Annotated in this window: 49 protein-coding genes and 4 pseudogenes (2 of these 53 only partly in view); 25 read left to right on the forward strand and 28 right to left on the reverse strand. The window is 68.4% G+C overall.

Annotated features, from left to right (window positions below; all coding sequences use genetic code 11):
- The 6 genes from F0344_RS17440 to F0344_RS17465 all read right to left on the reverse strand — a co-directional run.
- Window positions 1–580, reverse strand: partial view of a mobilization protein gene (locus F0344_RS17440; protein WP_185299665.1) — the beginning only. It extends 1,130 nt beyond the left edge of the window; the window shows 580 of its 1,710 coding nt (coding positions 1–580); the start codon lies at window positions 578–580; its stop codon lies beyond the left edge, outside the window.
- Window positions 577–1,137 carry a MobC family plasmid mobilization relaxosome protein gene (locus tag F0344_RS17445; protein ID WP_185299666.1) on the reverse strand — a complete coding sequence of 187 codons (561 nt, stop codon included), beginning with the start codon at window positions 1,135–1,137 and terminating at the stop codon, window positions 577–579. Before F0344_RS17445 ends, F0344_RS17440 begins: the two co-directional genes overlap by 4 nt.
- Before the next feature lie 368 nt (window positions 1,138–1,505).
- Window positions 1,506–2,213 (reverse strand): DUF2637 domain-containing protein, encoded by a 708-nt coding sequence (locus tag F0344_RS17450; protein ID WP_308460977.1) that lies wholly within the window; start codon window positions 2,211–2,213, stop codon window positions 1,506–1,508.
- A 272-nt stretch (window positions 2,214–2,485) separates the two neighbouring features.
- Window positions 2,486–4,021, reverse strand: a complete 1,536-nt coding sequence (locus F0344_RS17455) for a DnaB-like helicase N-terminal domain-containing protein (RefSeq protein WP_258049984.1) — start codon at window positions 4,019–4,021, stop codon at window positions 2,486–2,488.
- Between the two features lie 129 nt (window positions 4,022–4,150).
- Window positions 4,151–4,339 (reverse strand): hypothetical protein, encoded by a 189-nt coding sequence (locus F0344_RS17460; protein WP_185299667.1) that lies wholly within the window; start codon window positions 4,337–4,339, stop codon window positions 4,151–4,153.
- Between the two features lie 236 nt (window positions 4,340–4,575).
- A complete protein-coding gene (locus F0344_RS17465; protein WP_185299668.1) occupies window positions 4,576–6,009 on the reverse strand; it encodes a recombinase family protein in 1,434 nt (477 codons plus the stop codon).
- 29 nt (window positions 6,010–6,038) lie between these two features.
- On the opposite strand from F0344_RS17465, the pseudogene F0344_RS17470 reads away from it, so the two are divergent.
- Both F0344_RS17470 and F0344_RS17475 read left to right on the forward strand, forming a co-directional pair.
- Window positions 6,039–6,722: pseudogene (locus F0344_RS17470) on the forward strand (LLM class flavin-dependent oxidoreductase); the annotation flags it as partial.
- 120 nt (window positions 6,723–6,842) lie between these two features.
- On the forward strand, window positions 6,843–7,688 hold the full coding sequence (locus F0344_RS17475) for an HAD hydrolase family protein (protein ID WP_185299669.1): 846 nt from the start codon (window positions 6,843–6,845) through the stop codon (window positions 7,686–7,688).
- A gap of 41 nt (window positions 7,689–7,729) precedes the next feature.
- Here the strand turns inward: F0344_RS17475 and F0344_RS17480 are convergent, their stop codons facing one another.
- The 5 genes from F0344_RS17480 to hisC all read right to left on the reverse strand — a co-directional run bounded on the left by F0344_RS17480 (window position 7,730) and on the right by hisC (window position 16,944).
- Window positions 7,730–9,442: a sensor histidine kinase gene (locus tag F0344_RS17480; RefSeq protein WP_185299670.1), complete on the reverse strand. Its 1,713-nt coding sequence runs from the start codon at window positions 9,440–9,442 to the stop codon at window positions 7,730–7,732.
- 74 nt (window positions 9,443–9,516) lie between these two features.
- Window positions 9,517–13,023, reverse strand: coding sequence for a thiol reductant ABC exporter subunit CydD (gene cydD / locus F0344_RS17485; protein WP_185299671.1), 3,507 nt, complete (start codon window positions 13,021–13,023; stop codon window positions 9,517–9,519).
- Between the two features lie 39 nt (window positions 13,024–13,062).
- A complete protein-coding gene (gene cydB, locus F0344_RS17490) occupies window positions 13,063–14,067 on the reverse strand; it encodes a cytochrome d ubiquinol oxidase subunit II (RefSeq protein WP_185299672.1) in 1,005 nt (334 codons plus the stop codon).
- 18 nt (window positions 14,068–14,085) lie between these two features.
- Window positions 14,086–15,597, reverse strand: a complete 1,512-nt coding sequence (locus tag F0344_RS17495; protein WP_185299673.1) for a cytochrome ubiquinol oxidase subunit I — start codon at window positions 15,595–15,597, stop codon at window positions 14,086–14,088.
- A gap of 267 nt (window positions 15,598–15,864) precedes the next feature.
- Window positions 15,865–16,944, reverse strand: a complete 1,080-nt coding sequence (gene hisC, locus F0344_RS17500) for a histidinol-phosphate transaminase (RefSeq protein WP_185299674.1) — start codon at window positions 16,942–16,944, stop codon at window positions 15,865–15,867.
- A 402-nt stretch (window positions 16,945–17,346) separates the two neighbouring features.
- Between hisC and F0344_RS17505 the strand changes: the two genes are divergently transcribed.
- The 3 genes from F0344_RS17505 (at window position 17,347) to F0344_RS17515 (ending at window position 20,696) form a co-directional block, all read left to right on the forward strand.
- Window positions 17,347–18,468 (forward strand): LacI family DNA-binding transcriptional regulator, encoded by a 1,122-nt coding sequence (locus F0344_RS17505; RefSeq protein WP_185299675.1) that lies wholly within the window; start codon window positions 17,347–17,349, stop codon window positions 18,466–18,468.
- 159 nt (window positions 18,469–18,627) lie between these two features.
- A complete protein-coding gene (locus F0344_RS17510; RefSeq protein ID WP_258050273.1) occupies window positions 18,628–19,701 on the forward strand; it encodes a metallophosphoesterase in 1,074 nt (357 codons plus the stop codon).
- A 182-nt stretch (window positions 19,702–19,883) separates the two neighbouring features.
- Window positions 19,884–20,696, forward strand: a complete 813-nt coding sequence (locus F0344_RS17515; protein WP_185299677.1) for a hypothetical protein — start codon at window positions 19,884–19,886, stop codon at window positions 20,694–20,696.
- Between the two features lie 76 nt (window positions 20,697–20,772).
- Here the strand turns inward: F0344_RS17515 and F0344_RS17520 are convergent, their stop codons facing one another.
- Window positions 20,773–21,129 carry a DUF805 domain-containing protein gene (locus F0344_RS17520; protein ID WP_185299678.1) on the reverse strand — a complete coding sequence of 119 codons (357 nt, stop codon included), beginning with the start codon at window positions 21,127–21,129 and terminating at the stop codon, window positions 20,773–20,775.
- Window positions 21,130–21,436: 307 nt separating this feature from the next.
- On the reverse strand, window positions 21,437–23,239 hold the full coding sequence (thiC, locus tag F0344_RS17525) for a phosphomethylpyrimidine synthase ThiC (protein WP_185299679.1): 1,803 nt from the start codon (window positions 23,237–23,239) through the stop codon (window positions 21,437–21,439).
- A 197-nt stretch (window positions 23,240–23,436) separates the two neighbouring features.
- Between thiC and F0344_RS17530 the strand changes: the two genes are divergently transcribed.
- Window positions 23,437–24,768, forward strand: a complete 1,332-nt coding sequence (locus F0344_RS17530; RefSeq protein WP_185299680.1) for a YibE/F family protein — start codon at window positions 23,437–23,439, stop codon at window positions 24,766–24,768.
- 14 nt (window positions 24,769–24,782) lie between these two features.
- Here F0344_RS17530 and F0344_RS17535 read toward each other — a convergent pair whose 3' ends face one another.
- The 4 genes from F0344_RS17535 to F0344_RS17550 all read right to left on the reverse strand — a co-directional run bounded on the left by F0344_RS17535 (window position 24,783) and on the right by F0344_RS17550 (window position 27,104).
- Complete coding sequence (locus F0344_RS17535) at window positions 24,783–25,220, reverse strand: SsgA family sporulation/cell division regulator (protein ID WP_185299681.1); 438 nt, start codon at window positions 25,218–25,220, stop codon at window positions 24,783–24,785.
- A gap of 100 nt (window positions 25,221–25,320) precedes the next feature.
- Window positions 25,321–26,091 (reverse strand): IclR family transcriptional regulator, encoded by a 771-nt coding sequence (locus F0344_RS17540; protein ID WP_185299682.1) that lies wholly within the window; start codon window positions 26,089–26,091, stop codon window positions 25,321–25,323.
- A 240-nt stretch (window positions 26,092–26,331) separates the two neighbouring features.
- Window positions 26,332–26,544: a DUF5326 family protein gene (locus F0344_RS17545; protein WP_185302740.1), complete on the reverse strand. Its 213-nt coding sequence runs from the start codon at window positions 26,542–26,544 to the stop codon at window positions 26,332–26,334.
- A 242-nt stretch (window positions 26,545–26,786) separates the two neighbouring features.
- Window positions 26,787–27,104, reverse strand: coding sequence for a cupin domain-containing protein (locus F0344_RS17550; RefSeq protein WP_185299683.1), 318 nt, complete (start codon window positions 27,102–27,104; stop codon window positions 26,787–26,789).
- A 68-nt stretch (window positions 27,105–27,172) separates the two neighbouring features.
- On the opposite strand from F0344_RS17550, the gene F0344_RS17555 reads away from it, so the two are divergent.
- The 4 genes and pseudogenes from F0344_RS17555 to F0344_RS17570 all read left to right on the forward strand — a co-directional run bounded on the left by F0344_RS17555 (window position 27,173) and on the right by F0344_RS17570 (window position 30,379).
- The gene (locus F0344_RS17555; protein ID WP_185299684.1) at window positions 27,173–27,550 is read left to right on the forward strand and encodes a phage holin family protein; all 378 of its coding nucleotides are present in this window, start codon (window positions 27,173–27,175) and stop codon (window positions 27,548–27,550) included.
- 66 nt (window positions 27,551–27,616) lie between these two features.
- Window positions 27,617–28,744: a cystathionine gamma-lyase gene (locus F0344_RS17560; RefSeq protein WP_185299685.1), complete on the forward strand. Its 1,128-nt coding sequence runs from the start codon at window positions 27,617–27,619 to the stop codon at window positions 28,742–28,744.
- 205 nt (window positions 28,745–28,949) lie between these two features.
- Window positions 28,950–29,847, forward strand: a pseudogene (locus tag F0344_RS17565) (LysR family transcriptional regulator).
- 52 nt (window positions 29,848–29,899) lie between these two features.
- The gene (locus F0344_RS17570) at window positions 29,900–30,379 is read left to right on the forward strand and encodes an NUDIX domain-containing protein (RefSeq protein WP_185299686.1); all 480 of its coding nucleotides are present in this window, start codon (window positions 29,900–29,902) and stop codon (window positions 30,377–30,379) included.
- A 146-nt stretch (window positions 30,380–30,525) separates the two neighbouring features.
- Here F0344_RS17570 and F0344_RS35875 read toward each other — a convergent pair.
- Window positions 30,526–30,767 (reverse strand): annotated as a pseudogene (locus tag F0344_RS35875) (globin domain-containing protein); the annotation flags it as partial.
- A 377-nt stretch (window positions 30,768–31,144) separates the two neighbouring features.
- On the opposite strand from F0344_RS35875, the gene F0344_RS17580 reads away from it, so the two are divergent.
- The 4 genes and pseudogenes from F0344_RS17580 to F0344_RS35150 all read left to right on the forward strand — a co-directional run.
- On the forward strand, window positions 31,145–32,032 hold the full coding sequence (locus F0344_RS17580) for a GNAT family N-acetyltransferase (protein WP_185299687.1): 888 nt from the start codon (window positions 31,145–31,147) through the stop codon (window positions 32,030–32,032).
- A 91-nt stretch (window positions 32,033–32,123) separates the two neighbouring features.
- Window positions 32,124–32,582, forward strand: coding sequence for a MarR family winged helix-turn-helix transcriptional regulator (locus tag F0344_RS17585; RefSeq protein ID WP_185299688.1), 459 nt, complete (start codon window positions 32,124–32,126; stop codon window positions 32,580–32,582).
- Window positions 32,583–32,610: 28 nt separating this feature from the next.
- Window positions 32,611–33,063: a GNAT family N-acetyltransferase gene (locus tag F0344_RS17590; RefSeq protein WP_185299689.1), complete on the forward strand. Its 453-nt coding sequence runs from the start codon at window positions 32,611–32,613 to the stop codon at window positions 33,061–33,063.
- A gap of 29 nt (window positions 33,064–33,092) precedes the next feature.
- Window positions 33,093–33,534, forward strand: a pseudogene (locus F0344_RS35150) (DNA glycosylase AlkZ-like family protein); the annotation flags it as partial.
- A gap of 67 nt (window positions 33,535–33,601) precedes the next feature.
- Here the strand turns inward: F0344_RS35150 and F0344_RS17595 are convergent.
- Both F0344_RS17595 and F0344_RS17600 read right to left on the reverse strand, forming a co-directional pair.
- Window positions 33,602–35,029: a serine hydrolase domain-containing protein gene (locus F0344_RS17595; RefSeq protein WP_185299690.1), complete on the reverse strand. Its 1,428-nt coding sequence runs from the start codon at window positions 35,027–35,029 to the stop codon at window positions 33,602–33,604.
- Between the two features lie 98 nt (window positions 35,030–35,127).
- Complete coding sequence (locus tag F0344_RS17600) at window positions 35,128–35,712, reverse strand: dihydrofolate reductase family protein (RefSeq protein WP_185299691.1); 585 nt, start codon at window positions 35,710–35,712, stop codon at window positions 35,128–35,130.
- Between the two features lie 151 nt (window positions 35,713–35,863).
- Here F0344_RS17600 and F0344_RS17605 point away from each other — a divergent pair, with 151 nt between their 5' ends.
- The gene (locus F0344_RS17605; protein WP_185299692.1) at window positions 35,864–36,436 is read left to right on the forward strand and encodes a TetR/AcrR family transcriptional regulator; all 573 of its coding nucleotides are present in this window, start codon (window positions 35,864–35,866) and stop codon (window positions 36,434–36,436) included.
- Window positions 36,437–36,725: 289 nt separating this feature from the next.
- On the opposite strand, the gene dnaB is transcribed toward F0344_RS17605, so the two are convergent.
- Complete coding sequence (gene dnaB, locus F0344_RS17610; RefSeq protein ID WP_185302741.1) at window positions 36,726–38,183, reverse strand: replicative DNA helicase; 1,458 nt, start codon at window positions 38,181–38,183, stop codon at window positions 36,726–36,728.
- A gap of 477 nt (window positions 38,184–38,660) precedes the next feature.
- Here dnaB and F0344_RS17615 point away from each other — a divergent pair, with 477 nt between their 5' ends.
- Window positions 38,661–39,998 (forward strand): MATE family efflux transporter, encoded by a 1,338-nt coding sequence (locus tag F0344_RS17615; RefSeq protein WP_185299693.1) that lies wholly within the window; start codon window positions 38,661–38,663, stop codon window positions 39,996–39,998.
- 163 nt (window positions 39,999–40,161) lie between these two features.
- Here F0344_RS17615 and rplI read toward each other — a convergent pair whose 3' ends face one another.
- From rplI to rpsF, 4 genes are all read right to left on the reverse strand, one after another.
- The gene (rplI, locus tag F0344_RS17620; RefSeq protein ID WP_185299694.1) at window positions 40,162–40,608 is read right to left on the reverse strand and encodes a 50S ribosomal protein L9; all 447 of its coding nucleotides are present in this window, start codon (window positions 40,606–40,608) and stop codon (window positions 40,162–40,164) included.
- Window positions 40,609–40,626: 18 nt separating this feature from the next.
- Window positions 40,627–40,863: a 30S ribosomal protein S18 gene (rpsR, locus tag F0344_RS17625; RefSeq protein WP_003967857.1), complete on the reverse strand. Its 237-nt coding sequence runs from the start codon at window positions 40,861–40,863 to the stop codon at window positions 40,627–40,629.
- Window positions 40,864–40,906: 43 nt separating this feature from the next.
- Complete coding sequence (locus tag F0344_RS17630) at window positions 40,907–41,539, reverse strand: single-stranded DNA-binding protein (RefSeq protein WP_185299695.1); 633 nt, start codon at window positions 41,537–41,539, stop codon at window positions 40,907–40,909.
- A 74-nt stretch (window positions 41,540–41,613) separates the two neighbouring features.
- Window positions 41,614–41,904: a 30S ribosomal protein S6 gene (gene rpsF, locus F0344_RS17635; RefSeq protein WP_006604399.1), complete on the reverse strand. Its 291-nt coding sequence runs from the start codon at window positions 41,902–41,904 to the stop codon at window positions 41,614–41,616.
- Between the two features lie 279 nt (window positions 41,905–42,183).
- On the opposite strand from rpsF, the gene F0344_RS17640 reads away from it, so the two are divergent.
- From F0344_RS17640 to F0344_RS17650, 3 genes are all read left to right on the forward strand, one after another.
- Window positions 42,184–42,498, forward strand: a complete 315-nt coding sequence (locus F0344_RS17640) for a hypothetical protein (protein ID WP_185299696.1) — start codon at window positions 42,184–42,186, stop codon at window positions 42,496–42,498.
- A 130-nt stretch (window positions 42,499–42,628) separates the two neighbouring features.
- Window positions 42,629–43,747, forward strand: coding sequence for a lipid II:glycine glycyltransferase FemX (locus F0344_RS17645; protein ID WP_185299697.1), 1,119 nt, complete (start codon window positions 42,629–42,631; stop codon window positions 43,745–43,747).
- A gap of 76 nt (window positions 43,748–43,823) precedes the next feature.
- Window positions 43,824–44,855, forward strand: a complete 1,032-nt coding sequence (locus F0344_RS17650) for an alanine racemase (RefSeq protein WP_185299698.1) — start codon at window positions 43,824–43,826, stop codon at window positions 44,853–44,855.
- Window positions 44,856–44,922: 67 nt separating this feature from the next.
- On the opposite strand, the gene F0344_RS17655 is transcribed toward F0344_RS17650, so the two are convergent.
- Entirely contained in the window at window positions 44,923–46,434 is a 1,512-nt protein-coding gene (locus F0344_RS17655; protein WP_185299699.1) for a glycosyltransferase family 87 protein, read from the reverse strand.
- A 124-nt stretch (window positions 46,435–46,558) separates the two neighbouring features.
- The gene (locus F0344_RS17660) at window positions 46,559–48,868 is read right to left on the reverse strand and encodes a transglycosylase domain-containing protein (RefSeq protein ID WP_258050275.1); all 2,310 of its coding nucleotides are present in this window, start codon (window positions 48,866–48,868) and stop codon (window positions 46,559–46,561) included.
- Between the two features lie 153 nt (window positions 48,869–49,021).
- Here F0344_RS17660 and F0344_RS35880 point away from each other — a divergent pair, with 153 nt between their 5' ends.
- From F0344_RS35880 to F0344_RS17675, 4 genes are all read left to right on the forward strand, one after another.
- Window positions 49,022–49,180 (forward strand): hypothetical protein, encoded by a 159-nt coding sequence (locus tag F0344_RS35880; protein WP_258049985.1) that lies wholly within the window; start codon window positions 49,022–49,024, stop codon window positions 49,178–49,180.
- A gap of 506 nt (window positions 49,181–49,686) precedes the next feature.
- Window positions 49,687–50,394 carry a PadR family transcriptional regulator gene (locus F0344_RS17665; protein WP_185299701.1) on the forward strand — a complete coding sequence of 236 codons (708 nt, stop codon included), beginning with the start codon at window positions 49,687–49,689 and terminating at the stop codon, window positions 50,392–50,394.
- 62 nt (window positions 50,395–50,456) lie between these two features.
- On the forward strand, window positions 50,457–51,539 hold the full coding sequence (locus F0344_RS17670) for an inositol-3-phosphate synthase (RefSeq protein ID WP_185299702.1): 1,083 nt from the start codon (window positions 50,457–50,459) through the stop codon (window positions 51,537–51,539).
- 123 nt (window positions 51,540–51,662) lie between these two features.
- Complete coding sequence (locus F0344_RS17675; RefSeq protein ID WP_185299703.1) at window positions 51,663–52,943, forward strand: MFS transporter; 1,281 nt, start codon at window positions 51,663–51,665, stop codon at window positions 52,941–52,943.
- A 106-nt stretch (window positions 52,944–53,049) separates the two neighbouring features.
- Here the strand turns inward: F0344_RS17675 and F0344_RS17680 are convergent, their stop codons facing one another.
- Window positions 53,050–54,492 carry a CCA tRNA nucleotidyltransferase gene (locus F0344_RS17680; RefSeq protein ID WP_185299704.1) on the reverse strand — a complete coding sequence of 481 codons (1,443 nt, stop codon included), beginning with the start codon at window positions 54,490–54,492 and terminating at the stop codon, window positions 53,050–53,052.
- A 182-nt stretch (window positions 54,493–54,674) separates the two neighbouring features.
- On the opposite strand from F0344_RS17680, the gene F0344_RS17685 reads away from it, so the two are divergent.
- Window positions 54,675–56,972, forward strand: a complete 2,298-nt coding sequence (locus F0344_RS17685; RefSeq protein ID WP_185299705.1) for a DUF6049 family protein — start codon at window positions 54,675–54,677, stop codon at window positions 56,970–56,972.
- 49 nt (window positions 56,973–57,021) lie between these two features.
- A protein-coding gene (murJ, locus tag F0344_RS17690; RefSeq protein ID WP_185299706.1) for a murein biosynthesis integral membrane protein MurJ crosses the window boundary here: on the forward strand, window positions 57,022–57,671 show its 5' end (the start). The gene runs 1,510 nt beyond the window's last position; 650 of the gene's 2,160 nt are visible here — the first part of the coding sequence; the start codon lies at window positions 57,022–57,024; the stop codon falls past the right edge of the window.

Here is a 57,671-nt window from a genome sequence, read left to right on the forward strand (position 1 = left end):
CGAGGCGCTCAGCCTTGTGCATCTCAGCCTGCGTGGGGCGCTGGGCGGCGGTGCGATCACCCTTCTTCAACTGCCGCAGCCCGTAGTCCTTCTCGATCTTTCGGCATTCGTCGCCGACGCGGACACCGCTGTCGTGGAGTTTGGGGCGGCGGCCGTCATCGCGGACGGTGGTGGCGAGGATGTGGATGTGGTCGTCGGCGTGGCGTACGGCGATCCACCGGCAGCCCAGGTCATCACCGGCCGGCGCGATGCCGGCTGCGTGGACGATGCGCTGGGCGATCTCGCCCCACTCGACATCGGAGAGGTCGCGGTCCTCGGGCGCGGCACGCACGGGGCAGTGCCAGACATGGTCGATGACGGGTTTACCGAACTCGCTGTTGCGCAGGTCCACGGGCTCGTCGAGGTGGCGGGCGAGCTGGGTGAGGGTGACGTCCTGGTCGCGGCCGGGGTCGGGCATGCCGAGCATCGCGAAGCCGGCGACGAGGTGGGGGTCGAGGTGTTCGTCGTGGCGTCCGGGCCCGTAGAGGTAGGCGAGCAGGCCACGGGTGTTGGACCCGGCCGGTTTGATGGCGGCGATCACGCGGACAGGTCCTTCGTCGGTTCGGCGGGCTCACACAGGGCCTCGGCGATCAGGGCGAGCAGGCGGTGGAGTTCGTCGAGGCGCCGGCGGATGTCGGGCGGGGTGTAGTCGCTGTTGACGGCTCGGGCGATCTGGTTGATGTTGACGCCGGTGCGGTTGAGCTCACGCAGCACCTGGGAACGGAACATGTGGGTGCGGCGCCGGTCCTCGGACAGCGGCAGATTCGCAGTGAACCGACCGGATACGAAGGCCAGGACGACATCGGCGGCAAACCCTGATCCGCCCTTGTAGCCGTGCTCGGCGTCAGCTCCCTGGAGCTGGGCATGCTCCTCACCGGTGAACCGCAAAGGACCGACGCGGACGGTTCGCTTGGTGCCGGTGAAGCGGCGAATCGCAGGCTGGACGCCCTGCACCGCTCGCTCACCGGCCGCCGACTCGGCGGCGGGTGCGGGGCGGAGGATCTGCTGCTGGGAGGCGTGGAGTATGTCCTGGTCGGGGCCGCCCTCGGCCCCGCCCTCCCAGTCCGGCGCCCCCTGGCGCCAGGCCGTCTCCGCCACCCCCGGGGCGGAGACCCCCGAAGACCGGCCACGAGTCGGACTCGGGGTACTACTGGCTCCGCCAGGAGCAGCCCGTCCGAATGCCCGACGCAAACGTTTCGCCAGCGTAGGCGACTTCGTCAGCCGCGAGGAGTCATCGAGAGGACCCTCAGGGTGGTGCGGGTCATACGCCATGGGAGGTGCCTCCGAAGCAGGGCGACAATTTCTGCGTGGTGGGGTGGCCGCCCGCCCACAGGTGAGGGCGGGCGGCCAGGTGGCGAGGGAAGGGATCGTCTGGCCGATGGGTGGAAGGGCCCAGCGGCCAGACGGTCAGCCGTTGTCCGGTGGGGTGCGGGTAGCGGGGTCTCGAAGGACGGCCATCACCTCGGTCAGCCGTTTGCCGCTGATCGTGTGGCCCTTGGCTCGTACGGCCTGCTCGACACCTCACGCGTCAGCGTGCCTTTCTCTGCTGCAGCGATTCGCCCGATCTCGACGAGCTCCTCGACCGTTGCGCTGGCCGGACGACCGCCCCGTGTTTTGACCACCGGATCCGGCTTCGACGCCGGCGCCTGGGCGGAAGTGAGCTTCGGCCGCTCAGCGGTTTCTCCGCGGTGAGCGGAATTGCTGGCAAGCGGTTCCGGCGCTTGGTCGAACGCGGTCTGCGCTTCTTCGCCGGGCTGGTCGACAAGCCCGTGGACCTGTCGCATCAGGACGCCGAAGGCAAGCAGGGCAGCGGCCGGGGGTACGGCCGCGACCACGTAGTCCAGGAGAGGCACGGGCCCGGAAGTGGCCGTACCGCTGACTCCGGCCACGTTGAGCGCGATGGAGCCGACCGAGCCGGTTGCCGTGAGGGTGATGGCCCAGCCATCGGTTACTCGGCGCAGTCCCGCACGGAGCATCAGGAGTTCACCGGCGACGATGAACGCGTCCAGGGTCGCCGGCCAGGCCCATTGGCGGGTAGGTGAGTTGCTCAGTCCGTGCTGCCCGGCGACTTCGGCGAGGTGCGCGTAGGACAGCCAGAATCCGCCGGTGGTGAGAAGCACGATGACGACTCCGGCAGCTGCGAGCGCGTACCGCTCGGTGGCCTGCTTGGTCATGCCCGACCTCCTTCCGCTGTATCGGCAAGGTCTGGAGCAGCGCTGTCCCGGGGCGTGGTGAGGTGCATAAGGGGTTCTCCGAGGGCGAGGCGCTTACGCTGCCCCCTCTTCAAGGAGGGGGCAGCGCGTAGGCGCCGGCGTATGTATGCGCCGTTCGATGGCGCGTAAGCGTTTGACCTGCTGTTTTCTAAGATTCGTGGGCGTCGGAGGCGGTGCGTAGGCGCCTTCGGCCGTTCAGCGCGCGTACGGCGTCGCGTACGGGGGATGCCGGGTCAGGACACGGCGGTGATGTGGCGGGAGGTGGCCTTCCATCGGGTGGCCTGGCCTCCTCCGGTGCCGCCGCCTGCCCCGGTTTCCTGAATGGCGTGGCCGCTCTTGGTAAGGGCCTCCAGGCGTCGCCTCGCCCTGGCAATGTCCGCCGTGCTGGGTTTGTTCTCGCCGGTGATCTGGGTGGAGAGCTCGCGGGCGGTAAGCCCACCGGAGCCCGTCTGCCGCAGCAGAGTCAGCGGGTCGAGACTGGTGTCGACGCGGGAGGTGCCACGGGGGTGGTCGTGGATGACCGGCAGCGGGCCGATCTCGTCGTCAACGGTCTTGAGGTGGTGGAGGTGAACCACCGGGTCGCCCGCCGCACCGCTGAGGAAGAGGACACTCCCCGCGCCTGCGGTGTACCAGGCCGAGCCGTAGACCTGGTCCAGGACGGGGCGCTGGGTGCGTGAGACATCGGGGCCCTGCTTGCGCTGGTGGTGCAGTTCGAGGAGTTCGACCCCGTCACGCAGGAGCTGCTGGCGGGCGTTGTTGTAGGCGAGTCCGGCCTCGTCGTCGGTGAGCTTGCCGACGACGTCCTTGAGGCTGTCGATGACCACGGTGTCTGCCCCGTGCTCGGCGGCCAGCTCTGCGAGGAGCTGGGGCTCGGTGTTCAACGAGGCGGGCAGCGGCCCCGACCAGAAGACCAGGCGTCGACGCAGGACGTCCCGGTCGGCTTGGTGCACGACGCGAGTGAAGGCGCGGGCGAGCTGGCTGGGCCGGTCCGCGGCGATGTAGAGGACCTTCTCGCCCTCGCGTACCGGCATGTCCAGCACCTGAGCGATCAGGCCGAGGCGAGCGAGGACGATCTGCTGGGCGATCGTGGACTTCCCGACGCCCGGCGGTCCGACGAGCATCAGGCTTTCCCCCGAGGCCCAGGCTGCTTTCCCCGGCGTGCCCCATACGGGTTCGGTGGTGGCCTGAGTGTCGGCGACGAAGGACCAGCCGTCCACGGCGTATCGCTGGAGCCGTCCGGCCGAGCTGCGTCGGGCGCGATCGGCGGCCTCGCTCAGCGATGTCGCCAGCAGGCTCCGCACCTCGGCCGGGTCGGCGCCTGGCGCGGTGGCACCCTGAAGCACGCGGATCGCCGTGGATTGCAGCATCCGGAGGTCGGCGTGATGGCGCACGATATCCGCGTAGTACTCGGCTCCGGAGCCCGCCACGGCAGCTGATGCGAGGGTGTGCAGGTAGGGGGCGCCTCCGACACGGGCGAGGTCCCCGTGGGACCGCAGATGGTGAGCGAGCGCGATCGGGTCTGCGGGCGCTCCCTGCTGTCGCAGTTCCAGTAGGGCGTGCCAGATCGTCGTGTGCGCCGGCCGGTAGAAATCGCCAGGCTCCAGTGCCTGGCGGACCTCGTCGATGACGGCTGCCTGATACATGCAGGCCCCCAGCACGGCTGCTTCGGCTTCGACGTCGTGCGACGGAGTGGACTGCATGCCGAAGGTGTCCACCGGGGTGAGGTCAGCCGATGGTGCTTGCCACTGCGGGGTCGTACCCTGGGGCACAGAGCTTCCTTGTCTCGGGCCGATACGGACTGGCAGGTCCCGGCGCCGGGTGGATCGTTTTGGGCGGTCGTCTTGGGAGTCGCTGCGGCCTTGGTGCTCCAACACCGGGGCCGCTTCTCTGTATGGGCTTCAGGCAGCCTTCTCGTACCGCGATCCAGTCAGCAGGTCGGCCAGTCGCGCCGCACTGTGCGGACTGATCGTCGTGGTGAATCCGGCGCAGACGCGTCGCAGGGCCTGGGCCCGGGCTTCCTCCTGTCGTGCGGCTCGGGTCGTCATGGGGGCGGTCAGCGCTGTGGTCGCCTCGGGCAGCAGGCGCACGGGCAGCTCCTTGCGGGCGGTGCGGGAATGGCAGTCCTCGCACCGCATGAGGTCGTCGGGCGGTCGGTTGCATCGCGCTGCTCCAGACGCTCCAACGCCTGGGGGCCGCGCGTGCCGCGCTCACGGACGACTGGCAGGTCGTCCGCACGTGACGCCCTCAGTTTCTGGAGAATCGCCGGTTGGGCTAACCGGCGTTCTCGTGCATAATGCGCCCCCGCCCGGCCCCGTCCCCGGCCTCAGAGCTGGTTCTGCTCGACGTCGATGCGGCCCCAGTCGAAGACTCCGCTCGGCTTGCTCGACGCGTCGATGATCACCCCGGAGAACAGGAAGCGCAGTACCGCGTTGCGCCGCTCGTCCGTCATCTCGTCGGCCTCCCAGGCAGCTCGGGCCCCTGGTCCTGTCAGCCCGCTCAGCAGCTTCACCGGACGTATGACCATCCGCCGCTGTGCCTTGGCGATCCGGTCGGTGATCTCCTTGCGCATCACCCGGTACTCCGCCGTGGAGATCTCCTTGGCTGTCCACATCTGATTGAGTTCGGCGAGCTGCTCCTGGTCCGCCTCCACCGCCCCTGTCAGGGAGTTCGGTGGTGTGGCCGAAGCAAGCTTTCCGGAGACGGCGAGCCGTCCCAGCAGGTCGATAGCGGCCTCGGTGACGAACTCCTCCAGCTTCACGGCGGCGATACGGCGGACGCACTTCTTCTCGTCGTTACGGCTCTTGCGCGTGCACAGGTACGAGGGCACGGCGCCGACCTTGGTGCCGGACATGAGGGTGCCGCAGCGCTTGCACATGACCAGTCCGCGCAGCAGGTAGAAGCGGCGCAGTTCCAGGTTGGTCTGGTGGATCGCGGACCGGTATTCGCGACGGGTACGTGCCTCGGCCCAGGTGCCGGCGTCGATGACGGCAGGCCACTTTCCAGGGCCGACCTCCTCGCCCTGGTGCATGCGGATGCCGGCGACGTGGCGGGAATCGAGCAGGGCTCGGACGGTGCCTTGGGTCCACTCCTTGCCGTACACCGTCTTGATGCCGCGCTTGTGGAGGACGAGGGCGATGGCGACCGGACTCTGGCCCTTGAGGTAGCGATCGAAGACCTCGCGAACGACCTCCGCCTCTTCTTCCCTGATGGTCATGCCGTCGGGCTCGTACCCGAACCGCCGCTTGCCCGAGTGGGGCATGCCCGTCTCGGCCCGCTCGGCCAGCGCGGATTTCAGCCGCCGTGAGGTGTCGTCCGACGAACGGCAGGCGTGGGCGACCTCGATGCGGAGAATGAAGCGGTCGTCGGGGTCGGAGAGGTTCCGGCGGTTCGCCTCGCCGTGCAGGACGATCGCGTGCTCGTCGGAGACCTGGAGGAGCTCCTCCAGGTCACGTGGCTGCCGCATGAGCCGGTCGGGGTGATACGCGATGACGTGCCGGAACTCGCGGCGCCGGGCGCGTTCGAGGAGCTGGTCCCAGCCGGGGCGCTTGCGGTTGCGGCGCCAGGCGGAGCGGCTGTTGTCGACGAAGACGTGGGCGGGGTCGATGACCAGGCCGCGCCGCTCGGCGATCTCGCGGCAGATACGCTCCTGTCGGTCGACGCCGGTCTGGTCGTCATCGTCGGCCTGGGATATTCGGCAGTACAGGGCGGCCGGTTCACCTGGGGTGATGGTCGGCTCTGGGTGCTTGGCACGGGGCATGACACCGATGGTATGAGCAAGGCTTGGGCTCGCCGAACTTCCGGCACCCGGTGACGCTCGCCAAGGACCTCATCACGCTCGACGACGTCTCCGGCGGGCGCTTCACCCTCGGCATCGGCGCGGGCGGCAACGGCTTCGACTCCACGACGCTGCGCCGGTCCGACGAGGCTCCATGGACGCCGCGCGAACGAGCCGACCACTTCGACGAGTTCGTGCCGCTCCTCGACCAGCTGCTGCGTGAGCCGTCGGTCTCGTACGAGGGCGAGTTCTACACGGCCGACGAGGCCCGGAACATCCCCGGCTGCGTGCAGCGCCCCCGGCTTCCCTTCGCGGTCGCCGCCACCGGCCCGCGCGGGCAGAGGCTCGCCGCACGGTACGGCCAGGGGTGGGTGACCACCGGTGACCCGAAACTGTTCGAGGCGGGGACGCCGGAACAGTCCGTCGACGCCATGCGTCGGCAACTCGACGGGCTCCGGGCGGCAGGCGCCGCGGTCGGCCGGGACACCGACGACCTGGACAAGGTCCTCCTCACCGGCTTCACCCCGGACCGCCCACTGGACTCCTTCGACGCGTTCGTGGACTTCGCGGGCACGCACTTCGGGCTGGGGTTCACCGAGATCGTGATCCACTGGCCGGTTCCCGGCTCGGACTTCGCCGCCGACGAGAAGGTCTTCGAGCGCATCGCCACCGAAGGGCTGGCGCAGCTCCGCTGAACTGCCGGTTCCCTGTCCCGGGGCACATGCCACTGACATGTCCCGCTGCTCAGCGGCGTGTGCCTCTCACATGGGCGCCCCTGTGCACACCCGTGCGCTCCCGTACGGGAGAATGTCGCCGTGACCTCAGCTATCGACTCGCCTCTGCCTGCCGTAACCCGGCTGATCGCCACCGACCTGGACGGCACCCTGCTGCGCGACGACAAGACCCTGTCGGACCGCACGGTCGCAGCCCTCGCGGCGGCCGAGGAGGCAGGGATCGAGGTCTTCTTCGTCACGGGCCGTCCCGCTCGGTGGATGAGCGTCGTCAGCGACCACGTCCACGGTCACGGCATGGCGATCTGCGCCAACGGGGCCGCCGTCGTCGATCTGCGGGCCGACGGCACGCCGCTCGTGGTCCGGCCGCTGGAGCGGGATGCCGCCCTCGCGGCGGTCCGCACGCTGCGCGAGGTGGCCCCGGGCACCTCCTTCGCCGTCGAGTTCACCACCGGCATCCACTACGAACCGGCCTACCCGCCGTTCCACCTGGACCCCGGTGCCACCGTCGCCACCGCCGAGAAGTTGCTCCGGGCGGACTCGCCGGGCTCCGGCGCCCCGGTGCTCAAGCTTCTGGCCCACCATGCCGAACTGGCCCCCGACGCGTTCCTCGCGCTGGCCCGAGGCGCCGCCGGTGTGCTGGCCTCCATCACCCGGTCCAGCCCCACGGCGCTCCTGGAGATCAGCGGGTCGGATGTCTCCAAGGCCAGCACGCTCGCGCTCTGCTGCGCCGATCGGGGCATCAGCCAGGCCGAGGTCGTCGCCTTCGGCGACATGCCCAACGACGTGGAGATGCTGGGATGGGCGGGCGCCTCGTTCGCGATGGGCAACGCCCATCCCGACGCGCTGGACGCCGCTTCCGGCCGGACGCTCACGAACAACGAGGACGGCGTGGCCGTCGTCATCGAACGGATTCTGGCCCTCCGCTGACCAGCCTCACCTCGCTGGGCCGACTTCCCTGCGGGCCGTCCTCACAGAGGCGCCTCCCACACCACCGTCGCCCCGCCCCCACCCCCGTCCTCTCCGATCCCGGGGCCGAACCAGCTCGTGCCGCCCAGCGACTCCGCCCGGCGGGCCAGGTTGCGCAGACCACTGCGCCGCCCGCCCTCCGGAATGCCCACCCCGTCGTCCGCGACCGAGAGGCGTACCCCTTCGCGCCCGTCCGGCAGCGTGACGGTCGCGTCGACGACCACGTCGATCAGGGAGGCACCGGCATGGCGGAACGCGTTGGACAGTGCCTCGCGCAGGGCCGCGATGAGGTTCTTCCCCGTGCGTTCGCCCACGAGTGAATCGACCGCGCCGACGAAGTGGTGCGACGGCTTGAAGCCCAACGGCACCGCGGCCATGTTGATCTCCCGCAGGACGCGCGTACGCAGTCCCGAAGGCACCTCGGCCGGTTCCTGCTGTAGTGCGAAGATGGCCGTCCTGATCTCCTGGATCGTCACGTCCAGCTCGTCGACGGCCCGTCCGACTCCGGTTCGCACCTCGGGTACGACGGACCCGCGCTGAGCGCTCTCCAGCATCATTCCGGTGGCGAACAGCCTTTGGATGACGAGGTCGTGGAGGTCACGGGCGATCCGGTCCCGGTCCTCGTACACCGCGAGCCGTTCACGGTCGCGCTGCGCCTCGGCCATCATCAGCGCGAGTGCGGCCTGCGAGGCGAACTGAGTGGCGAGTGTCCTCTCGGACTCCGTGAAGGGGCGTGCCCCCGGGCCGCGCGGCGTAGCGAGCGCACCGAGGACCCGGCCGCCGCTGTGCAGGGGCAGCAGCATGCTCGGGCCGAACCGGCCGGCCAGTCCGGTGGTCATGCGCGCGTCGGAGGCCGAGTCCTCCACGAAGACGGCCTGGCCGTCGAGGAGTGCGGCCACGACGGTGCTCTCCGCCGGAATGATGACGCCCAGCGAGTCGGACGGGTCCTCGGCGTCGACCGCGACGATCTCCAGCCCGCCCTCCGCCGTCGGCAGCAGCACCATCCCCGCCGCCGCGTCGGCGAGTCGACGGGCCTGTTCCGCGACGACCGACAGCGCGTCGTCGGCGTGACCGCCGGACAGGAGCGCGGTCGTGACGGCCACCGATCCGTCGATCCACCGCTCGCGCTGCCGCGCCGCCTCGTACAGCCGGGCGTTGCCGATGGCGATCCCGGCCTCGGTGGCGAGCACCCGGACCATGTGCAGGTCGTAGTCGCTGAACTCCGTCCCACCGTGCTTCCCCGCCAGGTAGAGATTGCCGAAGATCTCGCCCTGGACGCGGATCGGCACCCCGAGGAACGTACGCATCGGTGGGTGGCCCGGCGGAAATCCGGCGGACCGGGGGTCGGCGGTCAGGTCGGCCGGCCTGAGCGGTACGGAGTCGTGGATCAGCGCCCACAGGAGGCCCTTGTGTCCGTCGGGCCGGTGTCCGATCTCCCGGGCCACGTCCGCCGGTACGCCGTAGGTGACGAAGTCGGACAGCCCCTCTCCGGTGGCGTCGACGACACCGATGGCCGCATAGCGGGCACCGGCGAGTTCGGCAGCCGTCTCGCAGATGCGGTCCAGGGTGGAGTGCAGTTCCAGGCCCGTACCGACCGAGCGCATGGCCTCCAGCAGCTGCGGGACGCGGGCGGTGAGTTCGGTGGAAAGATCCTGCAGGCTGCGCGTGGCCCGGGTCGCGGCTTCGAGTGGGTCCTTCGGGTCCGGCTCTGCCATACAGTGAGCCTAATTAGTCCTATTTGCCATGGAAAGTCGGGTGGGTCCGTGCCGGCCCGCCCGGACGCCCTCCGTCAGACGGGCACGCTCTCCCGCTCGCGCTCCAGCATCCGGAGCAAGGGCCCGTCCACCCCCGTGAGATCGGCGTACGCACCGCGCTGCACCACGCGGCCCGCGTCCAGCACGAGCACCTCGTCCACGGCGTCGAGTCCCTCCAGGCGGTGCGTGATCAGGACGGTCGTACGGCCTTCGGTGGCCGCCAGCAGGTCCGCCGTCAGCGCGTCGGCCGTCGCCAGATCGAGGTGCTCCGCCGGCTCGTCCAGGACGAGTACGGGGAAGTCGGCGAGGAGCGCGCGGGCGAGCGCGAGCCGCTGCCGCTGGCCGCCGGAGAGCCGGGCGCCGTGTTCACCCACCAGGGTGTCGAGCCCGTCGGGCAGGGCATCGGCCCAGTCCAGCAGGCGGGCCCGCGCGAGAGCGTCCCGCAGCTCGCCGTCCGTCGCTCCGGTACGGGCGAGGCGCAGGTTCTCACGTACGGAGCTGTCGAAGACATGGGCGTCCTGGGCACACAGCCCCACGTACGTACGGACGGTGTCGCCGTCCAGTGCTTCCGCCTCGACACCGCCGATCCGGTACGTCCCGGCCCGCGCGTCCAGGAAGCGGAGCAGGACCTGGGCGAGCGTCGACTTGCCCGAGCCCGAGGCACCGACCACGGCGATGCGCCTGCCGGGGACGAGCGTCAGATCGACGGACTCGAGGGCGTCCCGCGACGCTCCCGCGTACCGGGCGGACAGTCCCCGTACCTCCAGCGGGAACGGCGAACCGGGCGCGGCGGCGGGTGTGACGGGCTCCCGTACCGGCACCGGGGCGTCCAGGACCTCGTACACACGCTCCGCGCTCCGCTTCACACGCCCTCGGTACTGCACGGCGAGCGGCAGCCCCGTCACCGCCTCGAAGGCGGCCAGCGGCGTCAGCACCACCACCGCGAGCGCCACGCCCGCCAGCCGCCCGTCGTACACCGCCGGAAGCGCGACGAGTGCCGCGCCGACCACCGTGAGGCCGCAGACCAAGGCGGAGAGCCCGCCGCCGAGCGCGGTCGCGGTCGCCGCGCGGGAGGCGATACGGGTGAGGTCGGCATCCGCCTCGCGCACCTGCCGCCCACGGGCGGGAAGCGCACCGGCGACCGTCAGCTCGGCCGTCCCGGTGAGCAGATCGGTGACCCTGGTGGCCAGCGTGGCCCGCGCGGGCGCCAGTTGACGCTCCACGCGCCGGGCACACGCACCGCTGACCAGCGGCACGCCCACCCCGGCCAGCAGCAGACCGACGGCGAGAACGGCACCCGCCTCCGGGAGCAGCCAGCCGGTGAATCCGACGGCCGCCGTGCCCACGACGACCGCGGTACCGACGGGCAGCAGCCAGCGCAGCCAGTAGTCCTGCAGCGCGTCCACATCGGCCACGAGACGTGACAACAGGTCACCGCGCCGCGTCGTACGCAGACCGGCCGGAGCGATCCGCTCCAGCCCCCGGTACACGGCGACCCTCAGCTCCGCGAGCATCCTGAGCACCGCGTCGTGCGAGACGAGGCGCTCGGCGTACCGGAAGACCGCGCGGCCGATGCCGAAGGCGCGGGTCGCGGTGACGGCGACCATCAGGTAGAGCACCGGCGGCTGTTCCGACGCGCGCGAGATCAGCCACCCCGACACGGCCATCAGCCCGACGGCCGAGCCCACGGCGAGGCTGCCGAGCAGCAGGGCCAGACCCAGTTTCCTGTGCTGCGCACCGGCGGCCTCCCTGACCCGGGACAGGACGTGCCCCGCCCCGGGGGCGGTGTCCTTGAGCACGCCGTCGGACACCTCCTCGGACACCTCGGTCAGAGAGGGTTCGCCGGGCCGCGGCACAGGCGGGCGCCCGGTCTCCACGTCCTGGACCACCGCCGCGCCGGTCCGGGCGTCCCGCCGCTCCAGCGTCACCACCCGGTCGGCGACCGACAGCAGCGCCGGACGGTGTACGACGAGGAGCACCGTCCGGCCCGCCGCCAGCCGCCCTACCGCCTCGACGATCCCGGCCTCCGTCTCCCCGTCGAGGCTCGCGGTCGGCTCGTCGAGCAGGAGAAGGGGCCGGTCGGCGAGGAACGCGCGGGCCAGGGCGAGGCGCTGCCGCTGCCCCGCCGAGAGCCCGGCGCCGTCCTCGCCGAGCTGTGTCAGCGCTCCCTGCGGGAGGTCCGCGACGAAGCCGGCCGCTCCCGCGTCACGCAGCGCCGCCGCCACCGCCGCGTCGTCCGCGTCCGGACGGGCCAGGCGAACGTTCTCGGCGATCGTGCCGGCGAAGAGATGCGGGCGCTGAGGCACCCAGGCGATCCGTTCGCGCCAGCGTTCCGGGGAGAGCTCGGCCAGATCGGTCCCGCCGACCCGTACGTGTCCCTCGTCGGGTGCCGAGAAGCCCAGCACCACCTGAAGGAGCGTGGACTTGCCGACTCCGCTGGCTCCGACGAGGGCGACGGTCTCCCCCGGCTCCACCACCAGGGACGCGCCGTCCAGTGACGGTTCGCTGCGGCCCGCGTGGCGGACTGTCACCCCGTCGAGCTCCAGCCTGGTCATCGCGGGGACGTCCCGCGTGCCGGCTGCCCGGGGTTCGGTCTCCAGCACCGCGAAGATCTCCTCCGCGGCCGAGAGCCCTTCGGCGGCCGCGTGGTACTGCGCCCCGACCTGCCGGATGGGCAGATACGCCTCCGGCGCCAGGATGAGGATCACCAGACCGGTGTAGAGGTCCAGTTCGCCGTGGACGAGCCGCATACCGATGGTCACGGCGACGAGGGCCACCGACAGGGTCGCCAGGAGTTCCAGGGCGAACGACGAGAGAAACGCGATCCGCAGGGTCCGCAGGGTGGCCTGCCGGTACTCCGAGGTGATGCCGCGGATCGACTCGGCCTGCGCCTTGGCGCGCCCGAAGACCTTCAGCGTCGGCAGGCCGGCGACCACGTCGAGGAAGTGACCCGAGAGCCGGGAGAGCAGCCTCCACTGTCGGTCCATCCGGGACTGGGTGGCCCAGCCGATCAGAATCATGAAGAGCGGGATGAGGGGCAGCGTGACCACGATGATCGCGGCGGAGACCCAGTCCTCCGTGACGATCCTCGCCAGGACCGCGAGCGGAACGACCACCGCGAGCCCCAGCTGCGGCAGATAGCGCGCGAAGTAGTCGTCCAGCGCGTCCACGCCCCGGGTGGCGAGCGCCACCAGGGAGCCGGTGCGCTGACCGCTCAGCCAGTCGGGGCCGAGCTGCCCGGCCCGCTGCATGAGCCGGCCGCGCAGCTCGGACTTGACCGCCGCACCGGCCCGGTACGCGGCCAGTTCGGTGAGCCAGGCCACCACGGCCCGGCCCACCGCGACAGCGGCGAGCAGCAGCAGGGGGGTGCGGAGCCCGGAGAGGGACAGCCCCTCCTCGAACCCGCCCACCACCACTTCGGCGATGAGCATCGCCTGGGCGACCACCAGCGCCGCCCCGACGAGCCCGAGTGCCACCACGGCAGCCAGGAAGAGGCGGGTGGCCCGGGCGTACCGGAGCAGACGCGGGTCGATCGGTTTCACGTGAAACAGCCCCCAGAGAGCTCGCTGCGGCCGGTGCGGTCAGTGAGGCGCATCGGCGATGTGCTGGGTACCGATGCGCTTGCGGAACACCCAGTAGGTCCAGCTCTGGTAGAGCAGGACGAGAGGAGTGGCGATGCCCGCGCACCAGGTCATGATCGTCAGGGTGTACGGAGTGGACGAGGCGTTGGTGACCGTGAGGTTCCAGGCCTCGTTCAGCGAGGACGGCATGACGTTCGGGAAGAGCGTCAGGAACAGCATGGCGACCGCGGCGACGATGGTCAGGCCCGAGAGGGCGAACGACCAGCCCTCGCGCCCCACCGCGACCGCGACGATCGCGGCGACCAGCGCCACGGCCGCGACGATCATGGCCAGCAGGCTCCAGCCGTCACCGTTGTCCAGCTGGGTCCAGGTGAGGAAGACGAGCGCGAGGACTGCGGTGACCGGCCCCAGCTTGAGCGCGAGCCTGCGGGCCCGCTCCCGGATGTCCCCGACCGTCTTGAGACCGGCGAACACCGTGCCGTGGAACGTGAAGAGGAAGAGCGTGACCAGCCCGCCCAGGAGGGCGTACGGGTTGAGCAGGTCCCCGAGACTGCCGACGTACTCCATGTCGGCATCGATCTTCACGCCGCGCACGATGTTGCCGAAGGCCACGCCCCAGAGCACGGCCGGGATCAGCGAGGTCCAGAAGATCGCGTGCTCCCAGTTGGTCTGCCACGTGTCCTCAGGCCGCTTCGACCGGTACTCGAAGGCGACTCCGCGCACGATCAGGCACAGGAGAATGACCAGCAGCGGCAGATAGAACCCGGAGAAGAGCGTGGCGTACCACTCCGGGAAGGCGGCGAACGTCGCGCCGCCCGCGGTGAGCAGCCAGACCTCGTTGCCGTCCCAGACGGGGCCGATCGTGTTGATCAGTACCCGGCGTTCCTTGCGGTCGCGGGCCAGCACCTTGGTGAGGACGCCGATACCGAAGTCGAATCCCTCCAGGAAGAAGTAGCCGATCCAGAGGACGGCGATGAGGACGAACCAGACGTCGTGGAGTTCCATCTCTCAGCTCCTCGGCTCTCAGTAGGAGAACGCCATGGGGCGGTCGGCGTCCCGGTCGTCGTGACCGCCGATCGTGGTGGGCGGGTTGAGGTCGGCCTCGGTGAGTTCCGGCGGTCCGGCCTTGATGTACTTCACGAGCAGCTTGACCTCGATCACGGCGAGCACCGCGTAGAGCAGGGTGAAGAGGGTCATCGAGGCGATCACCTCGCCCGGCGAGGTGCCGGGGGAGACCGCGTCGCGGGTCCTGAGCACGCCGTACACGACCCAGGGCTGGCGCCCCATCTCGGTGAAGATCCAGCCCCAGGAGTTGGCGATCAGCGGGAAGAGCAGCGTCCACAGGGCGACGAGCCAGTAGAGCTTGGTGAGTTTGGGGCTCAGCGCCTTGTTCCGGAACAGGACCAGACGCGGCACCTCGTCCTCACTGGTCCTCATCGCTTCAGGCAGCAGGAACTTCCTCCGGGTCAGCCACAGTCCGAGCAGCCCCAGACCGAAGGACGCCATGCCGAAGCCGATCATCCAGCGGAAGCTCCAGAAGGCCACCGGGATGTTGGGCCGGTAGTCGCCGGGGCCGTACTTCTCCTGCTCGGCCTTGTTGATGTCGTTGATGCCGGGCACGTACGAGTCGAAGGTGTCGTCGGCGAGGAAGGACAGCACTCCGGGAATCGAGATCTCCACGGAGTTGTGGCCCTTGCTGACGTCCCCGTACGCGAAGATCGAGAAGGGCGCGCCGTTCTGTCCGTCCCAGAGCGCCTCGGCGGCGGCCATCTTCATCGGCTGCTGCTTGAACATCACCTTGCCCAGCCGGTCCCCGCTGACAGCGGTGAGCAGACCGGCGATCACGACGGTGACGAGCCCGAGCCGCAGGGACGTCCGCATGACGGGGATGTGCTTCTTGCGGGCCAGGTGGAAGGCCGCGATGCCGACCATGAACGCGCCGCCGACGAGGAAGGCGGCCGTGATGGTGTGGAAGAACTGGGTGAGCGCGGTGTTCTGCGTGAGTACCGCCCAGAAGTCGGTGAGCTCCGCGCGGCCGCGTGCCTCGTTGATGCGGTAGCCCACCGGGTGCTGCATCCAGGAGTTGGCCGCCAGGATGAAGTACGCGGAGAGGACGGTGCCGAGCGAGACCATCCACATGCAGGCGAGGTGGATCTTCTTCGGCAGCTTGTCCCAGCCGAAGATCCACAGTCCGATGAAGGTGGACTCGAAGAAGAACGCGATCAGCGCCTCGAAGGCGAGCGGGGCACCGAAGATGTCGCCGACGAAGCGGGAGTAGTCCGACCAGTTCATGCCGAACTGGAATTCCTGGACGATGCCGGTGACGACACCCATGGCGATGTTGATCAGGAAGAGCTTCCCCCAGAACTTCGTGGCTCTGAGGTACTTCTCGTTGCTCGTCCGCACCCAGGCGGTCTGCAGGCCGGCCGTGAGCGCGGCGAGGGAGATCGTCAGAGGGACGAACAGGAAGTGGTAGACGGTCGTAATGCCGAATTGCCATCGCGCCAGGGTTTCCGGCGCCAGAGCTAGGTCCACGTCGTCGTTCTCCTTTCGGGGCCGTGTTCACCGGGCGCTTTGCCCCCTGTTGCCCCGCTGATCAAGGGAGGAACCGGGACACGCTTGTGAACGCGTTCACATTCACAAGCATTATTGCGCACACACTTTCGGGACGTTCGATCGGGGCCCCTTCCAGCCATTCCGGACACCCGGACCCCGCACAGCACGGTGGCCCCGGACCCCGGCAGTCGAGGTCCGGGGCCACCGGCACACACCGGGCGAAGCCTCAGCGGCCGCGCCCACCGCTCACCACGCGTTGCGGTACGACTCCGTCACCTTGAGGAACACGTCATTGGCCTCGGCCTCCCCGATCGTGACCCGTACTCCCTCGCCCGCGAACGGCCGGACCATCACCCCGGCCCGCGCGCACGCCGCCGCAAAATCGACCGTACGTTCCCCGAGCCGCAGCCAGACGAAGTTCGCCTGGGACTCCGGAACCGTCCAGCCCTGCCGCAGCAGCTCCTCGTACACACGGGTGCGCTCGCAGACGAGCGTGCCGACCCGGCCCATCAGCTCGTCCTCGGCACGCAGCGAGGCCACGGCCGCGTCCTGGGCGAGCTGGCTGACCCCGAAGGGGACGGCCGTCTTGCGCAGGGCGGCGGCGACGGGCTCGTGGGCCACCGCGAACCCGACCCGCAGACCGGCCAGGCCGTACGCCTTGGAGAAGGTGCGCAGTACCGCGACATTGGGCCGCTCCCGGTAGATCTCGATGCCGTCGGGCACCTCGACGTCCCGGATGAACTCCTTGTACGCCTCGTCGAGCACCACCAGCACATCGCTCGGGACCCGGTCCAGGAACCGTTCGAGCTCGGCCCTGCGGACCACCGTGCCCGTCGGGTTGTTCGGGTTGCAGACGAAGATCATGCGCGTCCGGTCGGTGATCGCGTCCGCCATCGCGTCCAGATCGTGCACATCACCGTCGGTCAGCGGCACCTTCACCGAGGTCGCGCCGCTGACCTGCGTGATGATCGGGTACGCCTCGAAGGAGCGCCACGCGTAGATGACCTCGTCCCCCGGGCCGGACGTGGCCTGGAGCAGCTGCTGAGCCACCCCGACCGATCCCGTACCGGTGGCCAGGTGCGAGACAGGCACACCGAACCGGTCCGCCAGTTCGTTCATCAGACCGGTACAGGCCATGTCCGGGTAGCGGTTGAAGTTCGCGGCGGCGGCGAGCGCGGACTCCATCACACCCGGCAGCGGCGGGAACGGGTTCTCGTTGGAGGACAGCTTGAAGGCGACCGGCCCGCCGGCCGCCGCCGCCTTGCCCGGCACATAGGCGGGCACACCGTCCAGCTCGGCGCGCAGCTTAGGGCTCGTTTCGCTCACCGCAGGTCCTCCTCGACCGTCCGTGCACATCAATACTGCTCACCTTATGAGGATTGGGCGCCGCTGCGAATGCCGGGAGCCGGGATTCGTCCCCTGTGCCGGGAAGTACACGGAATGGTCCCCGCCCGCCGGCCCGGCGAGGGGGAGCGTTTCACTTTCTGTCGCGCGCCGGTGGCTCACTCCGTGGCGCGCATCCCTCGAAGAGGTGAGTTGAGACCTCTTCGAGACATCGATCATTCGGCAGGCCCATCCACTTCGACACATGACACACTGGCAGTAGACCCGTCAACTCCCTTGATTTCCAAGGCATTTAACGCTAAATGATCATGCAGAAACGTGACTGTTGACGGGTGAATATGCGACCGGCCCAACCACCCGCCCGAGCCCTACTATCGGCTCGCCATGACAGCAGCAGGGAAGCACCAGGTGAGCCGGACAGAGACGCCCCGGCGCAACGGCCGGCAAGGACGGGCGGGCATCCGGGATGTAGCCGCCGCGGCCGGGGTCTCCATCACGACCGTCTCCGACGCGCTCAACGGCAAGGGCAGGCTCCCGGACGCCACCCGCCGCCATGTCCGCGAGGTCGCCGAGCGTCTGGGCTACCGCCCGTCCGCCGCGGCCCGAACCCTCCGTACGGGCAAGTCGGGGCTGATCGGCCTGACCGTGACCACGTACGGGGATGAACCTTTCACCTTCACCGAATTCGCGTACTTCGCCGAGATGGCCAGAGCCGCGACGTCCGCGGCGCTCGCCCGCGGTTACGCCCTCGTCATCCTTCCCGCCACCTCCCGCCACAGCACCGTCGACGTCTGGTCGAACGTCGCGCTGGACGGCACCGTCGTCATCGACCCCTCCGACCAGGACCCGGTCGTCACCGAACTCGTGCGCCAAGGCGTCCCGGTCGTCTCGGACGGCCGCCCGGCCGGGTCACTCCCGGTCACCGCCTGGGTGGACAACGACCACCGGGCCGCCGTCCTCGACCTCCTCGACCATCTCGCCGCCGCCGGAGCCCGCCGCATCGGCCTGCTGACCGGCACCACCACCGACACGTACACCCGGCTTTCGACCACTGCCTACCTCCACTGGTGCGAGCGCGTGGGACAGGACCCGGTGTACGAGTCCTACCCCGCCCACGACCCCTGTGCGGGCGCGGTGGCGGCCGACCGCCTCCTGGCCCGCCCGGACCGGCCCGACGCCGTGTACGGGCTCTTCGACCCCAACGGGACGGATCTGCTGGCGGCCGCCCGCCGGTACGGTCTGCGCGTCCCCGAGGACCTGCTGCTGGTCTGCTGCAGCGAGTCCACCGTGTACGCGAGCACCGAACCGCCCATCACCACGCTCTCCCTGAAGCCACGCAGAATCGGCACGGCAGTGGTCCAGCTCCTCATCGACGCCATCGAGGGCGTCGAACACGACGGTCCCCTCGAACAGGTGATACCGACCGAGCTCATCGTCCGGACCTCGTCACAGCGCCGCCCGCCACGCACCACGGTCAGCGCACCACGCTCCCCGGCCGGGGATTGATCGCAACAATCCGGACCAATCGACCGGTGAACCGTAGGTGCGGGCGGATTCACCACCCCTGGTGCGTCACACAGCACGATCCGCATTCCTATGATGGGCGCACGACACCGCGGACCACCTCTACCAGGCAGGGCCCGTCAGGTGTGCGGCGGCGCGACGGTGGTGGAGGGGTCGATGACTCAGGGGGCCGGTCAGGAACCCGTGGTGCGGACGGCGACGTTGCGCGATTTTCGCGTTCCGCCGTATGCGCAGACGCCCGTGCCCCAGCGCTCGCCACATCCCGGCAGCGTGACGATGCACGACGGCCCGCCGGAGGGCTACACGCCCACCGAGCGCGATCTGCCGGTGATCAGGCGCGAGGACACCGTCGAGGTGCGCCCCGTTCCCGGCCAGCGGCCGGCCGCCGACGCGGAGCGGGGTCCGCTCTACGTCGTCGGCGACGTCCACGGCTATCTGGACGAGCTCGTCGCCGCCCTGGCCGAACAGGGCCTGACCGACGCCGACGGCGCCTGGGCCGCGGGCAACGCCCGGCTCTGGTTCCTGGGTGACTTCACGGACCGCGGTCCTGACGGCATCGGTGTCATCGACCTCGTGATGCGGCTCTCCGCCGAGGCCGCGGCCGCCGGCGGCTACTGCAAGGCCCTGATGGGCAATCACGAACTACTGCTCATCGGCGCCAAGCGGTTCGGCGACACCCCGGTGAACTCCGGGGCGGGCACCGCGACCTTCCAGGCGGCCTGGCTGCTCAACGGCGGCCAGAAGACCGACATGGACCGGCTCCAGGACGTCCACCTCCAGTGGATGTCCCGGCTCGACGCGGTCGTCGAGGAGGACGGGCACCTGCTGATGCACTCCGACACGACGGCCTACCTCGACTACGGCTCCACCATCGAGGACGTCAACGACACGGTGCACGCCATTCTCACGCGCAACAACGCCGACGAGTGCTGGGATGTCTTCCGCAAGCTGACCAAGCGGTTCGCCTTCCGCGACGAGGGCGGCGCAGAGGCCGTGCGCGAGCTGATGGCGACGTACGGCGGACAGCGCGTCGTCCATGGTCACAGCCCCATTCCGTATCTGCTGGGCGAGGTCGGTTCCGAGGACGGCGAGGACAGTTCGCGCCCCGTCGTGGACGGCCCGCACGTGTACGCCGACGGGCTCGCCATCGCGATGGACGGCGGCGTGACCATGGCCGGAAAGCTACTGGTGGTCCAACTCCCCCTGCATGGATGAAGGAGTCCGGGGAAGACGCATCCCTGACCTGACCTCGCGGATCACCGGGCCTATTTACGGCAACCCCCTGTCACCCCGTGCCGTGGGCGCTCTACCATCGGCGTATCAGTCGCAGGCTCTCCTCCGTTTCTGCCCAATTGCCCGGTTCACGCGGTCAGTCAGGCCCTACGGAGCATCGGGGGATGCACATGAAAAGCGCTCCGCACCTGCTGGCCGAGGACCGCCCCGAGTACGAGCGGATTCTCGATGACGCGCTGCGTCATGCTCATGAACACCCTGCTCTGGACGGGGTCGGTGACCGGCTCAATCCGGAACAGCTACGCACCATGGCGCTGAACGCCACGGACCTCATCACGGCGGCCGCCGTCACCGAGTACGAGCACTATGTGAAGGCCCGCGACGAACTGCGCGGCCCCGCCGGTGATCCGGCCTTCGGGCCGGGGCCGGACGACACCCACGGGACGGGCGCGGGCATCGGCGCCGTGGTCACCGCCCTGGCACCCGTCCTCTCCGGTGCCGCCGCCGTGATCTTCCTGCTCGTCGGCTATCTGCTCCAGGCACTCGGACCGGACCTCGCGATAGCCGCCACGATGGTCACCGCGGGCTGGTTCTTCGCCGCGGTCGCCGCGACCGCCACCCTGGCCGCCGCCGTGGGACTGCTGCTCGCGGCCCTGCGCAACGGAGCCACCTCGCTGCCCGCCGAGGACCCCGAGGAGGAGCTGCCCGACGATGTGGCACGCGCCAGGGAGGCGTGGCGCCATGCCCTGCTGGAGCGCGGCATCCTGCCGTTCCTGCGGGACGCCCTCGCCGACCCGACCGCGGGTGCCGCCTCTCGGACGCCGCACCGCTCCCCGAACCGCATCCCGAAGATCGGCTACAGCAGACCGGATTTCTCCGGCCCGTCCGAGGGACCGTCGGCCGGCCCGCGGCCGACCTTCACCAGCCCGGACTTCACCAGTCCGGACTTCGGCGGCCCCGAACACCAGCCGGAGTAGCCGCTGTTTGCGGGGCCGGAACGCACAAGGCCGGGGCAGCCTCTCGGCTGCCCCGGCCTGTGCGACGAGAAGTTGATCAGACCGCCTGCGGAGCCAGCTTCGGGTTCTCCCCGTACGCGTTCGCCTCCGGCTTGCCGTCCGAGGCGAGGAAGACCAGCAGCATGATCCCGCCAACCAGCGGCACGAACGAGATCAGCATCCACCAGCCCGAACGGCCGGTGTCGTGCAGCCTGCGCACCATCACGGCAAGTGCCGGAACCAGCACGGCGAGGATGTAGATGATGTACGGGATCTGCGTCTCGATCACGAAGCCGATGCCCACGAGCACCAGGGCCGCGAGGCAGTTGAAGAGCACGAACATCCAGTACTCCTTGCGGCGCGCACGCCCGCTGAAGCCCGCGTAGTTCTTGAGCACGTCCAGATACCAGTTCACTGCGTTCCCCTCCCCAGGCCCCTGCTTCAGGGGCGCACAATTTGAGCCAAGTAAGGCGGAACGTAAGGCACAGATAAGGAAGGGGTCAAGTCCTGACCGGGCGCAGCGGAAACGTACATCTACCTGCCGCGTTACCGTGTCCCTACCGAGGCCCAGTGGCCGTCGCAACTCGGACAGTTGGGCATACGACGTCTTGAATGAGCCACCGGGCACGATCGTCGGCCGCCGTACACGCGAAGACGGCGCCGACCGGAGCACGAGGTGCTCCGGTCGGCGCCGTCTTCCGTTCGTGCGGTGACGCCTGGGGTCAGTCCGCGATCGGCAGATAGACCCGGTTGCCGGCCGCCGCGAACTCCCTCGACTTCTCCGCCATGCCCGCTTCGATCTCCGCCTGCGAGTCCCCGTGCTCACGCCGGATGTCGTGCGAGATCTTCATCGAGCAGAATTTCGGTCCGCACATGGAGCAGAAGTGGGCCGTCTTCGCCGGCTCGGCCGGCAGCGTCTCGTCGTGGAACTCCCGTGCGGTGTCCGGGTCGAGCGCCAGGTTGAACTGGTCCTCCCAGCGGAACTCGAACCGCGCGTCCGACAACGCGTCGTCCCAGTCCTGCGCGCCCGGGTGCCCCTTGGCGAGATCCGCCGCATGGGCCGCGATCTTGTACGTGATGACACCGGTCTTCACGTCGTCCCGGTTGGGCAGGCCCAGGTGCTCCTTGGGCGTGACGTAGCAGAGCATCGCAGTACCCCACCAGGCGATCATCGCCGCGCCGATGCCCGAGGTGATGTGGTCGTACGCGGGGGCTACATCCGTGGTCAGCGGGCCGAGCGTGTAGAACGGCGCCTCCTCGCAGATCTCCTGCTGGAGGTCGATGTTCTCCTTGATCTTGTGCATCGGGACATGGCCCGGGCCCTCGATCATCGTCTGGACACCGAACCGCTTGGCGACGGTGTTCAACTCGCCGAGCGTGCGAAGTTCGGCGAACTGGGCCTCGTCGTTGGCGTCGGCGATCGAACCGGGTCGCAGCCCGTCGCCCAGCGAGTACGTCACGTCGTACGTCGCGAGGATCTCGCAGAGCTCCTCGAAGTTCTCGTACAGGAACGACTCCTTGTGGTGCGCGAGGCACCAGGCCGCCATGATCGAGCCGCCACGCGAGACGATGCCGGTCTTACGGCGCGCGGTCAGCGGGACGTACGCCAGGCGCACGCCGGCGTGGACCGTCATGTAGTCGACACCCTGTTCGGCCTGCTCGATCACCGTGTCCTTGTAGACATCCCAGGTCAGCTCCTCGGCACGGCCGTCGACCTTCTCCAGCGCCTGGTAGAGCGGCACGGTGCCGATCGGGACGGGTGCGTTGCGCAGGATCCACTCACGGGTGGTGTGGATGTTGCGGCCGGTGGACAGGTCCATGACCGTGTCGGCGCCCCACTTGGTCGCCCAGGTCATCTTGTCCACCTCCTCCTCGATGGAGGAGGTGACCGCGGAGTTGCCGATGTTGGCGTTGACCTTCACCAGGAACCGCTTGCCGATGATCATCGGCTCGATCTCCGGGTGGTTGACGTTGACCGGCATGACGGCCCGGCCCGCGGCGATCTCCTCGCGTACGACCTCGGGCTCGACGTTCTCCCGGATCGCGACGTACTCCATCTCCGGGGTGATGTCGCCGCGCCTGGCGTACGCGAGCTGGGTGACGGGCCGTCCGTCGCGGCTGCGGCGCGGCTGCCTCGGACGGCCGGGGAAGACCGCGTCGAGGTTGCGCAGACCGCCGCGGGGCGAGGTGTGCTTCAGACCGTCGTCCTCGGGGCGGCCGGGGCGGCCGGCGTACTCCTCGGTGTCTCCGCGGGAGATGATCCAGTTCTCCCGCAGCGGCGTGAGGCCGCGCCGGACGTCGGTGTCGATGGTGGGATCGGTGTACGGCCCCGACGTGTCGTACAGCGTCACGTCCTTGCCGTTGGTGAGGTGCACCTGACGAACCGGCACCCGGAGGTCCGGGCGTGAGCCCTGGACGTATCCCTTGTGCCAGCCGATGGACTTCCCGGCCTCGCTGTTCGGTGCGTCCTGCGCGTTCTGCGCGTTCTGCTCCGAGGCAGGCGTGCGTGCGTCCGCTGTGGTCATGAGACCTACTCCCTACGCCGGCATTACCCGGTAACAGGTTCGGCGGTCGGCGCAGCCTGTTCCGTACCGGTGTACGGAGGTCAGCGCCCTCTCAGCCCGGTGCTCCGAGCTCCCGCGTGTGCAAAGGTGACACCACGCTAGCGTTCTTCATGGCGTGCTGAATAGGGGGCCCCTCCCGTTCTTGCGATGATCGCCCGGTGACCTCCTCCCAAAGCGATCCCGAACCGCAGGGCCCTCCGCACGGCCACTCGCACAGCCATGGCCCGGCCGCCCCCGTCTCCAAGCATCTGCGCAAGGTCATCGCGGCCGTGCTGATTCCGTTCGCCACCGCGGTCGTCGTCGGCCTCGTGGCGTTCTGGCCCGGTGGCGCACCCGCTCACGAGCGCACAGGTGTCGGCTTCGACCGGCAGACCCAGTCCGGCAAGGTCGTCCAGGTCGACAGCGTGGACTGCGCGGACGTCAACGCGTCCCAGGTACCACCGACCGGTGACACCTCGACCCCCTCCGGACGCGAGGCGGTCAACGCGCAGACGGGGGACTGCAAGAAGGCCACGATCGAGGTGACGAGCGGCGACGACAAGGGGCGGAAGTTCGTCGAAGTGGTCCAGCCGGACGCCTCGAGGCAGCTGAGCGAGGGTCAGGGCGTGGTCGTGGCGTACGCGCCCGACGCCCCCCGTGACCTCCAGTACTCGGTGACCGATGTGGACCGGAAGTTCCCGATGGCACTGCTCGCCGGGATCTTCGCGCTGGTCGTCGTCGCGGTGGGCCGGATGCGCGGGGTGATGGCGCTGGTCGCACTCGTCGTGTCGTTCGGCGTGCTCACCCTGTTCATCCTGCCCGCGATCCTCCAGGGCTCGAATCCCCTGGTCGTGGCGGTGATCGGGGCGAGCGCCATCATGCTGGCCGCGCTCTACATGTGCCACGGCCTGACCGCGCGTACGTCCGTGGCCGTCATCGGCACACTCATCTCGCTGCTGCTGATCGGCCTGCTCGGCTCGCTCTTCATCGGCTGGGCGGCGCTGTCCGGCAACACCGACGACAACACAGGTCTCATCCACGGCCTCTATCCGGACATCGATATGAGCGGCCTGCTGCTGGCGGGCGTCATCATCGGTTCGCTCGGTGTGCTCGACGACGTGACCGTCACCCAGACGTCGGCGGTCTGGGAACTGCACCAGGCGGACCCGACGATGGGGGCCCGGAAGCTCTACAAGGCGGGGATCCGCATCGGGCGCGATCACATCGCCTCGGTCGTCAACACCCTCGTGCTCGCCTACGCGGGCGCCGCGCTGCCCCTGCTGCTGCTCTTCTCGATCGCGCAGAGCAGCATGGGAACCGTGGCCAACAGCGAACTGGTGGCGGAGGAGATCGTCCGGACGCTGATCGGTTCGATCGGGCTGGTCGCCTCGGTCCCGGTGACGACGGTGCTCGCGGCGCTGGTGGTCTCCGCGGACCGCACAGGGCTCGGCGCGGAAGCCGGAGCTCCTGCACCCGCACGGACCGGGAGAGGCCGTCGTCGCAAGCTGTAGCGGCGGGTGCCTCCTCAGCCGGCGTTCTGTTCCTTGGCAAGAATCCGGCCCAGCGCCACTTCCAGGCTCCCCTCGAAGTCACTCAGCGTGTGCTCCTGACCGAGCGGGACCAGTTTGTCCGTCCGGTCGAGAAACGCCACCAGGGGCGCCGTACCGGCCCGGAAGAGTGCACGGTCGTCTCCCACCTGGAGCCGGATGTGTACATCACAAAGCCCTTCGGGCTCGGTCGGGCCAATGTGCACGTCGCCGTCGCCGCTCGGACTGTTGAGTCCGTCGAGTAGCAGCTCACGACCAAAAGCCCAGGTGACAGGGGCGTCGCCGGGCAGATGGAAGGTCATTCGGATCGCGTAAGGATCAGCGACCTCGTATCGGAGCTCCACCGGGATACGGAAGGAAAGCTCCTCGGAGACGAGGAAACTCATCATGACCTCTGCTTGAACCGACTCGCGCATCGTTCAACCCCGCAGTAGATGAAACTGGCCAGGAATGATCCCCGTGGCCCTATTGACGCCATCGTGGTGCACGAGATAGCAGATCACAAGGAGTGATTTTTCAGATACTGATAGAGAGCACGAGTGAACGCAAGAGATCGGTGACCTCGGCGCGTAGTTGCTCGACTGCGGGGAGCAACCGATCCTGCTGGTCAAAGGGCAGCGAAATGGCCATCGTCGCCACGGTGGTACCCACCGTGATCGGGATGGCCGCGCAGATCGTTCCCAAGGCGTACTCCTGTCGCTCGATGACAGGTTCCATGCGTTCCGTCGATCGCAATCGCTCAAGTAGCGACTCTCGATCTCGCACAGAGTGACGAGTCAAGGGCTCCACGGGATGTCGGTCGAGATGATCCTGGCGTGCCGTCTCGTCGAGCTGTCTCAAAAGGCACTGGCCGATCGCGTGCGCGTGACCGGTCTCGCGGAACGCGGCCCATTCGTCGACGGCCGGACTGGCCGGGGTGTCCGCGACCGCGATGAGTTCGATCTCGCCCTCGCGGTAGATGGCGCAGTACACCGGCACACCGATGACGTCGCGCCAGCGCGCGAGCGACTCGGTCATGGCGCTGCGACGACTCTGCACGGCACCACCGTCGATCAACCGCTCGGCGGCCTCACCGAAGAGGAAGACGCCGTTCTCCCGGCGCAGATATCCCTCATGGGTCAGCGTGCGCAGCAGATGGTAGGCGGTGGGAAGCGGAAGCCCTGCTTCCCGTGCGAGTTGCTTCGCGGGCGCCCCGTCGCGATGGGTGCCCACAGCCTCCAGCAGCCTCAATGCCCGCTGCACCGAACCGATCAATGTCGGTACCGCGGTATTCGTCGCTGTGGTCACAGGTCACCCCCAGGCATGGTGACGGGCGGTCAGCCCTCCCGCAGGGGCCGCCCCCACGGACTGCCACAAACCTGGGTCCGAAAACCGCACTGCCGTACAAACCAATGGTGAATTCGGTGACGGACAGTTTACTTCCCAGGCGGCGGCAGTGATACGCCACTGTATCGGCACCGCACGCCCGAAACGCCTTTTCGTCCGGGACTTAGCTCAGCTGGGCTAATCGTCCCGCGGCGCTCGTCACTACCAGTCACGATCCGAGGAGGACGAGGACATGAACTTCCGTACGACGAAGACCAGACCACCGACCAGAACGGCGAAAACCAGCACCTTGAAGAGCAGACCGATGACGAAGCCCACCACGCTGGCGATCAGGCCGCCGAACACGACGATCGCGATGACCGGCACCGCGACCCACTTCACCCACCAGGGCATCCCCGCGAACATCTCCTGCACCGCCATCGTCCTTACCTCGTCTCTATGAGTTCCTGCCTCGATGCTAGAGGCGCGGGAGTGGCCGGCGGGGGCTCCGGATCCCTTGGACTCCCCTGAACAATCCCCTAGGGACTCGGGTGCGCGCGCCGGCCTGCGGCGGGGGTAAGCCCTCCGGAAGGGACCAGGAATCCGGCGGGGTCAGCCCTCCGGTGATCAGCCTGCGGAAGGGATCACCTGCGGAAGGCGATCGGCCCTCCGGCGGATCAGCCCTCCGGCGGGGAGAAGACCACCATCACCCGCAGGTCCTCGGTGATGTGGTGGAACTTGTGGGCCACTCCGGCCGGTACGTAGACGACGCTGCCCCTTCCCACCTGCGTCGTCTCCATGCCGACCGTGATCGCCGCACGGCCGCTCACGACGAAGTAGACCTCGTCCTGGTTGTGGGGCTGCTGCGGATCGAGCTGGCCCGCGTCCAGCGCGTAGAGACCGACGGACATATTGCGTTCCCGTACGAACTGGAGATAGGCGCCGTCGTTGGCGGCCCGCTCCGCCTCCAGTTCATCCAGCCTGAATGCCTTCATCGCCCGTCCGCCCCTTGTATCCGTGCTGCCGCTGTCGGCCACCGATCATGTCTGCCACGATCAGACACATGAAGGATTTCGTAGTCAAGACGATCGCCAACGCGGGTGCGCTGGCCGTGGCCATCTGGCTGCTCAGCGACATCACACTCACCGGCGACGACACCTGGAACAAGGTGCTGACGCTGGTCCTCGTCGCTCTCCTCTTCGGCGTGGTGAACTTCATCGTCAAGCCGGCAGTGCAGCTCCTGACGCTCCCGCTGTTCATCCTGACGCTGGGGCTGATCACTCTGGTGGTCAACGCCCTGATGCTGATGCTGACCTCGTGGCTGGCCGAACAGTTCGATCTCAGCTTCCACGTCGAGGGCTTCTGGACCGCCGTCCTCGGTGGTCTGATCATCTCCGTCGTCTCCTGGGCGCTGAACGTCGTACTCCCCGACGAGGACTGATCCAGTCCGTCTGAAACAGTGCAGGCCGGACCGGTGTCGGACCGGAGAGAGAAGTGAGGACGCGGCATGAGCACCACCATGGGCGACGGGACACGGGCGGTACGAGCCGGGCTTCCCGAACCGGAACAGTACGAACCCACCCTTCCGGGCCCGGTCTTCGCCGCACACTTCCATCTGTCCGGGGAGCCGGTCGGCCCGTACACCTACGGCCGCGACACCAACCCGACCTGGACCCGTCTGGAACGTGCCATCAGCGAGCTGGAGGCACCCGGAGAGACGGCCGAGACCACGGTGTTCGCCTCCGGGATGGCGGCGATCACTGCCGTCCTGCTGTCTCAGACGCGCACGGGCGACGCGGTGGTGCTGCCTGACGACGGCTATCAGGCGCTGCCGCTGGTCCGGGAGCAGCTGGAGGCGTACGGGGTCGAGGTGCGGACCGCACCGACGGCCGGCGACGCCCAGCTCGCGCTCCTGGAAGGAGCGAAGCTGCTGTGGATCGAGACCCCGTCCAACCCGGGGCTCGATGTCTGTGACGTACGACGGCTCGTGGAGGCCGCGCACGGGGCGGGCGCCCTGGTCGCCGTCGACAACACGCTGGCCACCCCGATCGGTCAGCGTCCGCTGGAGCTGGGGGCCGACTTCTCGGTCGCCAGCGACACCAAGGGCATGACGGGGCACGGCGACATCCTGCTCGGCCATGTGACCTGCCGCGACCCCGGGCTGACGGCGGCCGTGCGGCGCTGGCGCAAGGTGGTCGGGGCGATTCCGGGGCCGATGGAGGCATGGCTCGCCCACCGTTCCCTGTCCACGCTCCAGCTGCGGATCGACCGGCAGTGCACGACCGCCCTCACACTCGCCGAGGCACTGGGCAAGCGCGCAGAGGTGAGCGGACTGCGGTACCCCGGGCTGCCGGACGATCCCTCGTACCCGAAGGCCGTGCGGCAGATGCGGCGCTTCGGTTCGGTGGTGTCGTTCGTGCTGGCCGACCGGGAGACGGCCGAGCGCTTCCTTGCCGGACTGCGGCTGGTCGACGACGCCACGAGTTTCGGCGGCGTTCGGTCCACCGCGGAGCGCCGGGCGCGCTGGGGCGGGGACGCCGTACCCGAAGGCTTCATCCGTTTCTCGGTCGGCGCCGAGGACCCGGAGGACCTGCTCGCCGACGTGGAGCGCGCGCTCGACGAGGCATCCCGGTAGACCGCATCGCACCGGTCGACCTGTCGGCAGACGGCCCGAGCCTCCCCCCTCGTGGCTCGGACCGCCCCGGTTCCGCGCGCGAAGAACCGCTCATCCAAGGCTAGTTGACTCAGCGTCAGTGTCCAATCACAGTAGCGACAGCGACCTATCGACATGTTTTGGTTGTCCGGGTCCGAAGCGTCGTGAGCGCGGGAGGAGGCCGGTCGTGGACCTGGCTCTGCTGCGCACCTTCGTCACCGTGCACCGTGCGGGGTCGTTCACCCGGGCCGCCGCCCTGCTCGGGCTGTCGCAGCCCGCCGTCACCTCGCAGATTCGGACACTGGAGCGCCAGCTCGGCCGCCCCCTGTTCCTGCGCCGAGCCCGTGGTGTCACCCCGACCAGCATCGGCGACGAGCTGGCACACCGTGCGGCCCCCCACCTGGACGCACTGGTGGAGATCGCCGAGGCCGGGCTCGACGAGGAGGCGGGGGTCCGCACGCTTCATCTGGCCGGGCCCCCGGAGTTCACCTCCGTACGCGCCCTGCCCGCACTCACCCCGCTGCTCTCCCAGGGACTCGCGCTGCGCAGTTCGTTTCAGCGCGAACGCCGGGGAGACGATGGAAGGTCTGGCCGCCGGCCACCACGACCTGGCCATCACCACGGCGCGTCCGCGCGGCGGGCTGCTCACCTCGACGCCGCTCTGCGACGAGGAGCACGTCCTGGTGGCGGCACCGCGCTGGGCCGGACAGCTGGGGCCAGGGGCTCTCCGGCACAAGGGGCCGGTGGTGCTGGAACAGTTTCCTGTGGTCGAGGTGCACGAGAGCCTGCCCTTCGTCTCGCGCTACTGGGCCGCCGTGTTCGACAGCGGGCCGACGACCTCCGCGACCGTGATCACTCCGGATCTGCGGGCGGTTCTGGAGTGCGTGTCGTCGGGCGCCGGGCTGGCCGTACTGCCGCGGTATCTGTGCGGGCCGGCGCTGGAGCGGGGCGAGGTCGTGGCACTGCTTGACCCTCCCGTTCCGCCGCTGCGCACGTATTTCCTGGCCGCGCGCACCGGCACTCTGACGATGCCGCGCATCGCGCGGGCGCACGAGTGGCTGGTGCGCGCTGCCGTCGACTGGTGACCTGTGGGCCGGGGAGCGTTTCAGATCGCGTTCCACGGGCCACTCTCTTGCCATGACCGAACGTCCTGTGGTCAAGCGCACCGCACGTGCCATCCTGCTCGACGGCGACGACCTCATCCTCATCAAGCGGACCAAACCAGGGGTCGATCCGTACTGGCTCACGCCGGGCGGCGGGGTCGAGCCGGAGGACCGCACCGTCGTCGACGCCCTGCACCGCGAGGTCGACGAAGAGCTCGGCGCCAAGATCTCGGACGTCGTGCCCTGTTTCGTGGACACGGTGGAACACATCGCGGGCGGCGGGGTGAAGGGCGTCAAGGTGCAGCACTTCTTCGTCTGCCGACTGGAGTCGATGGACCCCTCCCGGCGGCACGGACCGGAGATCGACGACCCTTGCGGGGAGTACGAGATCGTACGGGTGCCCTTCAGCCGGATCGGAATCGCCGCGGTCCATCTCGTACCGCTGTCACTGCGGCACTACCTCGACGGCAATATCGAAGGGGTCCGGGCCATGCACGCGCCCGACCTGGCCTGAGACGGCGCGTTCATCCGGGTGCCGGGCTGGTGCCGGACTGGCGCCCGGCAGGTGCCGGGGTGCGTTCTCATCCGGCTGCCGGAGCCGGCAGTTCCTCCAGTGCGTCGTGCCGTATCCGCTCGGCCGGCATACCGAGGCCTCGCAGCATCTCCGTCCCTGCGCGCTCCGTAGAACACCTCGCCGGGTCGCCGGTCACCGTGTTCGGCCATGTCTTCGACCAGCGCACTGAAGGGGCCGATGCCCGTGCCACCGCGCCGAGACTGAGCAGCCCCTTGCAAGTGGTGTGATCGACCGCCATCGAGCCCGCCGGTGGTCCCAGCCGCAGCATGTCGCCGGGGCGTGCGCGGTGTACCAAGGCGTTGGAGACCCAGCCTACGGGAGCGCTCCGCCCGGCCTCCGGCGCCGCGCCCTCGTACGCCGAGGCCAGTAACGTGCGGATACTCCCGCCGTCAGACGACTGATCGCTGCGCGCTTGACAGCGTGTTTCACGTGAAACCACTCAACCGACGCACCCGCAGAAGTGTCCTCGTCATCCATGTCGCGGTTTCCGTGAGCTCGCCGCGCCTCACCGTCGCCCTGCTGCCGCTCGTCAGCGTTCTGCTGCCGGCACTCGGCACGCCGTGGGAGCTGGCCAGGCATCGGTGGGGCTGGGCCACGATCTGGATCGCCCTGCGGACTGACCCGACGGGGCCGGCGCCTGCGCGTCTCGGCCAGATCCGCGAAAGCGCTGGACGAACGATCATCGCATCAGACAGCCTGACTCCTATGCACAACGCACTGCCTCGCCCGCTCGCCGGACTACCCATCCGGCGCCTCACCCGGGGAGACCTCGTCTCCTGCGCCGATCTCTGCGAGGACCGCGGGTGGTCGCGCGACGAGCACCGATGGGGACTGCTCCTTTCCGCCGGGACGGGCTACGGCATCGACGACCCCGAGGGCAGGGGCCTGGCCGCCGCCTGTGTGGTGACCCCGAACGGGACGGACCTCGCCGCCATCGGCATGCTGCTCGTCGCCGGGCGGCACGCCGGACAGGGACTCGGCCGACGGCTGATGCAGTACGTGATCGAGTCGTCGGGGGAGACTCCGCTGGCCTTGTACGCGACCACCGAGGGGCAGCCCCTCTACGAGCAGCTCGGCTTCACCGTAGTGGGCCGGGCCGACCGCGTCGCCGGGCATTTCCGGCCGATGGACGGCGAGCGCGACAGGAACCCCGGCGCTACCACGGTCACCACGCGCCCAGCCGCGGCAGATGATCTCCAGCGCATCCTCCGGCTGGACGCCGATACGTTCGGCGCCGACCGGACCCACATCATCACGCGGCTCCCTGCCTTCTCCGACCGGTTCCTCGTCGCGGAGGACGCCGGCGCACTCATCGGTTACGCGGCGCTCTGGCCGAGTGGGGACGTCCATTCCATCGGGCCTCTCACCGCTCGCGACATCGGCACGGCGAAAGCCCTCGTCACGGCGCTCGCCGCGACGACGGACCGCCTCCTGCGCACCGATATCGACGCACGCCACAAGGAACTGCTCGACTGGCTCGGCGATCACGGTATGGAGAGGGGCTCCAGTACGGCCGTCATGGTCTATCGGGGCTCCGAACTGCCGGGTGACTGGACGCGGCGGTTCGCTCCGCTGACGGTCGCGACCGGCTGAGGCGGCCTGGTTCCCTCTCTCTGTGATTGCAGGCGCGGGCTATTGCAGGCGTCCCCTATCCTGGAGGCACGGCTCCACACGGAGGAGAGACATGACAGCGACCGACCCCGCCCTGACCGCCCTCTCCCAGGGCTGGTGCGCGCTCTCCCTGCTCCACGGGAAGATCGAGGCCCGCATCGAGCGTGCCCTGCAGACAGGCCACGGCCTCAGCGTGCGGGAGTACTCACTGCTCGACGTCCTGAGCCGGCAGCACAACGGCACCGGCGGGCATCTCCAGATGAAGCAGGTCGCCGACGCGGTCGTGCTGAGCCAGAGCGCCACCACCCGCCTGGTCACCAGGCTCGAGGACCGCGGCCTGCTGACCCGGTACCTCTGTGACACGGACCGCCGCGGCATCTACACCGACGTCACCGACGCGGGCCTTGCCCTGCTCGCCGAGGCCCGGCCGACCAACGACACCGCGCTGCGCGCCGCACTCGACGAAGCCGCGCTGGATCCCGAGCTGGCCCCGCTCGTCACCGCTGTGGAACGGCTGAAGGTCTCCGCATGACCCGTGTCGGCTGCGTATTCTGCGCCCTATGAACGACCTTTCCATACGTCCTGTCGCGCTCTCCGATCTTCCTGCCGTCGTGGCCATGCTGGCCGACGACCCCCTCGGCGCACAGCGGGAGTCGCCGGACGACCTCACTCCGTACAACACCGCGCTCCAGCGGCTCGCCGATGACCCGAACCAGCACGTCGTCGTCGCCGTGCGCGAGGAGCGGATCGTCGGAACCCTTCAGCTGACGATCATTCCCGGCCTGTCCCGGCGCGGCTCGACGCGCTCGATCATCGAGGGCGTGCGCGTCCATGCCGACGAACGCGGCAGCGGTCTCGGAACCCAGATGATCCAGTGGGCGGTGGACGAATCCCGGCGCCAGGAGTGCCAGTTGGTCCAGCTGACGTCCGACGTCACCCGTACCGACGCGCGACGCTTCTACGAGCGCCTCGGTTTCACCGCCAGCCACGTCGGGTTCAAGCTCACGCTCTGACTCCCGGCACGGAACCCCTGGGGGCCGCAGTGCAGCACATCACCGACGAACAGCGCCGCATCAGGCTCGGCCGACGCCATCGGCTCGCGCCGTCGGCTCGGACCGACTCCGTGGTGGCGGTGGCCGATGCCGTCGTAGCCCTGCATGCCACCGACTCCGCCACCGTTTTCCTCTCCACGTGCGCACGGCTCATACGCGCCGGCATCGAACCGATGGAACGGGCTCTGTACGAGGACGTGTCGCTGGTCCGGCTACTGTCCATGCGCAACACCCTCTTCACCGTCTCCAAGGACCTCGCTCCCTATGTGGACGCGTCCAACGCACGGGCCGTCGCCGCGAAGGAACGCCGCACACTTCTGAAGCACTTGGCGGAGGATGGCAACGGGCTGGACGAGGCCTGGCTCAGGGCGGCCGAGCGGGAGACCCTCGCCGTGCTGGACGCACGCGGCCGGGCCAGCGGCAGCGAAATCACGTGCGTGCTCTCCTGCCGTGTTTCACGTGAAACACGGCAGGAGAGCTCATGGCGTGACTCAGTGGCTCAGATGGCCAGTCCTCGCCAGCCCTCCGGGTCCACACCGCCAGGGACAGCCGCGCCCGGATCGTACGGCTCGCGTGTGAAAGCGAACGACCCCAGGTCGAGGTGGTCAACAGCGCCTTCGCTGTTCCGCACGACGCGCAGCGTCTCCCCCTCGTAGTAACCGTCGAGCCCCGTCCAAGTACCGTCCGACCGTGACCGGAAGCGAGCACCCCGGCCGGTGCCGCGCAACGGCTGGAGCTCCACGTCCCGGTCTGCGGCCACCTTCAGGACGTAGGCGTACGTGCCCCAGTACCAAGGACCTGTCAGCGCCAGCAACTCGGGGTCGATCTCGGGCAGAGGACGCCACGGCGCCGGGATACGGGGCTCCGCATCGGCGACGATCCGCACCAGGTCGGCGGCAACCGCACTGACGAGCGGCCCGGACGTGGCGTTGGTGAGCGCGACTGCGGCGACTCCTTCCTCCACACAGACCCAGAGGGCGGCCAGGAATCCCGGCAGCGAGCCGGTGTGGCCGACGAGCGTCCGGCCGTCCCTGCGCACGACCTGGAGACCGAGGCCATAGGCGCTGTCCCAGTCGTCCGCCGGGAGCGAGGCCGAAGGCACTCGCATCTCCCGCACCGACTCCGCGCCGAGAACCTTCTCGTCCCCGGCGGCCAGAAACGCGGCGAACCTCAGGAGGTCGGCGGTCGTCGACCAGAGCTGCCCGGCCGGTGCCATCAGACCGAGGTCCTCTGCCGGTTCGGTCAGCATGACGTCCGCCCAGGGGTGCACGGCCCAGCCGCCCGCGTGCGGGGGCACCGGCTGCGTGCTCGTACGGTGCATCCCCAGCGGCTCCAGGATCTCCTGGCGCAGCACCTCGGCCCAGGAGGCGCCGCGTACCGCCTCGACCAGTGCGCCGAGCAGGGTGTAGCCGGGGTTGGAGTAGTGGTGTCCCCGTCCGGTCGGCTGCGTCTTCGGACGGTCGCCGAGGACATCGGCCAGCTCGGGACGCACGGCCCCGGGTGTGCGCTCCCACCACGGGGCAGGGGACTCCGCGGCCAGGCCCGCGCTGTGTCCGAGGAGCTGGAAGACGGTCACATCCCCGACCCCTGTGCCGGGCAGGTACTTCTCCACCGGATCGTCCAGGTCGAGTACCCCCTCGTCACGCAGCCGCAGCACCAGGACGGCGGTGAACGTCTTGGTGAGGGAGCCGATCCTGTACTGCGTATCCGCGTCGGGGTCGTGTCCCTCCACGCAACTGCGCGCGCCGTTCCAGACGGTCCGCCCCTCCCGCTGCACCGCGGCGACGAACGAGGGCGTGCGGCCTTCGGCCTGGGCCGTGGCGATGCGGTGCAGCAGGGCACGTCGTGTACCCGGGAGCAGCTCGTCATCAGGGGCAGCACCGGGACCACCGAGGGGGTCGCTGGGGGAGTCATTGAAGGAAGTCATGGTCAAGGACTACCCGGGCGGAAGCCACCGGGCGAGCCGATTTCGCGGCGCGCGGAAGTGGCGCCCACCGGGCCGCACGGAGCCGGCCGGTCCGGGGCTCAGCGCTTTCGGCTGTACGTCCTGACCAACACCCCGTTGTCGAAGGTACGTACGGCGTCGAGCGTGAACTCGATGGCTCTGAAGTCCGAGCCGAACATCGGCATGCCTGAGCCGTACACGAGCGGATAGGTTTTGATCACGAGCTCGTCGACCTCGTCGATCAGCTCCCCAGCGAGCTGCGAACCGCCGCAGAGCCAGATGCCCAGGTCTGTCTGCTCCGCCTTGAGTTCCCGGACGCGGCCGACCAGGTCCTCGGAGATCACTTCCACGTTCGCGTCCGGGGATTCCTTCAGCGTGCGGGAGGCGACGATCTCGCGAAGAAGGGCGTACGGGCTGGTGACGCCGGTGTCCAGAGCCAGCTGGTAGCTGGAGCGTCCCTGGATCACCGTGTCGAACCGCTGACTCCTCGTGTCATGGAATCCAAGAGCCTCCCGCCCCTCGGCCGAGACGGTCTCCGGATACTCCGCCTTGAGGAAGGAAAGGAACTCCTCGTTGACGAAGCGGTACATCGATGTGGCGTCGCCGCTCGGGTCCCCGATGAAACCGTCGATCGAGCAGGCGATGAAATAGGTGAGCTTGCGCAAGTGGTCTCCGTTCCACGTAGGCCTGGCGGCCGATGAGCACGTCTGTCGTCGCGGCACCTTGTTCCTCAGCTGGAACCACGTCACATATAGTGCTTCACATGTAGTGGTTGCGCAAGCCGTTCACAGGAGAAGAACCGACGGGAGTTCGATCATGGCCAGGAATCCGGAACGCAGAACCGCGCTCATCGACGCCGCCATCGAGGTGCTGGCGCACGAGGGGGCCCGCGGCCTCACCTTCCGCGCCGTGGACGCCCGGGCCGGCGTGCCGGTGGGCACGTCGTCCAACTACTTCGCGAGCCGGGACGACCTGTTCATGCAGGCGGGGGCCCGGATCAACAGCCGTATGACACCCGACCCCGCAGTGGTGGAGGAGGCGCTGCGCCCGGGACCCTCACGGGAACTGGTCACCTCCCTGATGCGATGGCTCGTCCAGCGCATGGCGGACGACCGCACCGGCTATCTGGCCATGCTCGAACTGCGCCTGGAAGCAACTCGCAGGCCGGCGCTCCGTGTCCAGCTGACGCAGACGGTGCGCGCGGAGTTCGACGCGGGCGCCGACTTCTACCGGGCCGCGGGCCTGCCGGGCGACCACGACACGTTCCGCGCGCTCTACCTGGCCATGACCGGCGTCCTCCTGGAGCACTTCACGTTGCCAGGAGTGCTGTCCGGCACCGCGCTCGACGACCTGGTGGAGAGCGTGGTCACGCAGATCGTGCCTGGCTGACCCCCGCATACCGACCGCCCGTCAGGGGCGCACGGACATCGCTGTCCGCCGCCGGTCACCTTCGCGCCGCACCGGGTCATGGCAGTGACGGACACACCAGCCCGGCCGGAGTACCCGGCCTCCCCGTGCTGCACTTCGCCGGCGCCGTCGTCACCGTGGACGGGGCCCGCTCGTACGCACGCCCACATCCCGTTTCCGCAGGTGTACGTGGCCCCTGTGGTCGGCGCGCGGGTCCTGGGCCCGGCCGCCTGATCCGCGCGCCCCGCTGACGAGAACCCGCGCCCCGGGATCAGGTCTGAGCCATGTCCACGAAGCGCGAGTAGTGACCCTGGAACGCCACCGTGATCGTCGCCGTCGGGCCGTTACGGTGCTTGGCCACGATCAGGTCGGCCTCGCCCGCACGCGGTGACTCCTTCTCGTACGCGTCCTCGCGGTGCAGCAGGATCACCATGTCGGCGTCCTGCTCGATGGAGCCGGACTCACGGAGGTCGGAGACCATCGGCTTCTTGTCCGTACGCTGCTCGGGGCCACGGTTCAGCTGGGAGAGCGCGATCACCGGGAGCTCCAGTTCCTTGGCCAGCAGCTTGAGGTTTCGGGACATGTCCGAGACCTCCTGCTGGCGGCTCTCGGCCCGCTTGGACCCACCGGACTGCATCAGCTGCAGGTAGTCGATGACCACGAGCTTGAGGTCGTTGCGCTGCTTGAGACGGCGGCACTTCGCCCGGATCTCCATCATGGAGAGGTTCGGCGAATCGTCGATGTAGAGCGGGGCGGCGGATACGTCCGGCATCCGGCGGGCCAGCCGCGTCCAGTCCTCGTCCGTCATCGTGCCGGAGCGCATGTGGTGCAGGGCCACCCGGGCCTCCGCCGACAGGAGTCGCATCGCGATCTCGTTGCGGCCCATTTCCAGGGAGAAGATCACGCTCGGAAGGTTGCTCTTGATCGAGCACGCCCGCGCGAAGTCCAGGGCCAGAGTCGACTTACCCATGGCGGGACGGGCCGCGATCACGATCATCTGGCCGGGGTGCAGGCCGTTCGTGAGGGCGTCGAGGTCCGTGAAACCCGTCGGCACACCGGTCATCTCACCGCTGCGCGAGCCGATGGCCTCGATCTCGTCGAGAGCGCCCTCCATGATGTCGCCCAGCGGCAGATAGTCCTCGCTGGTGCGCTGCTCGGTGACGGCGTAGATCTCGGCCTGCGCGGAGTTGACGATCTCGTCGACGTCCCCGTCGGCCGCGTATCCCATCTGCGTGATCTTCGTCCCCGCCTCGACGAGGCGGCGCAGTACAGCGCGCTCGTGGACGATCTCCGCGTAGTACGACGCGTTCGCCGCCGTCGGCACGGACTGGACGAGGGTGTGCAGATACGGGGCTCCGCCGACCTTGGTGATCTCGCCGCGCCTGACCAGTTCGGCCGCCACTGTGATCGGGTCGGCCGGCTCACCCTTCGCATAGAGGTCGAGGATCGCCGTGTAGACGGTCTCGTGGGCCGGGCGGTAGAAGTCGTGGCCCTTGATGATCTCCACGACGTCGGCGATGGCGTCCTTGGACAGCAGCATGCCGCCCAGCACCGACTGCTCGGCGTCCAGGTCCTGCGGAGGCACCCGCTCGAAGCCGGGAGAGCCACCGTCCCAGCTGCTCTCATGGCCCCGGTCGTGCTGTTCGTCGCGTCCCTTGCCGTCACCGCGGCGCTTACGGGAAACGGGCAGACGGTCACTGGGACCGGTGTCGGCCCAGGGGTCGTCCAAAGGCTCAGGGATACTCACCCGGCCACCTCCTCCCGTCCGCTTCGCGGACCTAGCCGTGCCACTCTTTCTTACGGCACGGCACCGACAAACAAGACGCCCGACTCCGGTTCCGGCGCGAAGAGTTCTGCGGGGTTCCAAGGCCATAACGGAGTGCGGGCGCCGGACCACGGTAGGCCCCTCCGCACCGTCAGCCAATCTGGTTATCCACAGGGCATGTGGACGACAGGCCAGATGCTGTGGAGAACTCCTCCGATCCTGTGCACGGAGCGGGGGACAGCACTGTGGACAAACTCATAGCACCTCCCGCACCACAGCCCTGACCTGGCCTTTCTCCATCCACCGGCTGTGGGGGAGAAATACTTTTGCCCTCAGATCAAGTTCACAGCAAACGGTGCACCGAGGAACTCCGGACGGTGACGAAAGTAAGGACTGCAAGGGCATTGCATCTCTTACCTGTGGAAGATTAGATTGGCCCTCATGACCAAGGCCCCCGCGACGTCCTCGCTCAGCCGCAGACGGCACGACCGGGAGATCATCGCCCTCGCCGTACCGGCCTTCGGCGCACTCGTCGCCGAGCCCCTTTTCGTGCTGGTCGACAGCGCCATCGTTGGCCATCTCGGAACACCTCAGCTGGCCGGCCTGGGAGTCGCCGCAGCTCTGCTGATGACCGCGGTGAGTATCTTCGTCTTCCTCGCCTACGCGACCACAGCGGCGGTCGCCCGCCGGGTCGGTGCGGGAGACCTTCCCTCCGCGATCCGTCAGGGGATGGACGGGATCTGGCTGGCACTGCTCCTAGGTGCCGTAGTCGTTGGCACCCTCCTCCCCGCAGCCCCTTGGCTCGTCGATGTGTTCGGTGCCTCCGATACCGCGGCTCCCTACGCGACTACGTATCTGCGCATCTCCAGCCTCGGCATCCCGGCCATGCTGGTCGTCCTCGCCGCGACCGGTGTACTGCGAGGCCTCCAGGACACCAGGACCCCCCTCTACGTAGCCATCGGCGGTTTCACTGCGAACGGCGTTCTCAATGTGATCCTCGTGTACGGCCTCGGCCTCGGTATCGCAGGCTCCGCCTGGGGCACCGTGATCGCCCAGGCCGGCATGGCCGCGGCCTATCTCGTCGTAGTCGTACGAGGAGCGAAGCGCCACGGGGCCTCCCTGCGCCCCGACGCCGCCGGCATCAGGGCCAGCGCACAGGCCGGTGTGCCCCTGCTGGTCCGCACACTGTCGCTGCGGGCCGTCCTGATGATCGCCACTGCTGTCGCGGCCCGTCTCGGCGATACCGATATCGCCGCCCACCAGATCATCCTGTCGCTGTGGAGTCTCACCGCGTTCGCCCTCGATGCCATCGCCATCGCCGGCCAGGCCATCATCGGGCGCCACCTCGGTGCGAATGACGCCAAGGGTGCACGCGAGGCCTGCCGACGCATGGTCGAGTGGGGCATCATGTCCGGCGTTGTCCTGGGCATCCTGATCGTGCTGGCCCGTCCCCTGTTCATCCCGCTCTTCACCAGCGACCCGACCGTGCGGGACACGCTGCTTCCCGCCCTGCTGGTGGTGGCGCTCTCGCAGCCGATCGCCGGAGTGGTCTTCGTCCTGGACGGTGTGCTGATGGGTGCCGGAGACGGGCGCTACCTCGCCTGGGCGATGCTCGTCACTCTGGGAGTATTCGTTCCCGTCGCCCTCCTGGTCCCCGCCTTCGGCGGTGGCCTCACGGCGCTGTGGTGGGCGATGACTCTGATGATGGTGGTCAGGCTGGTGACTCTCTGGATGCGCGCCCGCTCGGGACGGTGGATCGTCACCGGAGCGACGCGCTGAGCCTGTGGATCTCACGTTTCACGTGAAACAGGCCTACATGTGAAACAGACCTTTGCGGGTAGCAAGGCCCGGAACAGACCCACGTTTCACAGCCTGTCCGGAAACGACGAAGGGCCGCACCCACTGGGTGCGGCCCTTCACCTAGCTCTGCTGAGCTGTGCCCTTAGGCAGCAACGACCTCGATGCCGAGCTTCGCAGCGACCTCGGGGTGCAGACGCACGGACACCTGGTGTCCACCAAGCGTCTTGATCGCCGAGCCGAGCTCAACGCGACGCTTGTCGACGTCCGGACCACCGGCGGCCTTGATCGCCGAGGCGATGTCGGCCGGGGTGACGGAGCCGAAGAGACGGCCGGCGTCGCCGGAGCGAACAGCCAGACGAACCTGGACGGACTCGAGCTTGGCCTTGATCTCGTTGGCCTGCTCGATCGTCGAGATCTCGTGGATCTTGCGGGCGCGGCGAATCTGCGCCACGTCCTTCTCGCCACCCTTGGTCCAGCGGATGGCGAAGCCACGCGGAACCAGGTAGTTACGGGCGTACCCGTCCTTGACGTCAACGACGTCGCCTGCAGCACCGAGGCCGGAGACCTCGTGGGTGAGGATGATCTTCATGATTCGGTCACCCTTCCCTTATCGCGCGGTGGACGTGTAGGGCAGCAGCGCCATCTCACGGCTGTTCTTCACAGCCGTGGCGACGTCACGCTGGTGCTGCGTGCAGTTGCCGGTGACGCGGCGGGCACGGATCTTGCCACGGTCGGAAATGAACTTCCGCAGCATGTTCGTGTCCTTGTAGTCCACGTACTGGGTCTTGTCCTTGCAGAACGCGCAGACCTTCTTCTTAGGCTTGCGCACAGGCGGCTTCGCCATGGTGTTTCTCCTGTGTGATCAAGAAGTGTGGGTACGAGCTGCCCTAGAAGGGCGGCTCGTCCGAGTAGCCGCCGCCGGAACCAGCAGATCCGCCGGTGGTGCCGCCGGAGCTTCCGCCCCAGCTGCCTCCGCCGCCCTGCTGACCCCCGCCTTGCTGGCCGCCGGCCGGCGCGCCAGTGGCCCACGGGTCGTCGGCGGGAGCACCGCCGCCGCCCTGCTGGCCTCCGGCACCGGGACCGCCGCCCCAGTTGCCGCCGCCCTGCTGGCCACCGCCGTATCCACCCTGGCCGCCCTGGCCCTGGCCACCGCGACCTGTGGTCTTGGTGACCTTCGCCGTGGCGCTCTTCAGGCTGGGGCCGACTTCCTCGACGTCCAGCTCGTAGACCGTGCGCTTGACGCCCTCACGGTCCTCGTAGGACCGCTGCTTCAGCCGGCCTTGCACGACAACGCGCATGCCTCGCTGGAGCGACTCCGCGACGTTCTCCGCCGCCTGACGCCAGACCGAGCAGGTGAGGAACAGGCCCTCACCGTCCTTCCACTCATTGGTCTGACGGTCGAAGATGCGGGGAGTGGACGCGACACGGAACTTCGCGACCGCCGCACCGGACGGGGTGAAGCGCAGCTCGGGGTCGTCGACGAGATTGCCGACGACCGTGATGACGGTCTCGCCTGCCATGGGTGAACCTCTCGGCGGGGATTGCTTCTGGCTGCTTGCTGCTACTCGAACCCGATGACCGCTGAGCTAGAAGCTCAGTGGGTCTCGGGGCGGAGGACCTTGGTCCGGAGGACCGACTCGTTCAGGTTCATCTGTCGGTCGAGCTCCTTGACGACTGCGGGCTCTGCCTGCAGGTCGATGACCGAGTAGATGCCCTCAGGCTTCTTCTTGATCTCGTAAGAGAGACGACGACGGCCCCAGGTGTCGACCTTCTCAACCTTTCCGTTGCCCTCACGGACGACGGAGAGGAAGTTCTCGATCAACGGGGAGACTGCGCGCTCCTCGAGATCGGGGTCGAGGATGACCATCACCTCGTAGTGACGCATGTGGAACCCACCTCCTTTGGACTCAGCGGCCACGGTCGTTCCGTGGCAGGAGGGTCGTGATGCGTAGGCACTTGTGTCTCCGAGTAGAACAGCCGCCACTGACAACGCCCTCCATGGAGAGGAAACAGTCGAGCCGGCTCGGGGCAGACACAGGTGCAGACCGTCCAGACTACCCGCAGAGGGGCTTCCGGTTGAAATCCGGTGCTCAGGAGACGCAATCTGTACACATCGGGTGTGAGCGGCGCTACAGTGCGCCGCCTTCAGGCCGGGAGGTTCTCCATGGCACACGCAATGCGACGCCGTTCGTCCGTTTCCCTCTTCGCCACGGATGGCAAGGCTCATCCACTCCAGGACAGCCTCGTGGCAGTGACCCTGGTGCTGGGCGCACTCGCCTTCGTGACGGCGATGTTCCACAACCTGCACCTGATCAGCTCCTGGGCCGGACTGATCGGAATCCTTACGGGTGCCTACGGGCAGTACATCTCCGTGACCACACGCGAGAGGTTCCCGCTGATCATCGGACTCGGTGCCTCGGCCATCGGGTTCTTCCTCGGTATGGCCCACGGCGGCCTCTTCGGCGGCGTCCTGGGCTGAGCGGTCCTTCACCCGGCTGCCGAGCCGGGGACCGTGGTGCCAGAACGGGCGCTCCCCGGTCACAGTAGGCTTCGGCGCGAGAGCCGGAGCCCCTGACCGATGGGGACACACCTGCCGAGGAGCGCCCCGCATGAGCCTGACCCTGAGGACCATCAGCCGAGACCAGCATCTGGCGTACATCCAGAGCCTGCCCTCGGCCAGTCACTGCCAGGTCCCGGCGTGGGCTGACGTGAAGACCGAATGGCGCTCGGAGAACCTGGGATGGTTCGACAAGAGCGGCGAGATGGTCGGCGCCGGCTTGGTCCTGTACCGCCAGCTGCCCAAGATCAAGCGCTATCTCGCGTATCTCCCCGAGGGCCCGGTCATCAACTGGTACGCACCGAACCTGGACGACTGGCTCCAGCCGATGCTCACCCATCTCAAGCAGCAGGGCGCCTTCTCCGTGAAGATGGGCCCGCCCGTCGTCATCAGGCGCTGGGACTCGGCCGCCATCAAGTCCGGCATCCAGGACCCCGACGTGAAGCGCCTGCGCGACGTCGAGGCCACTCACATCGAGCCCCGCGCCTTCGAGGTCTCGGACCGGCTCCGCAAGATGGGCTGGCAGCAGGGCGAGGACGGCGGCGCCGGGTTCGGTGACGTCCAGCCCCGCTACGTCTTCCAGGTCCCGCTGGCCAACCGTTCCCTCGAAGACGTACTCAAGGGTTTCAACCAGCTGTGGCGCCGCAACATCAAGAAGGCCGACAAGGCCGGTGTCGAGGTGGTCCAGGGAAGCTACGAGGACCTCGCCGAATGGCAGCGGCTGTACGAGATCACCGCGGTGCGCGACCACTTCCGGCCCCGCCCGCTCTCGTACTTCGAGCGCATGTGGAAGGTCCTCAACTCCGAGGACCCCAACCGCATGCGGCTGTACTTCGCACGGCACAACGGGGTGAACCTGTCCGCGGCGACGATGCTCGTCGTCGGCGGCCACGTCTGGTACTCGTACGGCGCGTCCGACAACATCGGGCGTGAGGTCCGGCCCTCGAACGCGATGCAGTGGCGCATGCTGCGCGACTCGTACGCGATGGGCGCCACGGTCTACGACCTGCGCGGCATCAGCGACTCGCTGGACGAGACCGACCACCTCTTCGGCCTGATCCAGTTCAAGGTCGGCACCGGCGGCGAGGCGGTCGAGTACGTCGGGGAGTGGGACTTCCCGCTCAACAAGCTGCTGCACAAGGCCCTCGACATCTACATGTCGCGCCGCTGATCCCCGCGACGCACGCTTCAGTTCGTTCCGCATACCTCTGATACACCGCAGCCACAAGAAAGGTTCCGGGCCGGCCATGGCGCTCACCCTCTACGTAGACACCGCGCGCTGGCGGGCGCACCAGAAGTCCGTGCTCGACCAGTTCCCCGGTCTCGTACCGGTCTGCAAGGGCAACGGATACGGCTTCGGCCACGAGCGGCTCGCCGACGAGGCGATCCGTTTCGGCTCCGACACGCTCGCGGTAGGGACGACCTACGAGGCAGCTCGTATCAAGGACTGGTTCAGCGGCGACCTGCTGGTCCTCACGCCCTTCCGGCGGGGCGAGGAGCCGGTGCCGCTCCCGGACCGCGTCATCCGTTCGGTCTCCTCCGTCGACGGTGTGCACGCCCTCGTGGGCGCACGGGTCGTCATCGAGTGCATGAGCTCGATGAAGCGCCACGGCGTGAAGGAGGAGGAGCTGGGGCAGCTGCACGCCGCCATCGAGGACGTGCGGCTCGAAGGCTTCGCTCTGCACCTGCCGCTGGACCGCACCGACGGCTCGGACGCGGTGGAGGAGGTCATCGGCTGGATGGACCGGCTGCGCGCGGCAAGGCTGCCGCTGCACACCATGTTCGTCAGCCATCTGCGCTCCGAGGAACTGGCCCGCCTGCAGCAGCAGTTCCCGCAGACCCGCTTCCGCGCCCGCATCGGTACCCGGCTCTGGCTCGGCGACCACGAGGCGACCGAGTACCGGGGCTCCGTCCTCGATGTGACGACGGTCGTCAAGGGGGACCGTTTCGGCTACCGCCAGCAGAAGGCCGCGTCCGACGGCTGGCTGGTCGTCGTGGCCGGCGGTACGTCCCACGGCGTCGGGCTGGAGGCGCCCAAGGCCCTGCACGGTGTGATGCCCCGCGCCAAGGGCGTGGCCCGTGCCGGCCTGGCCACGGTCAACCGGAATCTCTCGCCGTTCGTCTGGGCGGGCAAGCAGCGCTGGTTCGCGGAACCCCCGCACATGCAGGTGTCGATCCTGTTCGTGCCGTCGGACGCGCAGGAGCCGAAGGTCGGCGACGAACTGGTGGCCCATCTGCGCCACACGACCACCCAGTTCGACCGCCTCGTCGACCGCTGATCCGGCCCGCCACGTCCGACCGCTGATTCGGCCGCTGACCGGCAGCGGGGGCCCGGTCCCCCGCGCCTCAGTCGGCGGCCGGGCGTCGCGCGGCGCCCCACTCCACACGCGGCCCCTCGGCGGTGCGGACTGTGTGCCGTGCCGGGTGAGGCGCCTCTCCGAGGACGAAGACGTCCGGCGCGTCGTCGATCACGCCGCCCGACGGATCGTCGGACCCGTCGCGCCGTACGGGGTCGCGTTCCGGCCTGAAAATGTCCCGGACGACGACGGCACAGATGTACAGCGTCCCCAGCAGGTGCAGGGCGATCGCGACCTGGTAGCCCTCCTCGGGCAGCCCCTGGTGCTTGTCGCCGCTGGTCGTGTACGCGAGGTACAGCCAGATCCCCAGGAAGTACATGCACTCGCATGCCTGCCAGATGAGGAAGTCGCGCCAGCGTGGCCTGGCCAGCGCGACAAGCGGAATGAGCCACAGCACGTACTGGGGTGAGTACACCTTGTTCGTCAGGACGAAGGCCGCCACGAGCAGAAGCGCGAGCTGCGCGAAACGCGGCCGGCGCGGGGCGGCCAGGGTCAGCCCCGCCAGCGCCAGGACGGCCACCACCATCAGCAGGGTGGAACCCATGTTCACCGTGTCCACGTCGATGGCCATGCCCGTACGCTGCGTGATGACCAGCCAGAACGAACCGAAGTCGAGCGGCCGTTCCCGGTTGAAGGTGTAGAACCTCTTCCAGCCTTCCGGGGCGAACACCATCACGGGCAGATTCACCGCCAGCCAGGCGGCGGCCGCGCCCAGCACCGCATGGAAGAACGCCTTCCACTTCCCTGCCCGCCAGCACAGCAGCAGGACCGGCCAGAGCAGCAGCGCGGGATAGAACTTCGCGGCCGTCGCCAGGCCGATGAGGAGGCCGAACGCGAGGGCGCGCCCCCGGGACCACATCAGCATCGCCGCGGCCGTCAGGGCGACGGCCAGCAGGTCCCAGTTGATCGTGGCGGTGAGTGCCAGGGCAGGCGCCAGGGCGACCAGCAGGCCGTCCCAGGGGCGGCGGCGGTGGGTACGCGCGACGCACACCGCGGTGACGACGGCGCAGAACATCAGCATGCCCGCGTTGACCATCCAGTACATCTGCTCGCGCTGCTGGACGGGGTCGCTGTCGGGCGTCAGCGTGAGCCAGGCCGCGATCTGCATGAACAGACCGGTCAGGACGGGGTACTCGAGGTACTTCATGTCGCCGGGAAGCTGATCGAAGTACGGCACGAGACCTTCGGCGAAGCCGCGTCCGATGTACAGATGCGGAATGTCGGAGTAGCAGGCGTGCGTGTACTGCGAAGTGGTACCCCGGAACCAGGCCCATTCGTAGCAGGGGATCTTCTGGACTATGCCGAGTGCGAACAGGCCGATCGCGACCAGCGCGATGACCCGCACGGGTGTCAGAGGGCCCTTGCCGAGCAGCGCCCGGCGTCCCACTCGTCCGCCGATCAGTTCACTGCCCGCCGCGGCGACCTCGTCCTGGTGCGTGGGCCGTACGACGGGCCGCTCCTGATCCACGCTCGTTTCCTCTGCGCTTGGCATGCCGCACATCCTGCCGTACGGGGCTGTGCCCGAGGTGAGGCCGCCCCGGGACACGGCGAGGGCCGCCGCACCGGGTGGTGCGGCGGCCCTCGCCGTCGTACTGAGCAGGCCCGTGGCCGGGCGGTCTGCGGGGCTATCCGCCGCCCCCGAAGAGTCCGCCGTTTCCGTTGCCGTTCCCGCCGTTCTCGGTGCCGTCGGTCGTGTCACCCGTGGTCCCGGTCGTATCGGCTCCTTCGGCGGTGCCTGCCGTATCGCCTCCCTCGACCGTGCCCTCGGTGGTCCCGCCGTCGTCCGTACCGGCGTTGGCGCCGCCGTTGTCCTTGCAGTCGTCCGAGCCCAACATGTCGCAGGTGTCGGTCGGCGTGGGAGTGGTCGGGGAAGGAGTCGTCGGCGACGGCGACGGGGTCGTCGGCTCGGGAGAGGGTGTCGGGGGCACCGTCTCGGTCGGAACCGGCTTCGGGCTGGCCGCACCGCCGCCGTACATCTTCTCGCCCCAGGGCTGAGGCTTCGGGAAGTTCTTGACCTTCTGGCCCTTCATCGCCTCGGCCATGAAGTCGTGCCAGATCTGCGCGGGGAACGAGGCACCGTGGATCTCCTTCTCGCCACCGGTGCCGTACATCTCGAGGAACTCGCGCTTCTTGTTCTTCTCGTCGTCGTCCATGCGGAACATGCTGATGGCGGTGGAGAGCTGCGGGGTGTAGCCGACGAACCACGCCGAACGGTTACCGTCCGTCGTACCCGTCTTCCCCGCCACGTCGCGGCCGGGCAGCTTCGCCGGCGTACCCGTTCCGTTCTCGACGACGTTCTTCAGCACATCGGTGACGTTGTCCGCGATGATCGGATCGAGCGCACGCTTCCGCTTCGACGCGTGCTGGTAGACGGGCGCCCCCTTCTGCAGGACCTTGGTGACGGAGAAGGGTTCGCGCTGCAAACCACTGGTGGCGAAGGTCGCGTAGGCGCCCGCCATCCGGATGGCGCTCGGCGAGGACGTACCGATGGAGAACGACGGAACGTTCGAGTCGGCCATGTAGTCGTCGTCGCGCAGTCCGACAGCCATGGCGACGTCCTTCACCTTGTCGGTGCCGACGTCCATACCGAGCTGCACGAAGGGGGAGTTGGCTGACTGCTCCATCGCCTTGCGCAGGTCGATGTCGCCGTAGGACTCGTCGCCGTCGTTGGTCTGGAGCCACGGCTTGTCGTCGTCGCCCCTCCACACCCCGCCGTTGTACTTCTTGATCTCCAGCAGGTTGTCGCCGTTGTAGATGCTCTTCGGGGAGACCGGCGTACGCTCCGACTTCTCCTGTACCTCACCGAGTGCGGGGTCGCGCTTCCCGTACTCCATCGCGGCGGCCAGCACGAACGGCTTGAAGGTCGAGCCCACCTGCGCACCGGTCGGATCCGCGTTGTTGGTGTAGTGCTTGGTCGCGTCCCGGCCGCCGTACGTGGCTTCGATCGCGCCGGTGCTCGGGTTGATCGAGGCACCGCCGAACTGGACGTGAGTGTCCTTGTCGGGGCGCTTCTCAGGGGCGATGTTCGCCTTGTCCACGTCCTCGACGGCCTTGACGAGCTGCTTGACCCGGTCTTCCTTGAAGGTCGTGTGGATCTCGTACCCGCCCTGGGCGAGCTGCTCGGAGGTGATGTCGGTGTTGTTGAGGACGTACGACTTGGCGAGGTCGACCAGATATCCGGTCTGACCGCCCAGCTGGGCGTTCTGGCGGGGCGGCAGCGGCATGGGGAACGTGTCGTACGTGTCGCGCTCCGCCTGCTCCATCCGGTTGTCCTTGACCTGCTCGTCAAGGATCCACTTCCAGCGGTCCTCCGCCCGCTTCCTGTTCTTCTCCTTCGTGGCCCTCTCCCGGTCGACCTCAGGAGCACCGGCCGGGTCGAAGTAGGTCGCACCCTTGAGCAGCGTGGCCAGGAAGGCGCACTCGCTCGGGTCCAGGTCCTTGGCGTCCTTCTTGTAGTACGTACGGGCCGCGGCCTGAAGCCCCCAGGCGCCCCGGCCGTAGTACGAGACGTTCAGATAACCGGCCATGACGTCCCGCTTGTCCATCTCCCCTCCGACCTTGAGGGTGATGAAGAGCTCCTGGAACTTCCGGCTGAGGGTCTGGTCCTGGGAGAGCCTCGAGTTCTTCACGTACTGCTGGGTGATGGTCGAGCCGCCCTGGGTCTCACCGCCCTTGGCCATGTTGAAGAGCGCTCGGGCGATACCCATGGGGTCGATGCCCTTGTCGTCCTCGAACGACTTGTTCTCGGCCGAGATGACGGCGTTCCGCATGGCCGTCGGAATCTGCTCGTAGCTGATCTCCTGGCGGTTGACCTCACCACCGGTGGCGACGAGCTGCGTGCCGTCCGCCCAGTAGTAGACGTTGTTCTGGGCTTTGGCTGCCTTGTTGATGGTCGGCGTCGTGACCATCGCGTACGAAATGCCGGCCACGCCCATCAGAAGGCCCAGGAAGCTGAGACACACCCCGGAGACGAGCTTCCACGACGGCACCCAGCGCCGGAAGCCGTACTCCCCGGAGCGCGGGTAGTCGATGAAGCGCTTCTTGCCGGGAGGACCACCCGGGCCTCCCCGGCCGCGGCCGGGGAGGTCGTGGCCCCCGCCGCCTCCACCTCGCCGACGGCCACCGGCACCGGCCCCGGAGCTGAGCTCCTCGGCGCCTCTTCGGCGTCCACCGCCGCGCTGGGCGGCACGGCGGGCCTCGGCGCGGCTGCCGTACTGGCGTTCCTCGCCGTGTGCGTCGGAAGGTGATTCATTGGTAACACTGCGTGACGACGTTTCGCGGCGCCCTGCAGGCTGGGCGGCTCGTCTGGCCGCTGCGCGTCCGCCACCTTGCGGTTGGGACGTTTTGCGACGGTGCTCGCTCATCGAACGACTACTCCTCGGGCAGGCGAGAGCGCCTGGAAGCGGCAGTTGAGATCCGGTCCCCCCGAATTGCGGACGAACCCTGCGGAGGGCTCACCCGCAGCACATCCGGCAGTCCGCGAAGACTGACGCTCACTAGCGCCTCGCGGTTCCCGGTGGTCTGCATGGCGCCCAGACTACGCACGGCCAAAACGCACCTAGCACCGAACTCCACCCCAAACGACGCAAGTCGCTTCCTACGAATTAGTGATGTGACGCCGCTCACGAAGGCTCCCCTTGTCGAAGTGGGCCGACCGATCTATCGTGCTGATGTATCGAGTCGATACATCAGCGCGGCATAAGTTCCACTCAAAAGCTCAGCAGGAGCATCCGGAGAAGGAAGGGGGGCGAAGGTGAGCAGACGCTCAGGCATCCTCGAATTCGCCGTACTCGGCCTGCTCCGCGAATCCCCGATGCACGGGTACGAGCTGCGCAAGCGCCTCAACACCTCACTCGGGATCTTCCGCGCCTTCAGTTACGGCACCCTCTACCCCTGCCTCAAGACGCTGGTCACCCAGGGCTGGTTGATCGAAGAACCGGGAAATGTCCCGGCAGACCTTCCTCCCGCCGCGGCCAGGGCGGTCGCGCCCGCTTCTTCACTCGCGGGACGCCGGGCCAAGATCGTCTACCGGTTGACGGCAGAAGGTAAGGAGCACTTCGAGGAGCTCCTCTCGCACACCGGCCCGGACTCCTGGGAGGACGAGCACTTCGCGGCTCGTTTCGCCTTCTTCGGGCAGACGGAGCGAGAAGTGCGGATGCGGGTGCTGGAGGGCCGCCGCAGCAGGCTCGAGGAGCGTCTCGAGAAGATGCGCGCCTCGCTCGCCCGCACCCGTGAACGACTCGACGACTACACGCTTGAGCTGCAGCGGCACGGCATGGAGTCCGTGGAGCGCGAAGTGCGCTGGCTGAACGAGCTCATCGAGAGCGAACGCTCGGGAAGGGACCAGCGAAGGTCCCCGGCCGAGGGCTCGCCTCAGCAGGACACATCAGCAGAAGCGGGCGGCCTGCCCCGGCACCGGGATTCCACCCGGCCGGATCCGTCCGACGACACCACCAAGTGAAAACCCCGCAGGTCCGCAAGGCCTCAGCGGGGAACACCGAGAACACACAGGGAGCAATCGGCATGGGTTCGGTTCGCGTAGCCATCGTTGGTGTAGGCAACTGCGCCGCCTCGCTGGTGCAGGGCGTCGAGTACTACAAGGACGCCGATCCGGCCGGCAAGGTGCCCGGTCTGATGCACGTCCAGTTCGGCGAGTACCACGTCAGCGACGTCGAGTTCGTCGCCGCCTTCGACGTCGACGCGAAGAAGGTCGGCCTCGACCTCGCGGACGCCATCGGCGCCAGTGAGAACAACACCATCAAGATCGCCGATGTGCCGAACACGGGCGTGACCGTTCAGCGCGGCCACACCCACGACGGTCTGGGCAAGTACTACCGCGAGACGATCGAGGAGTCCGCCGAGGCCCCGGTCGACATCGTCCAGGTCCTCAGGGACAAGCAGGTCGACGTCCTCGTCTGCTACCTGCCCGTCGGTTCCGAGGTCGCTGCGAAGTTCTACGCGCAGTGCGCCATCGACGCCAAGGTCGCGTTCGTCAACGCTCTCCCGGTCTTCATCGCCGGCACCAAGGAGTGGGCCGACAAGTTCACCGAGGCCGGTGTCCCGATCATCGGTGACGACATCAAGTCCCAGGTCGGCGCCACCATCACGCACCGCGTGATGGCGAAGCTCTTCGAGGACCGCGGTGTCATCCTGGACCGCACGATGCAGCTGAACGTCGGCGGCAACATGGACTTCAAGAACATGCTCGAGCGTGAGCGCCTGGAGTCCAAGAAGATCTCGAAGACGCAGGCCGTCACCTCGCAGATCCGCGACCGTGAGATGGGTGCGGACAACGTACACATCGGCCCGTCGGACTACGTGGCCTGGCTGGACGACCGCAAGTGGGCGTACGTGCGCCTCGAGGGCCGCGCGTTCGGTGACGTTCCCCTGAACCTCGAGTACAAGCTCGAGGTCTGGGACTCCCCGAACTCCGCCGGTGTCATCATCGACGCCGTGCGCGCTGCGAAGATCGCCAAGGACCGCGGCATCGGTGGCCCGATCCTCTCCGCATCCTCGTACTTCATGAAGTCCCCGCCGGTGCAGTACTTCGACGACGAGGCCGCCGCCAACGTCGAGAAGTTCATCTCGGGCGAGCTCGAGCGCTGAGCAGCCGTTCACGGCGCACAGCCTGACGGGGGCGAAGAGCGGTAACGCATACCCCCCTTCCACATGTTGAGGGTCCCCGGGCAATCCGCCCGGGGACCCTCAACGTGTGTGACGCTTGCTCACATGCCAGTCGTGCGTGATCTGCGCGTACTCCTGCGTCTTCGGTACTTCCGTCGCCTTCTCGCCGTACGGCTTCTCTCACAGTCGGCCGACGGGGTGTACCAGGTCGCTCTCGCCACATACGTCGTCTTCTCCCCGGAGAAACAGGCAACGCCGGGTGCCATCGCCTCCGCCATGGCGGTGCTGCTGCTGCCGTACTCCTTCGTCGGCCCCTTCGCCGGCGTCCTCCTGGACCGCTGGTCACGCCGTCAGGTCTTCCTGTACGGGAATCTGCTCCGTGCGGTGCTTGCCTGCTGCACGGCCCTGCTGATTCTCAGCTCCGTACCCGCCTGGCTCTTCTACGTCTCCGCCCTCTGCGTCACGGCGGTCAACCGTTTTGTACTCGCCGGTCTGTCTGCGGCGCTTCCACGCGTGGTCGACGCCGACCGGCTCGTGGTCGCCAACTCCCTCTCGCCCACGGCAGGCACGCTGGCAGCGACCGCGGGCGGCGGTCTCGCCTTCGCCGTGCGCCTACTGCCCGCCGGGTCCGATGCCGCCGTGGTCCTGCTGGGAGCGACGCTCTACCTCTTCTCGGCCCTGGTTTCCCTGAGCCTGCCGCGGCGACTGCTCGGCCCGGATGCGGACGCGAGCCATCTACGGCTTCGTGAGGCGCTGGCCGTGACCGCGCGCGGGCTCGCGGCCGGACTGCGCCACCTGGCGGAACGGCGGGACGCCGCCCGCGCTCTGGCCGCCATGACGGTGATGAGGTTCTGCTACGGGGCTCTGACCGTCATGGTGCTGATGCTGTGCCGGTACGCGTGGTCCGAAACCGAGTCCGACGGACTGAGCCTCCTGGGGCTGGCGCTCGGAGCCTCCGCAGCGGGCTTCTTCGTCGCTGCGGTGACGACCCCCTGGGCGGTGGGGCACCTGGGCCGGTTCGGCTGGATGGCCCTGTGCGCGGGCGCCGCCGCCGTCCTGGAGCCAGCACTGGGGCTGCCGTTCGTCCTCGGGCCGATGCTGGTGGCGGCGTTCGTACTGGGCCTCGTGACACAAGGCACGAAGATCGCCACGGATACGGTGGTGCAGACGTCGGTGGACGACGCGTTCCGCGGCAGAGTCTTCTCGCTCTACGACGTGCTGGTCAATATCGCCTTCGTCATCGCCGCCGCACTTTCCGCGCTCCTGCTGCCCGCTGACGGTCGGTCGGTCACGGTGGTGACCGGAGTGGCCGTGCTCTACGCGGCCGTCTCCGTGGCGGCGTTCCGATGGATACGCGCGAGAGAAGCGCCGAGCGGGACCACCTGACACCGAGGGCGCTGTTTCACGTGAAACAGCGCCCTTCGGTACCCCGACACCTCGGCCCACACAGGCCCGGGTCATGTTTCACGTGAAACATGGCCCGGGCCCGGCATCAGCTCTGCGTCGCCCACCACTCCTTGAGCGCGGCAGCGGCCGCATCGCGCTCCATCGGCCCGTTCTCCAGCCGTAGCTCCAGCAGGAACGTGTACGCCTTGCCGATCACCGGCCCGGGGCCGACATCCAGGATCTCCATGATCTCGTTGCCGTCCAGGTCAGGGCGGATCGAGTCCAGTTCCTCCTTCTCCTGCAACTGGGCGATGCGCTCCTCAAGGCCGTCGTACGTCCGCGAGAGAGCGCTCGCCTTGCGCTTGTTCCGCGTCGTGCAGTCCGACCGGGTCAGCTTGTGCAGACGCTCCAGCAGGGGCCCGGCGTCGCGCACATACCTGCGGACCGCCGAGTCCGTCCACTCCCCGTCGCCGTAGCCATGAAAACGAAGGTGTAGCTCGACGAGCTTCGAGACGTCCTTGACCATGTCGTTGGAGTACTTGAGGTCGGTCATCCGCTTCCTGGTCATCTTCGCGCCGACCACTTCGTGGTGGTGGAAGGAGACGCGGCCGTCCTTCTCGAAGCGGCGAGTCCTCGGCTTGCCGATGTCGTGCAGCAGAGCCGCGAGCCTCAGCACAAGGTCCGGCCCCTCCTCCTCGAGGTCGATGGCCTGCTCGAGAACGGTGAGCGAATGCTCGTAGACGTCCTTGTGACGGTGATGCTCATCACTTTCCAAGCGCAGCGCAGGAAGCTCCGGCATCACATGGGCAGCCAGGCCCGTGTCGACAAGAAGCCCGAGACCCTTGCGTGGGTGAGCGGAGAGGAGCAGCTTGTTCAGCTCTTCACGGACCCGCTCGGCCGAAACGATCTCGATCCGTCCCGCCATGTCCGTCATGGCCTCGACCACGTCCGGGGCGACCTCGAAGTCCAGCTGCGCGGCGAACCGCGCGGCACGGAGCATCCGCAGCGGGTCGTCGGAGAAGGACTCCTCGGGAGTCCCAGGGGTACGCAGGACTCGCTCCGAAAGGTCCTTCAGTCCGTCGTGCGGGTCGACGAACTCCTTCTGCGGCAGCGCGACGGCCATGGCATTGACCGTGAAGTCCCGGCGTACGAGGTCTTCCTCGATGGAGTCGCCGTAGGAGACCTCGGGCTTGCGCGAGGCCCTGTCATACGCTTCCGACCGGTATGTCGTGACCTCGACCTGGTATCCGTCCTTCTGGCATCCGACAGTGCCGAAGGCGATCCCGACCTCCCACACCGAGTCCGCCCACGGACGAACGATCTTGAGAACGTCCTCGGGGTGAGCGTCGGTCGTGAAGTCCAGGTCGTTTCCGAGCCTGCCGAGCAGCGCGTCGCGGACCGAGCCACCGACCAGGGCAAGGCTGAACCCGGCCCCCTGGAATCGGCGGGCAAGGTCGTCGGCGACCGGGGACACTCGCAGCAGTTCACTGACTGCGTGGTGCTGCACCTGGCTCAGTGCACTGGCGTTGTCTTCGTTGGCATTCGGCACAACAGAAAAGGGTACGTGCACCGACCGGCCCGGGCGTCATTGATTTTTGTGACCCTGCGAGACTCTCCCGATCATGTGGCGCAGTCCCCAGCACGTAGCTTTGGCGCACCTCGTTACCATGCGGGGACGCAGGGACCGACACGATCGACAGCAGTTGACGATGACGAGGGACGGGTAGGCGCGTGGCCGAGGCGGCAGACTTTCAGGGGATGAGTCCCGCTCCTGCCCGCCGGTGGTTGCGGCGCACAGCCTCCTTGCTCGTCGGGGCGCCACTGCTGGCCGGCCTTCTCAGCGGTCCCACGGCGCCCGCGGCACAGGCGGGGGAGCCGACGAAGGCCCCCACCGGCTCCAGCACCGTCGCGGTGTCGCTCGACACACTGAGCCCCAGCGCGCCGGTGAAGGGGGACACCCTCACCGTTTCCGGCACCTTGACGAACAACGGCAAGGAAACGATCAACAGCGCTTCGGTCGATCTGCGGGTGGGCCCGAAACTGTCCGGCAGGACGGCGATCGACGATGCCGCCAAGCGGACCGGCTACCTGCCGGGACCCGATCCGGCCGCCCTGGGCGGCAAGTACACGGTGAAGACCGCGAATCTACGGTCCGGGCTCAGCCAGGACTTCGAGTTCTCCGTGCCTGTCAGCAAACTGCCGCTGGACGAAGCGGGCGTCTACCAGCTCGGCGTCTCGATCTCGGGCAGGACCGCCCGTGCACCCTATGACCAGGTGCTGGGTATCCAGCGGACCTTTGTTCCCTGGCAGCCCAAGGAAAGCGAAGCGAAGACCAAACTGACCTATCTCTGGCCGCTCATTGCCTCCGCCCACGTCAGCGCCGAGACCGGCTCGGACGAACAGCAGACACCGGTCTTCACCGACGACGACCTCGCGGCCGAGCTCGCCCCGGGCGGCCGGCTCGAGCAGCTGGTGTCACTGGGCAGCCGGCTCCCCGTGACCTGGGTCATCGACCCCGACCTGCTGGCCACGGTCGACGCGATGACGAAGAACTACCAGATCAAGGTCGGGGACACCACGGTCGCGGGGAAGAACCAGGACGTCGCCAAGCGGTGGCTGACAGAGCTGGAGGCGGCGGTCGAGGACGGCAAGGTGATCGCGCTGCCGTTCGCCGACCCGGATCTGGCATCGATCGCACACCGCGGCAAGAGCGTCTCGGGAACCCTCAGCCATCTGCAGAACGCCACCGAGGTGGCGGGTCCGACAGTGGAGACCATCCTCCACGTGAGGCCTTCCACCGACTTCGCCTGGCCCGTGGAAGGCGCGGTCGACCCCTCGATCGTGGACGTCGCCACCTCTGCCGGCGCCCACAACGTGATCGCCCGGAGCGACAGCCTCACGGAAACCGGCAGCCTTCGCTACACACCGACCGCGGCCCGGCCGATCGGCGGTGGCACCACTGCCGTCGTCGCGGACCACCGGCTCTCGACGGCTTTCAAGGGCGACATGTCGCACGCCGGAGGGTCCACGCTCGCCGTCCAGAAGTTCCTGGCGCAGACCCTGGCACTCACTGAGCAGGATCCCGGGAAGCAGCGCAGCATCGTCGTCGCCCCCCAGCGGACGCCCAGTACCTCCCAGGCCCAGTCGATGGCCGCCTCCCTGCACGCTCTCATCGACGAGCGCTGGACACAGCCCCTCGACCTGACGGCCGCGGCCGAGGAGAAGCCGGACACCCGGGCGACGACCAAGGTGCCCCGGTCCTCGCAGTACCCGAAGAAGCTGCGCGGCCAGGAACTCCCCGTCCAGGCGTTCCAGGACGTCAGGACGACCAAGGACTCGCTCAACAGCTTCCAGGTCATCCTCACCCAGCCCGACCGGGTGGTCACCCCCTTCGGTAACGCGATCAACCGCTCCATGTCGGCGTCGTGGCGAGGCAGGCCGCTGGAGGCACAGCGGTACCGTGATGCGGTACGCACGTATCTGCGCGGTCTCTCCAGCGAGGTCCTGCTCATCGCGAAGTCGGACGTCACCCTGTCCGGCCGGAGCGCGACCATTCCCGTCACGGTGCAGAACAAGCTGGTCCAGGACGTCGACAACCTGGTTCTCCGGCTGACGTCGGAGAACGCGACGCGGCTGAAGCTCGACGACGACGGCCCCGTGGCGGAGCAGCCGGTCAAGATCGCGGGTGGGCACAGCCAGTCCGTGAAATTCGACGCCGCTGCCAATGTCAACGGCCAAGTCCAGGTCACCGCAAGGCTGTTCACCGAGGACGGCACACCGTACGGCGAAGAGATGACCTTCACGGTGAAGGTCTCGGAAGTCACGCCGACCGTGCTGCTCGTCATCGCCGGAGGACTCCTGCTGCTGGTCCTGGCGGGCATCAGGATGTACACACACCGCAAGCGCGCCATCGCAAGCGACACAACGGAGGACAACGGCGGCGAACCCGAGCAGCCGAGTGACCCGACGCCGGACACTGGTCCGGAAAGCGGGGACCCGTCAGGAACGGGTGAGAAAGTGGACCGTTGAGCGATGTCTGTCGTGGCCGGTCGGCCGGGGACGATGAGGTGGGGTTTCGATGAACGCGCCGTACGACGGTGACCGCGGCCAGGGCGCGGGCGGAGGTGGGTCCCCCGGAGGGTCGGCGGTCCCTCCGGACAGCGGCGAAAGTCCGACGCCTCCTGACCCGTACCTTCAGCACGCGTACGACCACGATCCCTACCGGGCCCAGGACCTCGCGGCCCAGGATCCGGTGGCCGAGGCGCTCTACGACCGCGCCTCGCACCCGCCGCCGCCTCCGGGCACCTTCCAGGAGCCTCAGCCGCTCTACCAGCAGCCCCCGGCGGCCCCGTACGCCCCCGATCCCCGGCTGTGGGCCCAGACACCCGCACCCGAGCCCTCCGGGCCCTCCCGGCACCTCCCGTACGGCGACAACGCGGCGACCACCCAGTTCGTCGGGGTGGACGATCTGGTCACCCGTGCGTCCGACGACCGCGAGGAGCCGGACGCCTTCGCCCATCTCTTCCGGGACCAGGAGGGCTCGGGAAGGCCCCCGGGGCCGCCGCCGGAGCCCGAACCGGCCCCCGCTCCCGTCCCGCCCAAGTCCGGCGGCCGGGCCTCCGGTCTACTGAAGTCCAGTGCGTTGATGGCCGCAGGCACCATGGTGTCGCGGCTCACCGGCTTCGTACGCAGCCTGGTGATCACCGCCGCACTGGGTGCGGCGACGCT

Source organism: Streptomyces finlayi (assembly GCF_014216315.1).
Taxonomy (GTDB): Bacteria; Actinomycetota; Actinomycetes; order Streptomycetales; family Streptomycetaceae; genus Streptomyces; species Streptomyces finlayi_A.

What these genes read in the sequence shown, in the direction of transcription:
- cydB (WP_185299672.1), bottom strand. Translation starts at nt 14,067, where the DNA reads ATGGAACTCCACGACGTCTGGTTCGTCCTCATCGCCGTCCTCTGGATC.
- F0344_RS17465 (WP_185299668.1), bottom strand. Translation starts at nt 6,009, where the DNA reads ATGCCCCGTGCCAAGCACCCAGAGCCGACCATCACCCCAGGTGAACCG.
- rplI (WP_185299694.1), bottom strand. Translation starts at nt 40,608, where the DNA reads ATGAAGATCATCCTCACCCACGAGGTCTCCGGCCTCGGTGCTGCAGGC.
- F0344_RS17515 (WP_185299677.1), top strand. Translation starts at nt 19,884, where the DNA reads ATGCACATGAAAAGCGCTCCGCACCTGCTGGCCGAGGACCGCCCCGAG.
- F0344_RS17650 (WP_185299698.1), top strand. Translation starts at nt 43,824, where the DNA reads ATGGCGCTCACCCTCTACGTAGACACCGCGCGCTGGCGGGCGCACCAG.
- F0344_RS17675 (WP_185299703.1), top strand. Translation starts at nt 51,663, where the DNA reads ATGCCAGTCGTGCGTGATCTGCGCGTACTCCTGCGTCTTCGGTACTTC.
- F0344_RS17570 (WP_185299686.1), top strand. Translation starts at nt 29,900, where the DNA reads ATGACCGAACGTCCTGTGGTCAAGCGCACCGCACGTGCCATCCTGCTC.
- F0344_RS17590 (WP_185299689.1), top strand. Translation starts at nt 32,611, where the DNA reads ATGAACGACCTTTCCATACGTCCTGTCGCGCTCTCCGATCTTCCTGCC.
- F0344_RS17535 (WP_185299681.1), bottom strand. Translation starts at nt 25,220, where the DNA reads ATGCGCGAGTCGGTTCAAGCAGAGGTCATGATGAGTTTCCTCGTCTCC.
- F0344_RS17670 (WP_185299702.1), top strand. Translation starts at nt 50,457, where the DNA reads ATGGGTTCGGTTCGCGTAGCCATCGTTGGTGTAGGCAACTGCGCCGCC.
- F0344_RS17630 (WP_185299695.1), bottom strand. Translation starts at nt 41,539, where the DNA reads ATGGCAGGCGAGACCGTCATCACGGTCGTCGGCAATCTCGTCGACGAC.
- F0344_RS17480 (WP_185299670.1), bottom strand. Translation starts at nt 9,442, where the DNA reads ATGGCAGAGCCGGACCCGAAGGACCCACTCGAAGCCGCGACCCGGGCC.
- F0344_RS17585 (WP_185299688.1), top strand. Translation starts at nt 32,124, where the DNA reads ATGACAGCGACCGACCCCGCCCTGACCGCCCTCTCCCAGGGCTGGTGC.
- F0344_RS17605 (WP_185299692.1), top strand. Translation starts at nt 35,864, where the DNA reads ATGGCCAGGAATCCGGAACGCAGAACCGCGCTCATCGACGCCGCCATC.
- F0344_RS17660 (WP_258050275.1), bottom strand. Translation starts at nt 48,868, where the DNA reads ATGGGCGTGGCCGGCATTTCGTACGCGATGGTCACGACGCCGACCATC.
- rpsF (WP_006604399.1), bottom strand. Translation starts at nt 41,904, where the DNA reads ATGCGTCACTACGAGGTGATGGTCATCCTCGACCCCGATCTCGAGGAG.
- F0344_RS17505 (WP_185299675.1), top strand. Translation starts at nt 17,347, where the DNA reads ATGACAGCAGCAGGGAAGCACCAGGTGAGCCGGACAGAGACGCCCCGG.
- F0344_RS17560 (WP_185299685.1), top strand. Translation starts at nt 27,617, where the DNA reads ATGAGCACCACCATGGGCGACGGGACACGGGCGGTACGAGCCGGGCTT.
- F0344_RS17580 (WP_185299687.1), top strand. Translation starts at nt 31,145, where the DNA reads ATGCACAACGCACTGCCTCGCCCGCTCGCCGGACTACCCATCCGGCGC.
- F0344_RS17450 (WP_308460977.1), bottom strand. Translation starts at nt 2,213, where the DNA reads ATGACCAAGCAGGCCACCGAGCGGTACGCGCTCGCAGCTGCCGGAGTC.
- F0344_RS17555 (WP_185299684.1), top strand. Translation starts at nt 27,173, where the DNA reads ATGAAGGATTTCGTAGTCAAGACGATCGCCAACGCGGGTGCGCTGGCC.
- rpsR (WP_003967857.1), bottom strand. Translation starts at nt 40,863, where the DNA reads ATGGCGAAGCCGCCTGTGCGCAAGCCTAAGAAGAAGGTCTGCGCGTTC.
- F0344_RS17615 (WP_185299693.1), top strand. Translation starts at nt 38,661, where the DNA reads ATGACCAAGGCCCCCGCGACGTCCTCGCTCAGCCGCAGACGGCACGAC.
- thiC (WP_185299679.1), bottom strand. Translation starts at nt 23,239, where the DNA reads ATGACCACAGCGGACGCACGCACGCCTGCCTCGGAGCAGAACGCGCAG.
- F0344_RS17645 (WP_185299697.1), top strand. Translation starts at nt 42,629, where the DNA reads ATGAGCCTGACCCTGAGGACCATCAGCCGAGACCAGCATCTGGCGTAC.
- F0344_RS17550 (WP_185299683.1), bottom strand. Translation starts at nt 27,104, where the DNA reads ATGAAGGCATTCAGGCTGGATGAACTGGAGGCGGAGCGGGCCGCCAAC.
- F0344_RS17595 (WP_185299690.1), bottom strand. Translation starts at nt 35,029, where the DNA reads ATGACTTCCTTCAATGACTCCCCCAGCGACCCCCTCGGTGGTCCCGGT.
- F0344_RS17655 (WP_185299699.1), bottom strand. Translation starts at nt 46,434, where the DNA reads ATGTGCGGCATGCCAAGCGCAGAGGAAACGAGCGTGGATCAGGAGCGG.
- F0344_RS17640 (WP_185299696.1), top strand. Translation starts at nt 42,184, where the DNA reads ATGGCACACGCAATGCGACGCCGTTCGTCCGTTTCCCTCTTCGCCACG.